The organism is Gordonibacter sp. An230, assembly GCF_002159915.1.
Taxonomy (GTDB): Bacteria; Actinomycetota; Coriobacteriia; order Coriobacteriales; family Eggerthellaceae; genus Rubneribacter.
Genome location: NZ_NFJP01000020.1, coordinates 1 through 57,671, shown reverse-complemented (window position 1 = coordinate 57,671; position 57,671 = coordinate 1). Strand labels below are relative to the sequence as shown.

Annotated in this window: 41 protein-coding genes (1 of these 41 running past the window's edge); 13 read left to right on the top strand and 28 right to left on the bottom strand. The window is 67.5% G+C overall.

Going from position 1 to position 57,671, the window contains the following annotated elements; translation table 11 throughout:
• Window positions 1-1,835, top strand: partial view of a DUF7601 domain-containing protein gene (locus B5F40_RS10835; protein ID WP_087194350.1) — the 3' portion only. Its footprint begins 5,155 nt before the window's first position; the window shows 1,835 of its 6,990 coding nt (coding positions 5,156-6,990); its start codon lies off the left edge, out of view; its stop codon occupies window positions 1,833-1,835.
• A 234-nt stretch (window positions 1,836-2,069) separates the two neighbouring features.
• Here B5F40_RS10835 and B5F40_RS10830 read toward each other — a convergent pair whose 3' ends face one another.
• From B5F40_RS10830 to B5F40_RS10810, 5 genes are read right to left on the bottom strand one after another with little or no spacing between them, the layout of a single operon-like run.
• Window positions 2,070-3,008 (bottom strand): 3-oxoacyl-[acyl-carrier-protein] synthase III C-terminal domain-containing protein, encoded by a 939-nt coding sequence (locus B5F40_RS10830; protein WP_087194349.1) that lies wholly within the window; start codon window positions 3,006-3,008, stop codon window positions 2,070-2,072.
• Entirely contained in the window at window positions 3,005-4,348 is a 1,344-nt protein-coding gene (locus tag B5F40_RS10825) for a F390 synthetase-related protein (protein ID WP_087194348.1), read from the bottom strand. The genes B5F40_RS10830 and B5F40_RS10825 overlap by 4 nt, the downstream gene beginning before the upstream one ends.
• Window positions 4,290-5,210 carry an MBL fold metallo-hydrolase gene (locus B5F40_RS10820; protein ID WP_087194365.1) on the bottom strand — a complete coding sequence of 307 codons (921 nt, stop codon included), beginning with the start codon at window positions 5,208-5,210 and terminating at the stop codon, window positions 4,290-4,292. Before B5F40_RS10820 ends, B5F40_RS10825 begins: the two co-directional genes overlap by 59 nt.
• Window positions 5,173-6,168: an NAD-dependent epimerase/dehydratase family protein gene (locus B5F40_RS10815; RefSeq protein WP_087194347.1), complete on the bottom strand. Its 996-nt coding sequence runs from the start codon at window positions 6,166-6,168 to the stop codon at window positions 5,173-5,175. The genes B5F40_RS10820 and B5F40_RS10815 overlap by 38 nt, the downstream gene beginning before the upstream one ends.
• Window positions 6,165-7,376, bottom strand: coding sequence for a hypothetical protein (locus B5F40_RS10810; RefSeq protein WP_087194346.1), 1,212 nt, complete (start codon window positions 7,374-7,376; stop codon window positions 6,165-6,167). Before B5F40_RS10810 ends, B5F40_RS10815 begins: the two co-directional genes overlap by 4 nt.
• A 233-nt stretch (window positions 7,377-7,609) precedes the next feature.
• On the opposite strand from B5F40_RS10810, the gene B5F40_RS10805 reads away from it, so the two are divergent.
• Window positions 7,610-8,167: a TetR/AcrR family transcriptional regulator gene (locus B5F40_RS10805; RefSeq protein WP_087194345.1), complete on the top strand. Its 558-nt coding sequence runs from the start codon at window positions 7,610-7,612 to the stop codon at window positions 8,165-8,167.
• 46 nt (window positions 8,168-8,213) lie between these two features.
• Here B5F40_RS10805 and B5F40_RS10800 read toward each other — a convergent pair whose 3' ends face one another.
• The 13 genes from B5F40_RS10800 to glmS all read right to left on the bottom strand — a co-directional run bounded on the left by B5F40_RS10800 (window position 8,214) and on the right by glmS (window position 26,786).
• Window positions 8,214-9,338, bottom strand: coding sequence for a sulfate/molybdate ABC transporter ATP-binding protein (locus B5F40_RS10800; RefSeq protein WP_087194344.1), 1,125 nt, complete (start codon window positions 9,336-9,338; stop codon window positions 8,214-8,216).
• An 82-nt stretch (window positions 9,339-9,420) separates the two neighbouring features.
• Window positions 9,421-10,815: a molybdate ABC transporter permease subunit gene (gene modB / locus B5F40_RS10795; RefSeq protein ID WP_087194343.1), complete on the bottom strand. Its 1,395-nt coding sequence runs from the start codon at window positions 10,813-10,815 to the stop codon at window positions 9,421-9,423.
• Between the two features lie 97 nt (window positions 10,816-10,912).
• Window positions 10,913-11,815, bottom strand: a complete 903-nt coding sequence (locus B5F40_RS10790; RefSeq protein ID WP_087194342.1) for a molybdate ABC transporter substrate-binding protein — start codon at window positions 11,813-11,815, stop codon at window positions 10,913-10,915.
• A gap of 570 nt (window positions 11,816-12,385) precedes the next feature.
• Window positions 12,386-12,991, bottom strand: coding sequence for an ABC transporter ATP-binding protein (locus tag B5F40_RS10780; protein WP_087194340.1), 606 nt, complete (start codon window positions 12,989-12,991; stop codon window positions 12,386-12,388).
• Complete coding sequence (locus B5F40_RS10775; RefSeq protein WP_239443022.1) at window positions 12,984-14,111, bottom strand: ATP-binding cassette domain-containing protein; 1,128 nt, start codon at window positions 14,109-14,111, stop codon at window positions 12,984-12,986. The genes B5F40_RS10780 and B5F40_RS10775 overlap by 8 nt, the downstream gene beginning before the upstream one ends.
• A gap of 10 nt (window positions 14,112-14,121) precedes the next feature.
• Entirely contained in the window at window positions 14,122-15,123 is a 1,002-nt protein-coding gene (locus B5F40_RS15985) for an ABC transporter permease (protein WP_204217379.1), read from the bottom strand.
• Between the two features lie 16 nt (window positions 15,124-15,139).
• Window positions 15,140-16,132 (bottom strand): ABC transporter permease, encoded by a 993-nt coding sequence (locus B5F40_RS10770; protein ID WP_087194339.1) that lies wholly within the window; start codon window positions 16,130-16,132, stop codon window positions 15,140-15,142.
• A 152-nt stretch (window positions 16,133-16,284) separates the two neighbouring features.
• A complete protein-coding gene (locus B5F40_RS10765; RefSeq protein WP_087194338.1) occupies window positions 16,285-17,925 on the bottom strand; it encodes an ABC transporter substrate-binding protein in 1,641 nt (546 codons plus the stop codon).
• Window positions 17,926-19,010: 1,085 nt separating this feature from the next.
• Complete coding sequence (ligA, locus tag B5F40_RS10760; RefSeq protein ID WP_087194337.1) at window positions 19,011-21,161, bottom strand: NAD-dependent DNA ligase LigA; 2,151 nt, start codon at window positions 21,159-21,161, stop codon at window positions 19,011-19,013.
• 236 nt (window positions 21,162-21,397) lie between these two features.
• A complete protein-coding gene (locus B5F40_RS10755; protein ID WP_087194364.1) occupies window positions 21,398-21,925 on the bottom strand; it encodes an HdeD family acid-resistance protein in 528 nt (175 codons plus the stop codon).
• Between the two features lie 745 nt (window positions 21,926-22,670).
• Window positions 22,671-23,585, bottom strand: a complete 915-nt coding sequence (locus B5F40_RS10750) for an NAD(P)H-hydrate dehydratase (RefSeq protein WP_239443021.1) — start codon at window positions 23,583-23,585, stop codon at window positions 22,671-22,673.
• 362 nt (window positions 23,586-23,947) lie between these two features.
• Window positions 23,948-24,490, bottom strand: coding sequence for a holo-ACP synthase (gene acpS / locus B5F40_RS10745; RefSeq protein ID WP_239443020.1), 543 nt, complete (start codon window positions 24,488-24,490; stop codon window positions 23,948-23,950).
• A gap of 463 nt (window positions 24,491-24,953) precedes the next feature.
• Complete coding sequence (gene glmS / locus B5F40_RS10740; protein WP_087194335.1) at window positions 24,954-26,786, bottom strand: glutamine--fructose-6-phosphate transaminase (isomerizing); 1,833 nt, start codon at window positions 26,784-26,786, stop codon at window positions 24,954-24,956.
• A 1,190-nt stretch (window positions 26,787-27,976) separates the two neighbouring features.
• Between glmS and B5F40_RS16290 the strand changes: the two genes are divergently transcribed.
• On the top strand, window positions 27,977-29,605 hold the full coding sequence (locus tag B5F40_RS16290) for an FAD-dependent oxidoreductase (RefSeq protein ID WP_162610961.1): 1,629 nt from the start codon (window positions 27,977-27,979) through the stop codon (window positions 29,603-29,605).
• Window positions 29,606-29,780: 175 nt separating this feature from the next.
• On the top strand, window positions 29,781-31,196 hold the full coding sequence (locus B5F40_RS10730) for a helix-turn-helix transcriptional regulator (protein WP_087194333.1): 1,416 nt from the start codon (window positions 29,781-29,783) through the stop codon (window positions 31,194-31,196).
• A 766-nt stretch (window positions 31,197-31,962) separates the two neighbouring features.
• Here B5F40_RS10730 and B5F40_RS10725 read toward each other — a convergent pair.
• From B5F40_RS10725 to B5F40_RS10715, 3 genes are all read right to left on the bottom strand, one after another.
• The gene (locus B5F40_RS10725; RefSeq protein ID WP_087194332.1) at window positions 31,963-32,655 is read right to left on the bottom strand and encodes a TetR/AcrR family transcriptional regulator; all 693 of its coding nucleotides are present in this window, start codon (window positions 32,653-32,655) and stop codon (window positions 31,963-31,965) included.
• 76 nt (window positions 32,656-32,731) lie between these two features.
• Window positions 32,732-35,320, bottom strand: a complete 2,589-nt coding sequence (locus B5F40_RS10720) for a YhgE/Pip domain-containing protein (protein ID WP_087194331.1) — start codon at window positions 35,318-35,320, stop codon at window positions 32,732-32,734.
• A gap of 2 nt (window positions 35,321-35,322) precedes the next feature.
• Window positions 35,323-36,195, bottom strand: coding sequence for an ATP-binding cassette domain-containing protein (locus tag B5F40_RS10715; RefSeq protein ID WP_239443019.1), 873 nt, complete (start codon window positions 36,193-36,195; stop codon window positions 35,323-35,325).
• A gap of 493 nt (window positions 36,196-36,688) precedes the next feature.
• Here B5F40_RS10715 and B5F40_RS10710 point away from each other — a divergent pair, with 493 nt between their 5' ends.
• From B5F40_RS10710 to B5F40_RS10675, 7 genes are all read left to right on the top strand, one after another.
• Window positions 36,689-37,066, top strand: a complete 378-nt coding sequence (locus B5F40_RS10710; protein WP_087194330.1) for a VOC family protein — start codon at window positions 36,689-36,691, stop codon at window positions 37,064-37,066.
• A gap of 13 nt (window positions 37,067-37,079) precedes the next feature.
• Entirely contained in the window at window positions 37,080-38,315 is a 1,236-nt protein-coding gene (locus B5F40_RS10705; protein ID WP_204217378.1) for a LytTR family transcriptional regulator DNA-binding domain-containing protein, read from the top strand.
• Entirely contained in the window at window positions 38,312-39,079 is a 768-nt protein-coding gene (locus B5F40_RS10700) for a hypothetical protein (protein ID WP_087194329.1), read from the top strand. The genes B5F40_RS10705 and B5F40_RS10700 overlap by 4 nt, the downstream gene beginning before the upstream one ends.
• A 259-nt stretch (window positions 39,080-39,338) precedes the next feature.
• Window positions 39,339-39,671 (top strand): hypothetical protein, encoded by a 333-nt coding sequence (locus B5F40_RS10695; protein ID WP_087194328.1) that lies wholly within the window; start codon window positions 39,339-39,341, stop codon window positions 39,669-39,671.
• A gap of 9 nt (window positions 39,672-39,680) precedes the next feature.
• A complete protein-coding gene (locus tag B5F40_RS10690; RefSeq protein ID WP_087194327.1) occupies window positions 39,681-40,523 on the top strand; it encodes an ABC transporter ATP-binding protein in 843 nt (280 codons plus the stop codon).
• Window position 40,524: 1 nt separating this feature from the next.
• The gene (locus B5F40_RS10685; RefSeq protein WP_087194326.1) at window positions 40,525-41,256 is read left to right on the top strand and encodes an ABC transporter permease; all 732 of its coding nucleotides are present in this window, start codon (window positions 40,525-40,527) and stop codon (window positions 41,254-41,256) included.
• An 841-nt stretch (window positions 41,257-42,097) separates the two neighbouring features.
• Window positions 42,098-45,013 (top strand): MSCRAMM family protein, encoded by a 2,916-nt coding sequence (locus B5F40_RS10675; RefSeq protein WP_087194324.1) that lies wholly within the window; start codon window positions 42,098-42,100, stop codon window positions 45,011-45,013.
• A 296-nt stretch (window positions 45,014-45,309) separates the two neighbouring features.
• On the opposite strand, the gene fusA is transcribed toward B5F40_RS10675, so the two are convergent.
• Window positions 45,310-47,385 (bottom strand): elongation factor G, encoded by a 2,076-nt coding sequence (gene fusA / locus B5F40_RS10670; RefSeq protein ID WP_204217381.1) that lies wholly within the window; start codon window positions 47,383-47,385, stop codon window positions 45,310-45,312.
• Between the two features lie 933 nt (window positions 47,386-48,318).
• Between fusA and B5F40_RS10665 the strand changes: the two genes are divergently transcribed.
• Window positions 48,319-48,660, top strand: a complete 342-nt coding sequence (locus B5F40_RS10665; RefSeq protein ID WP_087194361.1) for a hypothetical protein — start codon at window positions 48,319-48,321, stop codon at window positions 48,658-48,660.
• Between the two features lie 236 nt (window positions 48,661-48,896).
• Here B5F40_RS10665 and B5F40_RS10660 read toward each other — a convergent pair whose 3' ends face one another.
• From B5F40_RS10660 to B5F40_RS10635, 6 genes are all read right to left on the bottom strand, one after another.
• The gene (locus B5F40_RS10660) at window positions 48,897-50,558 is read right to left on the bottom strand and encodes a DUF4179 domain-containing protein (RefSeq protein ID WP_087194322.1); all 1,662 of its coding nucleotides are present in this window, start codon (window positions 50,556-50,558) and stop codon (window positions 48,897-48,899) included.
• The gene (locus B5F40_RS10655; protein WP_087194321.1) at window positions 50,555-51,148 is read right to left on the bottom strand and encodes an RNA polymerase sigma factor; all 594 of its coding nucleotides are present in this window, start codon (window positions 51,146-51,148) and stop codon (window positions 50,555-50,557) included. Before B5F40_RS10655 ends, B5F40_RS10660 begins: the two co-directional genes overlap by 4 nt.
• A gap of 578 nt (window positions 51,149-51,726) precedes the next feature.
• Window positions 51,727-52,569, bottom strand: coding sequence for a ModD protein (gene modD / locus B5F40_RS10650; RefSeq protein WP_087194320.1), 843 nt, complete (start codon window positions 52,567-52,569; stop codon window positions 51,727-51,729).
• A 244-nt stretch (window positions 52,570-52,813) separates the two neighbouring features.
• Entirely contained in the window at window positions 52,814-53,323 is a 510-nt protein-coding gene (locus tag B5F40_RS10645) for a CBS domain-containing protein (protein WP_087194319.1), read from the bottom strand.
• A 3-nt stretch (window positions 53,324-53,326) separates the two neighbouring features.
• Window positions 53,327-54,799, bottom strand: coding sequence for an MDR family MFS transporter (locus tag B5F40_RS10640; RefSeq protein WP_239443018.1), 1,473 nt, complete (start codon window positions 54,797-54,799; stop codon window positions 53,327-53,329).
• A 429-nt stretch (window positions 54,800-55,228) separates the two neighbouring features.
• On the bottom strand, window positions 55,229-56,530 hold the full coding sequence (locus B5F40_RS10635; protein WP_087194318.1) for an amidohydrolase family protein: 1,302 nt from the start codon (window positions 56,528-56,530) through the stop codon (window positions 55,229-55,231).
• Window positions 56,531-56,682: 152 nt separating this feature from the next.
• Here B5F40_RS10635 and B5F40_RS10630 point away from each other — a divergent pair, with 152 nt between their 5' ends.
• Window positions 56,683-57,525, top strand: coding sequence for an Mrp/NBP35 family ATP-binding protein (locus tag B5F40_RS10630; protein WP_087194317.1), 843 nt, complete (start codon window positions 56,683-56,685; stop codon window positions 57,523-57,525).
• The last annotated feature ends 146 nt before the right edge of the window (window positions 57,526-57,671 follow it).

The window sequence follows — 57,671 nt, the reverse complement described above, 5'->3', positions numbered from 1 at the left end:
GCTTCACGCTGCGCGGCCTGCAAGCGAGCGAGCCGGGCACTTACACCTACGTGGTGCGGGAGCACGCGCCCGACGGAACCGAGCCGCTGCCGGGCGTCGCCTACGACGAGCGCGCTTACGAGGCGACCGTCACCGTCGCGCAGGATGCGCGCGGGCAGCTGTCCGTCTCGTCAATCTCGTTCCGAGTGGACGGCCAGCCCGTGCCCGGCATTGCGTTCGTGAACCAATACCGCACGTCGTCGGGCGCCTTCTCGCTCGTCGCCCACAAGAGCATCACGGGAACAGAGCTCGAAGCCGGCGCGTTCGCGTTCACCGCGCAGGAGATCGACCCCGACACCGAGGCCCCCGTCGGTCGGGAGATCGTCGCCCGCAACGATGCGGACGGCACGGTCTCCTTCCCAAGCATCGACGCGAGCGTGCCGCTGGGAGACGAGGTGCGACGCTCGTTCCTCGTGAGCGAGAGCATTCCCGGAAACGCCACGGCCGACACCGGTTTTTCCGCAGGCGGCGTAACCTACGACACCGTCCGGCACCGCGTGGACGTGATGGGCGCCGACACGGACGGCACGGGCGCGCTCACGTTCGCGATTAGCGAGGAGCCGACGTTCCGAAACAGCTACGACGACGAAGCCGCTGTGGTGTCCGGACTCACCGTGCAAAAGGTGCTCGCCGGACGCGATTGGCAAGAGGGCGACTCGTTCACGTTCGCGCTACGCGCCGCAAACGCCGTGGACGCAGACGGAAAGCCCCTCGCGTCAGGTGCGCCGCTGCCGCCGTCCAGCACGATCTCCATCGGCGCCTTCGACGCGGCTGCGCAAAACGCCGTCACCGCGGGCAGCGCCGTGGAGAAAACGTTCGGCGACATCGCGTTCACCGAGCCGGGCACCTACGAGTACAGCCTGTTCGAGCAGGCCGCGGATGCGGGCGGCAACGCGGCGAGCGGCCTCGACTACTCGAGCGCGCTCTACACGCTCACCGTGGACGTGACCTCGGACGGACAGGGCCATCTCGTCGCCTCGCCCACGCTCGCCGCCGTCACCGACGACGCGGGCGAACCCGCCGAAGACGCCAGCGGATGCGGCCTGACCGCGCGCTTCGGCAACACCTACTCGAACTCCGCGTTCGCCTCCTTCGACGGCGCGGTCGAATACACCGACAAGAGCGGCACACGGCCTCTGGAAAACGACCTGTTCACGTTTAGCATCAAAGCCGTAGGCGACAACGCCGAGAGCGCGCCGCGGCCCAAGCTCTCCGAAGCGGGCAATGCGGGCGGGCTGTTCACGTTCGGGTCAGCCGAGATCGAGCATGACGACGATCTGGCGGGACAGACGTTTTACTACGAGGTGCGGCAAACGATCCCCGAGGGAGCGCGCTACAGCGAGGACGGCTCCACGGCCACGCTGGACGGGATGACATACGATGCGCGCGTGCAGACCATCACGGTGCACGTCGTGCAAGAAGAGGGCGCCGACGGCGGGCACCGGATGGCCGTCGTCGTGGAGTACCCCGCCGGGGAGGACGCCCTCCAAAACCGCGTGGTGTTCCACAACAGCTACATGCAGCCCGATCCCGGCCCGGAACCCGGACCCGAACCGAGCCCCGACCCGGATCATCCCGCCGAGGACGGGGAAGGAGGAGGAAACGCGCCCGACGGCGCGGACGGCGGAACGGCCGCAAGCGAGCCTCTCGCACCCCTCGGCGACCCGTGCGACCGGAGATCCGCCGCGCTGGCCGCGATCGCACTGGGCTCCCTCGTCGTCACCGCTCTGGCAGCGCTCGTCGCCAACACCCGGGGCATCGCGCCCGCAAAGCCGGCGCGCAGACCGCGCCTGTGAGGGATGTCCCTTCCCGCGCGCGAACAGCGCCAGAAGAAGGCCGAGCGGCGAGGAAGCCGACTTGAGTCGGCAGCGGCATCGAGCCTGCTTGCAAACCGGCCGACCGGCATCGGCGCGAACCCCCTCGCGGAGGACGCCTCGCATGACGACGCGCCCTCCGCGCAGCTCGGGTTCGTTCCGCGCCGGTCAAGGGCCCCTCCGCTCGGCAGGCTCAAACGGGCAAAGCACGCGAGATCAGAGTCGGAGCAACATGAAGTTCGCGGTGAGCCCCGCTGCGGTCCCCAACAGCATCACGCGCTGGCCCGGAAGAACGCGACCGCTCTCCATGGCCAAGCACAAGGCGAAGGGAATGGACCCGGACACCATGTTGCCGTACTCCCGGACCACGTCTATGTAGCCGCCGGACGCCACGCCGAGCCTCTTCATGATGGCGCCGAGCATGCGGCTCGCCTGATGGGGAACGATGAACGGCACGTCGTCTCTGGACACGCCGCAATCGGAAAGGCATTCGCCCACGAACGGGATGAGCTTTTTCGTCGCAAGGCGCGCCGTTCGCAGTCCGTCCATGGTGAAATAGTATTCGCTGCGGTTCTCGTCGGTGATCGCATGCGCGCTCGACAACGACCCTCCGCGCGGTATCTCGGTGCAGCTGATCCCCTCCGACCACGTGGCCTGCCTGGAGTACTCGACGCCCGCGCCGTCGGAGGAGGGCTCCACGACAAACGCCGTGCACACGTCGGAGAACAGCTCGTAGCTCTCGCGTTCCTCCGGATTCAGCGCCGCGGAGGCGATGTCGCCCGACACGATGAGGATGCGGCTGTACCGGCCGCACGCGATGAGGCACGATGCCATGTCGAGCGCCGTGACGAAGCTCGTGCAGCTGGAATTGACGTCGAAGGCCGGGGTTCCCTCGACCGCGCCGACCCGTTCGTGGACCAGCGCGGCATTGCACGGGATCGCCTTCAACGGCGTGGCCATGCCCGCCACGATGCAGTCGACGTCCCCGATCGTCGCTCCGGCGGATTCCAATGCGCACTCGACCGCCTCCTCGACAAGGGCGAGATAGCCTCCGGGATGCGCCAGACGATAGCGCACCTGGTCTCCGAACGTCACCTTGCGGACGGGCAGGGCGTATCCGCTCCCCGCGATCCTCATGCCTTTCGACTCGTTCATATCGTCCTCCTATCGCTCCCGTTTACCACCGAGGTCGGCGAGCCTTCTCCCGACAGCGAGTCGTCGGCCCTCCTCCGCTCGACCCGCCTCATCTTTCCTCCCCCATGCGGCTTGTAGTCCGCGAACTCGAGGGAGGGCATCTCGAACCCCTGGGCGTCCGCCAACCTCTCGAACTCGCTTCGTATGGATCGTCGCACGTCCTCTCCAACCGATGCGTGCACCGTGAGCCCGCCGTCGGGAACCTGGACCACCCGGTACTCGGACACCTCCCCCGCCATCAGCACGCATCGGCGAACGATGTCCGGAAACACCTGGATCTCGCCTCCGCCGACCGCAGGGAAGCGCAGCGCGTCGTCCAGCCTTCCCTCAATGCGCTCCAGGCGCAAAAAGCAGGAACCGCATGGGCAGGGCTCGGCGTTCTCCACAAGCACGTCGTCGAGGCGATAGCGGATGATGGGCTGCGTCCTCCGCGTGAAGTCGGTTATGATCGGAGAGAACCTGCGGTCGTCGAGATACGACCGCTCGACGCTCACCACGTCCTCGTTCATATGCAAAGATCCATGGTCGCACGTCACGGCGAGGCACCCTTCGGTGCACTGGTAGACTTGGTGCACGAACGGCACGTCGAACGCTTCGAGTATCCGCTTTTCGTCTTGCGGCTCGAGCACTTCGGCTATCGACACCAATCGGCCGGGGTCGATGCCCACCTGCCCGCTCGCGCGCATGCGGGCCAGCTCCAGCAGCACGGACGGCTGCCCGACCAGTATGGTCGGATCGAGCTCGTTCAACCGCTCGACGTGCGCGTCGAGCGGCTTCAGTATGTCGAAGAACTCGAACCGCAAGCGCTTCGACGCGACGGCCTGGTACAGATTGCTGTTTGCTCGCATGAAGAACGCGACGCGATGCCCTTTGAGCAGCTCGCCCGGCACGAGACGGGCCAGCACGAACCCCGCCCACATGAAACGCTCCCGATCGCTCACGAGAAACGCGCCGCGCCGACCCGACGTGCCGGAGCTCAGGCCGACGCTCACCCGCCCCAGCTTGTCCGAGAACGACCGCGCGCGCTCGCCCTCCAGGGCGAACCCGATCGCTTCCTTTTCAGCAACGCCGACGCGGTTCAGCGAAGAGAACGAGTCCATGAAGCGGCTCTTGTCCATCGTGGGGAGCTCGTCGACAGGAAGCTTCCCCATGCCGCGATAGTAAGGAATGCTCCTCGCCGCTCTCCGGACGCATCGTCGAACCTGTCTGCGCTGCCACCGGTCGAACGCGGCGCGGTTCCCCTTATCGCGTCGTCGCCGATATTTCAGATAGTACAGCATCACGCTGGCCGTCTTCAGCATACGGTCCCTCCTTGAACAGGTCGTGGGAAAACACGATGTCTATCTCCGGGTGGTCGGCCTTCATCCGGGCGAGGCTTCGGGCCGTGGCGCAATATGCGTCGAAATCGCGTTGAACGAGCCGGGGCAGAAGCTTCATCTCCCCTGCAAGGTCGAGGAACTCGGCACCCCACGCCGCATCCGCCGCGAGCAGCACGCGCTGGCAGGGCAGATAGAGGCCGATCTGGCCAACCGCATGCCCCTCCAAGGAGACCGCGAACGCCGCGCCGTCGCCGAACACGTCGAACACCGCGCCGAAGTAGCGGGACAGCAGCTCGTGCCCAACGGGCGGGCCGAGCGCCCTTCTGGACCGGGGAAGCGCGCGAGCCATGTTGGCGAACACCAGATCGCGAACGGACGGGCGCTCGATGGCGGCGGCCGCCTCGGAAGAGAGGATGATCGAGGCGTCCGGAAAGAAGCTCGCCCCGCCCATGTGGTCGGGATGGGCGTGGGACAGCACGATCCCCTTCACCTGCGCGGGGTCGATCCCGAACCGCAAAAGCCTCAGAGGGATCGAATCCTTTGGGCGCATCGTCACGGGATTCAAAAGCCCGTACACCGCCGAGACGACGCCGTTCTCGCGCACCGCTTGCGAGTACCCCGCGTCGAACAAAAACCCTCCGAGCTTGCTGTGCTCGAAATACGCGGCCAGAGCGGGGAACTCCCGCACGCCCTCGTCCCTCGAGCGCCCTTTGAACATCCGGGATGTCCGATTGGAGCAGCTGCCGCATCGCAGAAGCACGAGCCGCTCGACGCGCGCGCGGCCATCCGACGCGCAGCAGCCCCCGTCAGCGCCGCGCATCGCACAGGGCCCGGTGCTCGGCATAGCGCCTCACCCCCTCCGCGAGCGTCACGTAAGGCTCGTACCCCAAGATGCGGCGAGACGCCTCTATGTCGAGCGTCTGGCTGTAGCCGAGCGTGCAAATCACGTAACGCGTCAGCAGCGGCTCGGCCTGCGACCCGACCGCCCGGCAGACAAGTTCCAGTGCGCCCGCCAGCACGTACATCGGAACGCGCGGCAAACGACGGAACCGGTGCTCGAGGCCCAGCTCGTCGAGCAGCATCGAGGCCGCTTCGCGGAATTCCATGGGCTCCCCGTTCGTGATGTTGAACGCCCGCCCCGGGGCTTCCGGGGCCTCCATGCACAACCTGCACGCACGCGCCACGTTTTCAACGCAAGTCAGATCGACGATCGCCCTTCCTCCGTCGAACAGGGGTATGCCGCCCTCCCTCCAAGCTCGCAACAGGCGCGGCGCGATGCTGGTGTCGCCGGCCCCGATGAGCCCCCTCGGCCGCATGACGACCACTTCGAGCCCGCGCTCGGCAAAGCCCTCCAAAAGCTTTTCGGCCATGATCTTGGACCGTATGTACCCGTTGAGGCGGTTCTCGGGATCGAACTCGTCTTCCCGCACGCCAAGCCGGTCTCGGCGCTGCGCGTAGATGCTCGGCGACGACACGAACACGAGCCTTCGCACCCCGTGCTCCACGCAGAGCTCCGCAACGGCGCGCGTGCCCTCCACGTTGACCGAGCGGAAGTCCTCCCATCGGCCCCATGCCGAGGAGAGCGCCCCCGCATGGACGACGGCGTCGACGCCCTCGAAGAACGGGCGGCACGACCCTTTGTCGCGCAGGTCGCCACGGCAGAACCTCGCCCCCTCGGCCTTAAGGCTTGCGCCGCGCGCCTCGTCGCGGCCAAGCGCGCGCACGCGATACGAAGGGAGCAGCTCCCTTACCACGTATCCCCCCAAAAACCCGGTGGCGCCGGTGACGAGAGCGGTCCTCATGCGATCCTCCTGCCCTGCTGGGCTGCGACCGCCGCGCCCATGCAAGCGTCCAACCGGGACATCAGCCGCTCGAGACGCACCTCGCCCACCTGGGCGGCCATGCCCTCGTTCCACGTCGACCTGAGGACGCGTGCTTGCTCGACCTGCAAAGCGAGGGGCCGATCAGGCCGTGCGACGATGCCGAAGCCCAGTTTCTCGGCGCGACGGCATGAGAGCATCTGCTCTCCCTGACGGGGGAACATCAGACACGGGACGCCGGCCCTTATGCTCTCGGACAGGCTGTTGATCCCTCCGGCAGTCAGGAACACGTCGACGTTGCGAAGCGCTTCAAGCTGATCGAAAGAGCGTCGAACAGCGAAACGGCAACCCGCCATGAGCACGTCCCCTTCGCAACCGAGCGCCCCCGCCCCATCGCTCACGTAGGCGCCAGTATAGCCCGCATCGGCCACCCCTTCCATCATGAGACGCAGAAGCTCGGGGTCGCCGTTGAAGACCGTGCCGAGCGACACGTAGGCCCTCGGCCCTTCGGGCAGCGGCGGAACGCAACCCTTTCCTCCTGATGGGCGCAAAGCACTTGAGGGTCCCAGGAAAAAGCAAGGGCTTCGAAATCCCATGCCCCCAGGCTGCATGACGCGCGAGAACGAGAACACGCGCAGCGAATGGGGGTTGAGCAGCACATCGACGAGGCTAAACCCTTCGAATCCATATCGGCGCGCAAGCTCTTTGCTCGCGCGCCGCGCCGAGGACAGGCACGGCGCGCCCTCGAGAGAGCTCCTCCAAAACCTCCGCGCGTACGCCACTCCCGACACGCTCGCAATCCTGCTCACCGACACGAACGAGCAGAACGACACGGCGGGGACTCCGAGGAGCTCCGCCACGCGAGAACCCCAATGCGCGGCGCTGTCGTGCACGATCAAGCGGGGGGCGTCGGCACGCGCCGCGCAGATCAGATCGTCCAGCATGACGAGCGTGCAGTTCAGCACCCGCTCGTAGAATCGAAGCACGTTGGAACCGTCTTTCAGGTCGACCTCGCCCTCTGAAAAAGGATAGGCCCTGAACTCAGCCCCCACGGACTCCAAAACCCCCTTGTAACGCTCCCCCGAATAGGCTATCACCCTGTCCCCGCGCACCGTAAGCCTCTCGACCACAGCCAGCATCGCATTGACATGCCCCGTAGCCGGAATGGTGAACACCGTGATCGTACGCATGACCCCGCCTTTCTCTTCGGAAGGTCGCCGCCGTTTCCTCTCCGCCCTTCCTGATTCGCCTTCCTACTTTATAGTCTTATGTATCTATAGTAACATATGTCTATAAAATAGCAAGAATTTTCGGAGACAAATGTAGATAAAAGGAGAATCGGGCCGCTCTTGTGAGAAGATAGGCGCGCACGGGAAAGCCAGTACGGGCGATTCGGCCCGTACGAAGAGAGGAAGACGGCACTATGTACCGAGAACCGAAGGATTCGCGACAGCGCTACACCAAGCAATGCCTATTCCAGTCTTTCATCGACGAGCTGGAATCGAAGCCCGTCTCCGACATCACCGTGAAAGACATCTGCGAAGCCGCAGGCGTTTCGCGCAAGACGTTCTACAAATATTATTCCGACCCGTTCGCTCTGCTCAGGGCCATGGAAGATGACCTAATGTACGGTCTTGAAATGCGCTTGCGCGAACTTCCGGCCAACGTGTTCGACATCTCGCCGATGATCATCGGCTTCATCGACGAGCATCGCACCCTCGTCCGCACGACCTTCGAGAACCGAGGCGAGGGAAACTTCATCGACCGCATGATCGCGTATCTGTTTGACGCCTACCATGAGGAGTGGGAGCGCGCCAACCCCTCCCTATCGCACGAGGACGTCGAATTCCTCTTCCACTACGTGACGTCGGGATGGATCGGCATCGTTCGCCATTGGCTGAACGACCGGCCAGACATGACCCCCTCCGAAGTCGCGGCGAAAGCGGACACCCTCATGAGGCTCTCCACGCCGCAACCTTGAGGCGCGGAGACGTTCTGCCAAGGTCCCCCTTTTTCGGACGGGAACCTCAACGCGACACGAGATAGAGCTTGTCCGAAGGGATGCGTATCCACAGCTCCTCGCCTTCGCGCGGCAGATCCTCGGGCGGCACGGCCAGCTTATCAACACGCCAGAACAGGTGCTGATGCAGGTACTTCATCTCGTCGTCGGTACGCTCGACCGCCGGAACGGCGTCGGCGGCACGATCGAGAAAGCCCAGGAGCGCCGTGCGCTCGAAACGCGAGTCGCTCACGCGGTCCACGCGCACGCGGTAGCGGTTCTCTCCGGGGCCGCCGGCGCGCTCGATGTTGAACGCCCGCACCCCGAGCGTCTTCACGTCTGGGGGAACCTCTTCTCGCGTCCGCACCTCGATGCCCCATTTCGGCAAGCGCACGCGCCGCTCTCCCACGCGCTCGGCCGGCGTGGCGTTCTTGCAACCCGACAGCTTTATGCCAGCCGTCGACTGCGGGCGGTTCACGAGGTCGTCGCCGGTGCCCGCCTCCACGATGCGCCCGGCCTCCACCACGGCTATGCGATCGCAGAACCGCAGCGCCTCGTCGATATCGTGACTCACGTAGAGCACCGTGCCTCGATGGGCATCGAACAAGCTGACGAGGTTCTGCTCGAGCACGCTTTTCAGATGCGCGTCGAGCGCGGAGAGCGGCTCGTCGAGCATGAGGATGCCCGGCCGAGCCGCCAGCATGCGCGCGAGCGCGACGCGCTGCTGCTGTCCGCCGGAAAGCTGCGCCGGATAGCGCGCGCCGAACCCCTCCAGGCCAAAGCGCTTGAGCTCGGCCGACACGCGCTCATCGCGCTCGCCCTTCGGCACGTCGCGGCCGATTCCCGCCCCTACGTTGTCGGCCACGGTGAGGTTCGGGAACAGCATGTAGTTCTGGAACAGAAGCGCCGTCTTGCGCTCCTGGGGCTTGAGATTCACCTTCGGCCTCGAGCCTGCCGCGCGGTCGAAGAACACCTTTCCGTTCACGACGATGCGGCCCGCGTCGGGCGTCTCGATGCCGGCGATGCAGCGCAAGGTGAGGCTCTTGCCGCAGCCCGACGCGCCCAGAAACCCGAGCGTTTCGTCTTCGGCCGCAAACGACACGTCCAGCGCGAAATCCGCGAACCGCTTCTCGATGTCCACTTCCAAGCTCATGAGTCACCGTCCTCGTCGTTGTCAGGAAAGAGCGCTCCTCTAAGGCGCCGGCATCCTTGAGGACGCCCGATCCAGCGCGACCCTAGCCTCCAACCTTCTTGCGATACTTCGTCGTGCGACTGCTCCACAGGTTGATGAGCAGGATCACCACGAAGCTGAACATCAGGATGACGGCCGTCCAGAACCACGCCACCTCGTCGTTGCCGCCCATCCACTCGAAGTAGATGGCGATGGGGATGGTGCGCGTGACGCCCAGGTAGTTGCCGGCCAGAAACAGCGTCGCACCGAACTCGCCGAGCGCACGGGCGAACGCGAGCACCGTGCCTGCGGCGATGGAGCTCCACGACAGCGGCAACATAAGACGCAGAAAGATCTTCGCGTCGCTCCAGCCCAGCGTGCGCGCCGCATCCAGCATGTTGGGGTCGAGGCTCTCGAACGCACCGAGCGCGCTGCGGTACATGAGGGGAAACGCCACCACCACGGCGGCGACCACCGTGGCCGGCCAGCTGAAGATGAGCGGAAACCCGATGTCGATGAAGAACTGCCCGAACGCAGTGTTGCGCCCGCACAGCCACAGGAGCACGAAGCCGCACACCGTAGGCGGCAGAACCATAGGGATGGTGAAGAGCGAGTCCGCTATGTTCCTCGCCCGCTGCGAGACGTTCAGGCAGAAGTACGCCGCCAGGAGCCCCAGCACGAAGATGAACACGATGGCCGTGCCCGTGGTCTTGAGCGTCACCCACAAAGGACTCCAATCCAGCGTGCGAAAGAACTCGCCCGCCGCCTCGAGGCCGGTGGGTTCGGCGACGATGCGCACGTCGTCGGAGGCCTCCAGCCGGCCGAAGTCGGCGAACGAAGGCTTGAAGGGGGCGTCAGCCTGCGTGAGGTCCGAGCCGTCCACGCCGATCACGAACAGGTAGACGTTTCCGTCGATCTCTTGATCGAACTCGTAGCGCACACCGTCAACCTCGTAGGAGGTCTCGCTCGTGAAGCGCCAATCGACGATGTCGGAGAGCGGCTGGGAGCCCGCCGCCTGGCGCGCGTCGAGGGCCGTGAGCACCGCCTTGAGGACGTCCTGGTCGGAGACGTCGGCAGGGTCGAGGCCCAGGCGCTGGGCGGCCTCGGCCGGAACGTAGGCAACCGCGTAGTCGTCGGCGGCCACCACCTGCACGAACGCGCCCGTCTCCTGTCCCACCAGGTATGAGTAGCCACGGTATGATCCGCCCACCTCGCGGTTCGTGCCTTTCTGGGCACGCGAGAACTCGTCGATCGCGAACGGAGAGCCTTCGACAATCGCCACGTCGCCGTCCTTGGAGACCTCGACGTCGACCGCAGACGACGCCTCGGCAGCCTGCGCGCGCGGCGCATCGACGTCGCCCGGAGCCTCGTCGGCGAGCGCGACCGCCGGCAGCGCCAACGCAAGCGCGCATGCCACGGCGGCGCAGCAGCCTGCGATGAACTTTCTCGTGCGCGTCATCTATCCTCCGTCCCCTGCCGAGAAAGGAGGACGAGCGCCCGCCCGTCCTCCAGATCATCGCCGCCTTCCGTTTCCCGCACGGTAACCGCATACCGCCTTAAGCCAGCTCGAAACCCCAGTTCTGCCAGATCTTCTGAGCCTTCTCGCTCGTCAGGCACCAATCGAGGAACTTTTGCGCTTCCTCGGGGTTTTCGCAGCTCGTCGTGAGCGCGCCGGGGTAGACGATGTTCTTGTGCGTGTCGGCCGGCACGGTGCCCACCACCTCGACGCCGCCGAAACGGTACACGTCGGAAGTGTACACGAACGCCACGTCCACGTCACCGGACTGAGCGTGCTTGCAGACATTGCCCACCGAGCTGTCGAGCACCGGCACGTACCCCTCGGCGAACTCGCCGCCTTTGCCGGAAACCTCCTTGCCCGACTTGCCGGCCTCGTCAGCAGCGGGCACGTACACGCCCACGGTGGAGAGCGCCTGGCATGCGTAGTTGCCAGCTGGGACAGACTCGTCTCCCACGCAGAAAGTATACTTCCCGTCGGCGACATCCTGCAGCGTCACGTCCTTGAGGCCAGAATCCTCTTTCGACACAATGACCAAGTCATTCACGAACATATCGACGCGCGTGGCGGGATCGACGTAGCCCTCCTCCTCAGCTGCGTCCATCGAGTCCTTCGACGCGCTGATCAGGAGATCGGCTTGGGAGCCCGCACCGAGCATCTCGTTCAGCTCGCCAGAGGACTTGTACTGCGTGTCGGCGAACGTCACGTTGTCGTGCCCGTCGGCGATGTAGGCGGCCTGCACCTCCTCCATGGCCTTGGACAGCGAGTTCGCGGCGAACACCTGCAGCTCAACGGCGTCATGTGCCTCGACGGCTGGTTGCTGCTCGGGCTGCTGCTGCGGCTCTTCGGCCTGCGGGCTCGACGAGCAGCCGGCCAACGCGAGCACGCCCGCCACGGCAAGCGCGCATGCGGCAGCGAGCGCGATGCGAATGCTCTTTTTCATGGGATCCCCTTCCCGACGGCTTTCGACGGCACCCGGCGGGCTTGCTCGGCGAACGCTTCGCATCCCGCGGGCATGCAAATCATATTATTCCATTTTGAGAATATAGTCAATTGCAGATATCGGAGGCAGAGGACGGCGCCTGTCGCCATGCCGCTCGCCATCGACCACAGAGGATAAGCCGCCGACGGAGTCGTCGACAGCCGAAGATTCAAACGTTCCTGGCGCTGGTCGCATTCCCTCACCGCAAGCCCGAAGAGGTTGGCGTTGGATTCGTGCGCCCTGTTGGGGAAGGGGCAAGTGCGCGAGCATCCCATCGCTTCGAACCGAAGGATGCCCTCCCGCCGGTTCGCATCGAGCGCCCCGCAATGGCAGCCCCCCCTCCCCGACCAGGAGGGCATCGCATGAAGCGGGCAATCATGCAGCCCGGATGCGCTCATGCGCCGCTCGCCTTCAGCTTGACTTTCTACCATGGCGAGAGCCGAGTCGAATCACGATGCCCGCCGCGTCCCCGGCCCCGGAGAAAAAGCGGCGGGCGACAGTCGAACGCGCCCGTTTCGCCCTTGAAGACCCTCAAGACACGCCAGCCAAATCCACCACGCGCGTGGCGATGCGCTCGGTGAGCGCAGGGGAATGCGACACGAACACGAGGCCGATGCCGCACCGCTCGGTCTCGGCCACGAGGAAACGCCAGATCTGCGCCTGGGTGACGGCGTCGAGCATCGTGGACATCTCGTCTGCCACGAGGTAGCGCGGATTGGCCGCGAGCGCCCGGGCGATGCAGAAGCGCTGCAGCTCGCCACCCGAGAGCTCGTGCGGGAACCGGCGCAGCCATGCACGGCGGATCCCCAGTTCGTCAAGAAGCCGCTCGGACACCTCGCCCGCCTCGGCCAGCGTCTTCTCCATGCGCATGCGCGGGTCGACCGCCGCCTCGGGATGCTGCAGTATCAACTGCACCGGGCACGCCCCGCGCTTCGGCAGCGGCGCGCCGTCCACCAGCACCTCCCCTGCCAGCGGCCGCTCGTAACCGGCGAGGATGCGACACAGCGTCGTCTTCCCGAACCCCGACGGCGCGCCGAGCGCCACCCGCTCCTCCGCCCCGATCAAGAGGTCGAACCCCTCGTACAGCAGCCTCTTCGTCCCCGGATACCCGAACGAAACGTCACGCGCCTCAAGCACGAGAACCTCCCTTGCCGGCCCCTTCATCCGCGTTGCGGTCGCGAACCTCTCGTCGTCCTACCCCCTGAGAAGGTTCGCTCGCATTCGGGCAGGTCGCGCCTGCGCCGTTCCCGCCCTGAAGCTCGACACGAGAGACATCGTCCACTAAGCGAGCTCCGCAGTGAAGCGAGGAGCGTCCGGGCAACTGGACGGCGCCATCCGCATCGAGCGGACTTCCCGGTAGAAACCCATGCTCCGGCAGCGCGTGCCACAAAGCACGCGAGAACGGATGCTCCAGCAGATCCGGCGACGCGAAGCTCGCGACCGCCGTCTCCTCCACCACCGTCCCGTCCTTGAACACCGCCACGCGGTCGGCAACGCGCAGGGCGAGCTCGATGTCGTGCGTGATGAGCAGCACGCCGTTGCCCTCGTCCGCGAATGAGCGGAAATCATCGAGCGCGCGTACGGCCAGATCCAAATCGAGTCCCGGCGTGGGCTCGTCGGCCACGATCACGCGCGGGTCGTCCATGAGCGCGCAGCACAGGAGCACACGGCGCGCCATCCCGCCCGACAGCTCATGGGGATACCGCCGCGCCACGTGCTCGGCGAGACCGTAGCGCGCAAAGAGCCGCTCGCGACGGCGGCGGCGCGCCCTGCGAGGCTCGTCCGGGTGCGCAAAGCCCTCCACCTGCCGTCCCACCTTCATGAGCGGGTCGAGATGGTTCACGCTCTGGGGCACAAGCGAGATGCCGTGCCCCCGAACACGTTGGAGGGCGGCCGCATCCATGGGCTCGCCGTCGAACCACACGCGTCCGCGCACCGTTGCGTTCGGCTCGAAGAGTCCGAGGATCGTGTCGGCCAGAAGCGTCTTGCCCGAACCCGACGCGCCCACCACGGCCACGATCTCTCCCGCATGCACCGAGATGCTCAAAGCCTCGATCATCTCGACCTCTCGCTGACGAGCCTTGAAGAAAGGCGCGCCCTCCTCGTACATGCGAAACGACACGCTCAAGTCCTCCACCTGCAAAAGGTGGTGTCCGTGCTCGTGACGCGAAACGGGTGCATGTCGGTGATGATGGTGGACTTGTGCGTTTTGGTGGCGCGTCGCCTCGTGGGCACGTCCATGCTCTTGCTCTGCCATGCGCAGCCCCCTACTCTTGCGCGCTGTGCGGATCGATGAGCCTGCGCAGGCTCGATCCCGCCGCATCGAACAACAGCACCGTGGCCATCAGCGCAAGCCCTGGGAACACCGCGAGCCACCACATGCCGGCCGAGAGGTACCCCATCGATTCGCTGAGGATCACGCCGATGGCCGGCTGCTCGGGCGGCAGGCCGAAGCCGAGGAACGTCACGGCCGCCTCATGCAGAATGGCGTGCGGGAACAGCAGGATGAGCCCCACGACGAACTGCGGCAGCACATAGGGCAGCATGTGGCGCGCAGCGATGCTCGCAGGCCCTTGGCCAAGCTTGCGGGCAACGGCCACGAACGTCGACTCCTTGAGCTGCAGCACTTCGGCTCGCACGACGCGCGCGAGGCTTGGCCAGTGCGTCACCGCAACACCGACGACCACGCCCCAGAAACCCTTGCCCAACGCGAACGAGATGAGGATGAGCAGCACGATGTGCGGCACCCCCATCACGAGATCGATGAGCCAGGTGACCGCCGCATCCACCCTCTTCCCCCCGAGCGCGGCCACAACGCCCAAGACAAGCGCGAGCACCGCCGACACTCCGGCCGCCAGCAACCCCACCAGCACGCTCGTGGACAGCCCCGCCAACGTGCGCAGCAGCATGTCGCGCCCCATCCAATCGGTGCCGAAAGGATGCTCCCAGCTTGGAGCGAGGTTCTTCTGCGAGAAATCCGTAGCACCGGCCGCGTCGACCGAAAGCGCCCCCACCGCCACGATGACCGAGAGCGCCGCGACGGCAAACACCAGAGCCGCCAGCGCGACCCTGCGGTTGCCCACCCGCGACGTGCGCGAAAGGTGCAGCACGTCCGCGCGCGAATTGAGCGGCGAAGCCGCGAGTCCAACCGCACCGGCGACCCCGGCCTCGGCGCGCCCGGCCGATGCGACGCGCGGCGCACCACCGCCTGCGCGGGCAAAGGACGACCCGCCACCGCAGGCTTCGTCGGGCAGATCCGCGCGACGCATTCGCGCGCACAGCCTCTCACGCACGCGCCTCGCCCCCCTCGCTTCGGCGGATACGCGGATCCACCACACCGTACAGCACGTTCGCCACGAGGTTTCCTCCGAACACCAACGCCGCCGACAGCACGGCGATGCCCGCGAGCAACGCCACGTCGCCTCCAAGACCCGCCGTTACGGCCGCCTGTCCGAGGCCGGGATACGAGAACACCTGCTCCACGAGCACCGACCCCCCGAATATCTCGGAGATGGAAGCGAACTGCAACGTGATGGCCGGCATCACAAGGTTGCGCAGCCCATGGTGACGCAGGACACCCCACATGGACAAGCCGCGCGCGCGGGCGAAGCGCACGTAATCGCTTTCCAGCACATCGACGGTCTTCTCGCGCGTATGCAGCGCGATGTTGGCCACCCCCGTCACCGACAAAGTGAGCGCCGGCAGCACGAGATGGCGCAGCGCGTCGGCCAACGTCACGTCGGACGCTGCCACGCCGATGGGCACCGAGAACCCAAGCGGGAACCACCCCAACTGCACCGAGAACACGACCAGGAACACAAGCCCCAGCCAGAACGTGGGCACCGAGGCCAGAAGAAAGCAGTAGCCTTTCACAAGGCGATCAGCCAATCGCCCCCTGTTCGCACCAGCAAGGATTCCGAGCGCAAAGCCCAAAACCCCGCTCACCACCCAAGCTGTCGCCATGAGCGTAAGCGAGTTGAGCGCGCGCGACGCGATAACGTCGGCCACCGGCGCGTTGTAACGCAGCGAGGTGCCGAGGTCGCCCTGCACGGCCGCCGCGAGCCAGTTGGCGTAACGCTCGAGCAGAGGCGCGTCCGCGCCCCAGTAGTCGGCCAGCTGGGCACGCTTCGCCTCGCTCATGTTGACATAGGCCGCCTGACCCACGTTCGCCTGCACCGGATCGATAGGCGACACGCTCACCAGCACGAACGTCACCAGGCTCACCGCCAGCATGAGCAGGACGAACTTGACCATGTTGCGAAAGACGAGACGGGCCATAAAAGATCACCGCGCCCCCGCGCGACCGCAGACGCCGACGGGAAGAGCGCATAGGCAAGTCGGCGCACGTCGTTTCGCAGCTGCCGGACGAGCCTGCGGCCCGACCCCTCGCACCGCCAAACGGCTCCAGACGCCACCGGCAAGGAGGAGCATCACGCCCAGCTCCATTGGTCGACGTTGTTGACGAGGGACCAACCGTGACCATGGGGATGCGGCTTCTGCTCGGCGACCTTGAGGTTCTCCTTTGCGAAGTACAGGTGGTCGACGTTGGCGAACCACACCCAGGGCGCCTCCCCCTGCGGAGCCGCGCCTGTCGTTCCGTCCCATTGGGCCTTTTTCCACAGGTCGAAGGAGTCCTCCACATTCGGCTTGCCCAGCGCCTCGTCAAGGTAACCGTCCACCGTCGCGTTCGCATAGCAGGCGTAGTTGGCCGAGCCTTCCGAGTAAAGCAAGTTGTACGTCTCAACCGGGGCGTTGGTCCCCCATCCCCACACCACCGGATCGGTGAATTGGTGCGGATAGAGGTCGTCCCAGCTCGCTCCCTTGATGCTCACCTCGATGCCGAGCCCCTCCATCTGATCGGCGAATTCGGCAGCGATGGCCTGGCGCACGGAGTCGCCCGCCGGATAGTACAGCGAAAGAGAGGCGCGCACGCCCTCCCTCTCGCGGACGCCGTCCGCACCGACCGTCCAGCCAGCATCGTCGAGCAGCCGCTTTGCCTTCTCGACGTCCGTCTCGCACCGCATGTCGGGCGAGGACCACGGCATGCCGTCCCCCACGCTATAGGCGACGGTGCCGTAGCCGTTCAGCACGTTCTCGATCATCCTCTCGCGGTCCACGCCGTAGTTGATAGCTCGACGAACAGCAAGATCGCAGGTGACATCGTTGCCGACGGCGTACTCGCCGCCCTGGTCGCTTTTGGAGCCGCCCGCGGGAACGCACGGAAGGGAGATGCCGCGCGAGTCCACCGACGAGCAGACGAGCAAGTCGTAGCCCATCGGCTGGTTTGCAGCGTACGTCGCCGCCGTGTAGGCGACGTCAACCTGGCCGGACTGCGCTGCGGCCAGCGAGGCGTCCTCCTCCATGAACACCACCACGACGCGCTCCATCTTCGGTATCTCGCCGTAGTAGTCGGGGTTAGCCACGAGAATGGCCTGCTGTCCTTTGTCCCATTGCTCGAGCAGATAGCGGCCCGATCCGATGGGATTGGCCCCATAAGATTCGTCGTAGGCGTGCTCGGGCACGATTCCCACGACGGCCAGCGTGTACAAAAGAGCGTTGAACGGCTTGTTCATGCGGATCTTGACCGTCGTATCGTCAATGGCGACAGCCTCCTTCACCATAGACAGATCGCATTCGGACGCCTCCGCGTCAACGATGCCGTTTATGGTGAAAGCCACGTCGCGTGCCGTGAGCCGCTGCCCGTCGGTGAACCTCGCATCGTCTCGGATCTTGAACGTCCAAACCATGCCGTCTTCCGAGCACTCGTAAGACGTAGCGAGGTCGTTTTTGAAGTTGAGATCGGCATCGGTGACGATGAGCGTCGATTGTATGAGAGGTTCGTGCACGTGCTCGCCGCAGCCCCACGACACGAGCGGATCGAAGCCTGCCGGTGGCTCAGAACCGGGAGTCATGGACACGACGACCTGGGAAGGCCACGACTCGTCAGCGCCTATCGCCCCCACGCCGTCGGAATCGCCGTTCTCACAGCCGCACATCAGGCCTCCAAGCGAGAGCGTCGCCGCCCCCGCGCCAGCCAGCTTCGCGAACTGTCGTCTCGTAAGTGTCTCCACGCGAATCCTCCTGCCCGCCGCGCCGACCGTCGTCTCCGGCTCCTTCGCCGATCCGCGCGCGGCCGCCCCGTTCCGATGCGAACGAACCCATCGTCCGTCCCGGCTCGGCGTTCCCGAAGTGTTACGAATCATCATTACGTAACACACTATAGCAGAACAAGGGATGCTTCGATGTTACGAATTTGAATCTCGCAGCATTCTCGGGCAAGCGCGCCTCGCATCGTACGTGAGCGGTCGCAAAGGACGCCTGCCGCCGAAGGGCGCACGGACGCGAGCGATCGCACGGAAGCCGTCGAACAGCATAAGGCCGTCGCTCGCAACAGCCGAACATCCAAGCTGCCGCCCTCGCAGCGATGCCTTTCGGGGAGAGCGAAGTCGCCGGAAGGGCGCCGCGGCCAGGAGTTGATCGATCCCGAGGCCTTGCCCAAACGCTTCCGGCAACGAAGGATGTCCGCCGATCGCGCAAGCTCGGCGGCGCAGGAGAGGCGACGAGGCGCGCTCGGCGGACGCGCGAGGCCTTCCCGCACGCCATCCCGATCAGGAACGGGAGCCGACAAGCCGATTCGGACCGGTATGTCGACCAAGAGCCGATGACGGGAGCCCGCGGCCGCACGAGACGCTCCGCCCGCCGCTTCCGCCCCTTCCCGACACCGGAAAGCGACTGAGATGGCAGAAATTGCGCTTTGTGCATAGGCGCCAAAGGGCCTCGTCGCCACCTCGGCAACGTTTCCCCAGATCGGATTTCCTCGCATGCGCCCTTAAACCTCGCAACCAGGCTCTGCAGAGCGAAAACCCATGCACAAGATGCGATTCGTACCACATTGGGCGGACGCACGCGCCGGATTGGCGCCAAAGCACGCGCAGGCAGGCGCCGCCATCCTGAAACGGAGACCCTGGTCGAAACGTCGTGCGGAGCTGAGCGCGAAGCCCCTCCGCGGCCGGTCGCAGAACCCTTCGCGCTCAGCACTCGAGCCCCCAGCACGAAGCCTCCGCGCACGGACGGTCCTCAGGCCAAGGCAGACGGACGGCCCCTGCCGTCGTTTCCGACCCGAGACGCTGCGTCCTCAGAATCCGAACGGCGGGCGCTACTCCCCCGTTGAAGCATCGGAAGCCACAGCCACCTCGCCGGTTTCCAGGATGTGCAGCAGCGCGGCCTCGTCGAGCACCGGCACGCCGAGCGACACGGCCTTGTCGTACTTGGAGCCGGCGGCCTCGCCGGCTACGACGTAGCTCGTCTTCTTCGACACGCTGCCGCTCACCTTCGCGCCGCGCGCCTTGAGCGCCGCGCCCGCCTCGTCGCGGGTCATGCCGCTTTCCACAAGTGAGCCGGTCAACACGAACGTCAGCCCCGCGAGCGTCTGAGGAAGCTGCTCGCCGGGGTCGGCCACCTCGTCGGCCATCGCCACGCCGCGCTTTTGCAAGCGGTCGATGACGGCCGCGTTGTCGGGGGTGCGCAGGAACAGGTACACGCTGCGCGCGATCTTCGGGCCCACCCCGTCGATGGCGGCAAGGTCCTCTTCCGACGCCTCCATGAGCGCCTCGATGGACGGGTATGCCGCCGCCAGCAGCTCGGCGATGGTCTTGCCCACGTGACGCATCCCCAAGCCGAAGAGCGCGCGGGCGAACGGGCGCGCGCGGCTCGCATCGATGGCGGCCACGAGCTTCTTCGCCATGGTCTGCCCCAGACGGATGGGCTCGCCGTCCTTGTTCACGCGGCCCATGTCCAGAAGCGCGAGCTCCACCTCGTCGAGCGTGTAGTAGTCGGCCACGTCGGAGAGGCGCCCGCTCTCCACGAGGCGTGACACGATCTCCTCGCCCATGCCGTCGATGTCCATGGCGCCGCGGCTGGCCCAGTGCAGAAGACGCTCAAGCGCCTGCGCCGGGCAGTCGATGGAGATGCAGCGGAAGTCCACCTCGCCCTCCTCACGTATGACGGGCGAGCCGCACGACGGGCACGTGCGCGGCATCTCCCAGCGAACGGCGTCGGCCGGACGCAGCGCCAGCACCGGCCCCAGCACCTCGGGGATGACGTCGCCGGCCTTGCGCACGATGACGGTGTCGCCCACGCGCACGTCCTTGCGCTGCACCTCGTCCTCGTTGTGCAGCGTCGCGCGCGCCACGGTGGAACCGGCCACCACGACCGGCTCCATCTCGGCCACGGGCGTGAGCTTGCCCGTGCGCCCCACCTGCACGGTGATGTCGCGCAAGAGCGTGGTCTTCTCCTCGGGCGGGAACTTGAAGGCGACGGCCCAGCGCGGCGCGCGGGCCGTGTAGCCCATCGACTCCTGCTGCGCGAACGAGTTCACCTTCACCACCACGCCGTCGATCTCGTAGGGCAGATCCTCGCGGCGCTCGATGGCGCGCTCGCAGAACGCGTGCACCGCCTCCCGCGTCTCGCACAGCTCCACGTCGGGGTTCACGTGGAAGCCCGCCTCGCGCAGCCACGCCAGCAGCTCCCACTGGCCCTCGACGGCCAGCGCGCGCTCGTCGGCCACCGCGTATATAAAGGTGGAGAGGTCGCGGTTCGCCGTGATGGCGGGGTCCTTCTGGCGGAGGCTCCCCGCCGCGGCGTTGCGCGGGTTCGCGAACGCAGCCTTCCCGTTCGCCTCGGCGGCCGCGTTGAGCGCATCGAAGCTGCTCTTCGGCATGTACACCTCGCCGCGCAGCTCCACGGGCGCGGCCGCATCGCGCAGGCTGCCCAGCGCCGCATCGCGCAGGCGCAGCGGCACGTCCTTCACCGTGCGCATGTTGGCGGTGACGTCCTCGCCGGTGGTGCCGTCGCCGCGCGTCGCCGCGCGCACGAGGCGCCCGTCCTCGTAGGTCAAGGCGATGGACGAGCCGTCGATCTTGAGCTCGCACACCACGGGCACCATGCGGCCGAACGCCTCCGCCACGCGCTCGATCCACGCGTCCAGCTCGTCCAGGTCCATGGCGTTGTCGAGCGAGTACATGCGCCGCGCATGCCGCACGGGGGCGAACTGCTCGCCCACGTAGCCGCCGACGCGCTGCGTGGGACTCGACGGGTCCACGAGCTCAGGGTGGGCAGCCTCCAGCTCGCGCAGCTCGCGCATGAGCGAGTCGAACGCGCCGTCGGATATCTCGGGCGCGTCCTGGGCATAGTACAGGTAGGTGTGGTGCTCGATCTCGCGGCGCAGCGCCTCGATGCGCGCCGCCGGATCGCTCGTCGCCTCGGCGAGCGCCCGCTCTCCCAAAAGCGTCTGCTGTTCGTCGGCCATGTTCCTCACCGTCGTCTTCCTCGGAACCGTCTTGAAGAGGGTCCCGAAACGCTTCGGAGCCCTCGCCTGTTTTGATCGCGATTCTACCATGCACCGCGTTGCGTCAAGCGGTCAGCCCATGGTTTCACCACACGCCCCATGTCGCCGAGGCCGCAGTCGGGCAGCCTCGATGGCCACGAAAGCGAAACGCATACGGAAGACGGCATCGCCTTTGGTGATCGCACCGCATATGGGCGCTACAGCATCATGACCTTGCCAGCGTTCCAACCATACATGATCAGGGACGCGCCGCGCATGAGGACGAATACCGCGAGAAAAATGCTGAGCGTGGTCGGCACGACGAAGAACGCGAGGCCGCACAGCACGCTCACGATACCCGAGAACAGCATCCAGCCCCACATCGGCACGCCCGCTTTGCGGATGCGCAACGAGCCTGCGATCTCCACCACGCCGAACAGCGCGAAGAAAAAGCCCACCATCCACGGAATGACCGCCGCGAACGCGAACGGATGGATGAGGAGCATGAGGCCGACGACGATGTCGAGCACCGCGTAGGCCACGGCCCAACCCGACAGCCTCATCGCCGTGCGGAAGCGCACATAGGAGACGATGTCGAAGATGCCGGACACGAGGAACGCCGCGCCAGCGATGGCCGTGAGCGTGACGAGCGCTATTCCCGGTGCCAGAAGGAACAGGAGCGCGCAGAGAACGAGCAGCACGCCCGCAACGATGAGGCCCGCGTCGTGTTTTTTCACCATATCCATGTCGATCGCTCCTTCAGATGACCGCCCGTGCTTCGCGTGGATCGTTTCGATCATGGTAGCTCCGCACGGCTCGCCTCTGAAGGCGGAACGCACAACGTTTCCGCACTGTAACGCTTGGCCTCGCCGCACGTCGGTCAGGCGGGTGCGGCTTGCGCGCACGTGGCGCGGCCCGGCCGGAACGCCCCTCGCGTAAACGGCGAGGAAGACGAGCGAAAAGCAGGTCGCCGCATGGTCGCAGCCCATGCGAGCGGCATGCAGCCGCACCGCGCAAGCGTCCGCCCGTCGATCTTCGCAGCGGCAGCACTTGCCCTCGCCTCGAGAGCCGCACCCCGCGCGAACGCGCCCATCGAGGGGCCTCGAGGCGGTCAGGCGAACGGAGGACGCAGCAGAACCGCGCGAACGCGCCCATCGAGGAAACCTCGAGGCGTTCTCGTGCCTAGGGCATGATACGGAGGGGCGCTGCGGCGAGGAATCCGAAAATCGTCCCGGCACAGGGCCGTTGCGTTTCGCATGAAACCCCAAGCCGGCACGCCGACTCCACCTTCGTTGCGGATGCGCCCAACAACAGGACCCCGGCGTTGCAAGCACCTTCCGCAAGGTTCGCTTTTGAAGACGTCGATGACATGCCGAACGCGTTTGCGCGATCCCTCACCGCATACGAGAGGCGACGAGCCCGCAAGCGCGAGATCGGCCACGAACGCAGAGCCCCGAGCGCATCCGGCTACGCGAACATGCAAGGGGGCAGTCAGCGCCTCGAGCGCTCCGCGCCATCCTCATGCGCCTCGCGCAGCAGCTCGGCTATCGCTAAGGGAACGGCTTCGACCACGTCCTCGGCGATGACGGCCACGTCGGTCAGGCGAGCAGCGGCAACGCGACCCGCACGCGCGTGCAGCTCGGCACCCAGCACGGCGGCATCGAGCGCACCTGCGCCTTGCGCCAAAAGCGCACCCACCATGCCCGCGAGCACATCTCCCGTGCCCGCTTTCGCAAGGGCGGATGTGCCATGGGCCATGCGGACGATCTTGTCGCCGTCTGACGCGTACGTGACCGGCCCCTTCACCAAGGCGACGACGCCCAAGGCGAGCGCGAGGGAACGAGCGAGGGAGCAAGGGTCATCTGCGGGCAGACCGAGCGGACGCGCCAAGCGCGCAGCTTCGCCGGAATGGGGCGTGACAACGGTGGGATCCCCCTCCTCGAAACGCCGCCTCAGCAGACCACGACCCCCATCGGAGACGAGCGCGTCGAGCCCGCTGCCGTCCACGACCACTGGACCTCGGAATCGTTCGAGCACCGCATGCACAAGCGGCTCCGACTCCTCGTCGCTCGCATCGAACCCGCAGCCCACGAGAAAGGCGAACGGCTTGCCCCTGCCCGCCGACTCCAAGACCTCGGGCAACGCGCTGCGCGGGCGAACCACAAGGGACGGCCGCCACATGCGCACAAGCTCGACGGCCGCCGGATGGGTGACGACCTCGGTATAGCCTGCGCCCGCCCGCTGACTCGCTGCTGCCGAAAGGCACGCCGCGCCCGGGTAGCGCTCGCTGCCGACGACGGCGACGAGCGTGCCCCGCGTGTACTTGTTCGCGTCGGCCGCCGGCAGCGGAACGAGAGCGGCAAGATCGACCGCACGGCACTCACTGACGTTCATCCTCGCGCTCATGGACACCCCTCGTCTATCATCGGATCGGGCAGATCGAACGAGAACCTTGCCCGCATTCTAGCGCGTATCGCACGCGCATGCGAGCCGCGTCGAGAGTATCGTCGGCGAATCGGAGCAAAGCCCCTATCGCACATTGCGCGCGCATGCGAGCGACATCGAGAGCTTGAAGGAGTCGAGGGCGCGAACCTATCGCGCATCGCGCGCAAACCGTGTCAGCGAAACGCACGCAAGCGGGCCCTTTCGTCCCATCGCGCATCGCACGCACAAGCGGCATCGGCAAGAGCGCGGAACATTGCGGCACCGACCGAGGTCGCGCATCGCGCGAGCTTGCGGACGACAGCCGCATCCGCGAGCTCGGCCGCTTACGCGCCCACGCCCACTTCAGGCCGCCCGGCGCCTCCCTGGTCGTTCGCATCCATCTCGTCGAGCAGGGCGCGCGCCTCCTTGAACCGTTTCGACAGCTCCTCCATAGGGTCGACGCGCTTCTCGGCGGCGCGCACGCTGTCCTCGGTGATGGCCATCGCGCAGGCCACCGCCTCGGCGTGCGTGAACGACAGCGAGATGGGCAGCTCGCGCACGCCCAGCTCGCGCGCCACCTCCTTCGCGCGCCCGTGCAGCACCGCAACCGGACGGCCCTTCGCGTTGCGGCGCACCTCGATGTCGCGCACGCCGATGCCGCGCGAGAACCCCGTGCCGAGCGCCTTCACCACGGCCTCCTTCGCGGCGAATCGCGTGGCGTAGTGCGTCTCGGGATTGGCGGTCGCGTCGCAATAGGCGCGCTCATCGGCCGAGAACACGCGCTCGCGAAAGCGCGGCGTGCGCTCCAGGATGCGCCGCATCCGCGCGATCTCCACGATGTCCACGCCCAATCCCACCTGGCCGTCCACGGCGTCGTTTCCGTTCATGCCTTCTCTCCACATCATCGAAATCGTTGGTCGAACAACTCGCACGTCGCCAATCCGCCTTCGCGCACGAGACGAGCGTGCCGGTCTCGCCCCGCGCCCCCGCCCATCTGCAACGCGGCTCGGCTCCGGAAGCCAAAGGCCCGCCATAGCGACCGGCTCGCAGACAGAGCGTCCGCAGGCTCGGACCCCGGCCAGCAGAAGGCCGCCGCGCCCCAAAAGGCGCGCATGCCACGATGCGCAGAACTCGCCAAAGCTCCCTGAGGAGCGCGCGATGCGCGCCGAACCGGCGGCGACCCAACCCCGAACAGCACGTCAAAGCGGGTGCGCACCATTCGACGAAGCCGGAGAAGGGCGTCTGCCCCCCTCCCCCGCGAAGGATGGACATACCGGTCGACCGCAAAGTCCATCCGCACCGCGCCGGTCGAAAGCCCCGAGCCGGCCCGCCGCCGCCCCGTCTGCGCGGCTACTCCACCGTCACGCTCTTCGCCAGGTTGCGCGGCTGGTCCACATCGCAGCCGCGCTTAAGGGCGATGGCGCGCGCGAACAGCTGCAACGGCACGCTGGCCGTGATGGCGGAGAACGCATCGCGCACCTTCGGGATGAAGACGACGTGGTCTGCGTGCCGGCCGATCTCCCCGTCGCCCTCGGTGGCCACGGCCACCACCATCGCGCCGCGGGCCTTCGCCTCCTGGATGTTCGACACCACCTTGTCGTAGACGGGGCTTTTCGTGGCCACCGCGATGACGGGGAAGCCCTCGTCGACAAGCGCGATGGGACCGTGCTTCATCTCGCCGGCAGGGTAGGCCTCGGCGTGCAGATAGCTGATCTCCTTGAGCTTGAGAGCGCCCTCGCACGCGATGGCAGCCCCCATGCCGCGTCCGACGAAGAGCGCGCTTTTCGCTTTCGCGCACGCCCGCGCGGCTTCCTCCACCGCCGGCTCGCACTCGGTCAGGATGCGCTCCACCTGCTCGGCCGTGTCAGCCAGCTCATGGAACAAGAAGCGCACCTGATTCGTCTTGAGCTTGCCCTTCACCTGGGCGAGCAGCATGGCCAGCAACGTGAGCGACACCACCTGGCCCAAGAACGACTTGGTGGACGCCACGGCGATCTCCTTGTTGGCCTTCGTGTAGATGACGCCGTCGCTCTCGCGCGCCACGGGGCTGCCCACCACGTTCGTGATGCCGAACACGCGCGCGCCCTTCACGCGCGCGTCGCGGATGGCGGCCAGCGTGTCGGCCGTCTCGCCCGACTGCGACACCGCCACCACGAGCGTCGTGGGCGTGATGATGGGGTTGCGGTAGCGGAACTCGCTGGCCACCTCCACCTCGCAGGGGATGCGCGCCCAGCCCTCGACGAGGTTCTTCGCGATGAGGCCCGCATGGTAGCTCGTGCCGCACGCGATGACGTACACGCGGTCGATGAGGTTGAGCTCCTCGAGCGTGAGGTCCAGCTCGTCGATGGACAGCGCCCCGTTCACGAGGCGTCCGGCCAGTGTGTCGCGGATGACGCGCGGCTGCTCGTGGATCTCCTTGAGCATGAAGTCGGGATAACCGCCCTTCTCGGCCACGTCGAGATCCCAATCCACGTGCGTCACCTCGGGCTCGAACGCCTCCCCGCGCGCATTGTAGAACGTCGCGGCGTCCGGCGTGAGCTTCGCCATCTCGCCGTCGGCCAGCACCGCCACGTCGCGCGTGCCATCGATCACGGCTATGATGTCGCTGGCCACGTAGGCGCCGTCCTTGGCGAGGCCCACCACGAGCGGCGAGTCCTTGCGCGCCGCCACGATGGTTCCAGGCTCCCGGTCGCTCACGACTGCGACGGCGTAGGCGCCGATCAAGCGCTCGGTGGCCTCGCGCACCGCCTCGAGAAGGTCGCGGCTCTCGACAAGGCCCTCCTCCACAAGATGCGCGATGACCTCGGTGTCGGTCTGGCTCGTGAACGTGTGCCCGCGCCCTTCCAGCTCCTCGCGCAGCTCGGCGAAGTTCTCGATGATGCCGTTGTGCACGACGGCCACATGCCCGTCGCAGGAGGTGTGGGGGTGCGCGTTCGCCTCGCTCGGACGGCCATGCGTGGCCCAGCGCGTGTGGCCGATGCCGCACGTGCCCGAAAGACCGAGCGGCTCGACGAGGCGCGCAAGCCCGCTCACCTTGCCCTTGCAATGCACCACCTCAAGCGCGCCGTCCTGCTCGACGGCGATGCCCGCCGAGTCGTAGCCGCGGTACTCGAGGCGCGCCAGCCCCTCGATGAGGATGCCCTTCGCAGGCCTGTTCCCGGTGTATCCGACGATTCCGCACATGGAAAGCTCCTTTGCCGTTCAGGTTCGCCTATTGTAGCGCACCGCTCACGCTCAAGCCGGCGCATGCGGGCCGCATGCGCCCATCCCCTCGATAAACGCATTTTCGTCCGAATGCGCAGACGCGCCAGGTCCAAGGTGGTAGAGCTTCCGGCCCGCTTTCCGAGCAAGGCCTGCGAGCGCGAAGGGGCGCTCGGGGACCGTGCGGCGCGGGAATGTCCCGCAGCCGACGCAACTGCGAGGAAAGCCGCTTTCAACCGGCCCTCCCAAGGAGGCGCTCCGCGGCAAATGCCGCGCGCATCAAACGAGAGGGATCCGCGGGAAACCCGGGACGCCGCCGGACCCGACGGAAACCAGCCGTCGACAGGAGGGCTCCGAAACGGCCCGACCGCACCTCCGAGGAAGCGCCAAGCAACCCGAATCGCACCGAACCCCCTCGCGCAAAGCGGATCGCGTCTTGCGCACGCCGAACCCGAATCGCCCTGCGCAAAGCGCACGACCCCCCCCCCGCGGCAAAGCCTGCCGGTGATGCCGGAGGCGGAAAGGGCGCCTGCGAGCGATTCGGCCGAGGGGCCGAGGTTTCCTGCAGGATGCGGACCCGGCAAACGGAATCCACCGCTTCCGAGACCTGCAGCATGCCGCACCGCAGAGCGTCGCTTGGAATCCTTCCGACCCGCCATCCAAGGCCGAGACCGCGCGTCGGGCGCGATCGCCCAGCGGAAACGAGCGCGCTTTTCCGCGAACCGCCTTCGATGCAATACCGGCCGCCTCCACGCAAAGCGCGATCGGCGCTGCGAATCGGCCCCTCTGCACCGCACCGTCGCCATGCGGCACCCCCGCCTCCCTCGTCACGCTTTCGCCATCTGCAGGCTCGACGAGCTCGAGGGTCGAGGGCCATGCGGGCAGAAGGCCTCGGCGCCCGCTCCGGGCAATCGGGATCGGTCCGCTCACGACGCGAAGCCCCGCCCCCTCCCCCGCAAGCGCATCCTCTCCGACGGCGACAACCGCGCATGGACCCAGCGGAAGGGCAGGTCGGAAGCATGGTTTATAAGAAGGTTTACAGGTTTAAACCCTTTCTCGGCGCACGGTCGATGCGCATTGCGGCGTGCACAGGCATAGTGGCGTCCATCGAAAGGGCGGCCGCGCAGCGCAGGTTCGCCCAGGGAAACGCCATCCGATCGGAAGGGGAAACCATGGAGAACCTCGCGAACATCACGCGGCGCGACGCGCTCAAGCTTGGAGGCATGGCCGCACTCGGAGCGTTCGGAGCAGGCGCGCTCGGCGGATGCTCGCCGCAGCAATCCTCGCCTGCGAAAGCCAAAACCGCGCAATCCCAAGCCGGCCCGAGCTTCCTGCAAGCGCCCGAGCCCGTCACCGAGTTCGCCGCCACGCACGAGTTCGACGTCGTCGTGGTGGGCGCGGGCGAGTCGGGCCTGTCAGCCGTCCACACGGCGCTCGAAGCCGGCGCGCACGTCGCATGCGTCCAGAACATCAATACGGCGCAGACCACCGGCAACATGGCGGCGTCCATCGACCTCACCAAAACCGACGAAGCCGCCGTGCAGGCCTGCGTGAGCTTCATCAACTGGAAGAGCGACTACCGCTCGAACCGCGACCTCGTGAACGTGTGGGCGCACAACTCCCAAGAAGCCCTCGCGTGGTGGGCCGACGAGGCCGCCCAGGGCGGCGTGGAGTCCAAGCCGCACGAAGCGACGCTGTCGTACAACGGCTACGACATCCACCTCCGCGCGAACACGTACTTCCACGTGGAGGGCAACCACAACGCAGCCGCGCTCGTCATCGCCGAGCGCCTCGCCGCTGCCGGCGCCGAGTTCTTCTACAACACGCCCTGCGTGCAGCTGCAGGTGGAAGACGGTCGCGTCACAGGAGCCATCTGCGCAAACGACCAGGACGAGCACGTTTTGTTCAAAGCGTCGAAAGGCGTCATCCTCGCTTGCGGCGACTACTCCAGCAACCAGGACATGCTCGACTACTACGCGCCGGACACGAAGGGCTTCTCGCTGTTCACCACGTTCCGCGACGGAAGCGCGCTGTGCGCCGGCATGTGGGCGGGAGCGATCATGACCCCTCCGACGCATACGAAGATGATCCACGGCGAGCCCGCCGCCGTGCGCCTCGAGATGCCGTTTCTGTTCCTCGACGTCCACGGCGACCGCTTCATGGACGAAAGCTGCTGCCGCATGGGCTACATGAACAACTTCGCACGCCCCTATCTGGCCGAAACCGGGTTCCAGGACTCCACCGCCGCCAAGTTCTTCAGCATCGTGCCCAGCACATGGGAGGACCACTTCGAAAAGTGGAAGGCGGAAGCGCCCTACGACATCTCGCAGTACAACGGCGACAACAAGGTCGACCCCGAGAAATGGATCCAGGCGGACACCCTCGAGGAGCTGGCCGACGCCATGATCGCCTATGCGCAGGACAACGGCTGGACCGCGGTGCAGCCGGACAAGCAGCGCATCGTCGAATCCGTCACCCGGTACAACGAGCTGTGCGCCGCAGGCCGCGACGAGGACTTCGGCAAGGCGGCGAAGTACCTCGTCCCCATCGAAGGCGGTCCCTACTACGCCGTCCCCCGCGGCTCGAACAAGCTGCCCGCCATCCTTGGCGGCCTCGTGGTGAACGCCGACCATCAGTGCCTGAACGAGCAGTTCCAGCCCATCGACGGTCTGTTCGCCGTGGGCAACGCATCCGGCCAGTTCTTCGGCGGCGTCGACTACCCCATGGACATCGAGGGCCTCTCCATCGGACGGGCCATCACGTCGGGCTACGTCGCGGGAGCGCACGTCGCAAAACGGTAAACCGAAGCCCGCGCCCACCCGCGCCGCCGCCTTGACCCCCTCCCTCCAAGGCGGCGGCCCTCCCCTGCCCGCACGCCGTCCCGAACCCGCCACCGCGTCCAGCTTGAGAAAGAGAACGGCCCGGGCAGGCGCACGCGTGCCCGCACCCGGAGGATCCGCTTGTTATAATGGCGGCATGGAAACCCTCAAGCGATCCGACGGGCCTTCGAAGCTGGCCTATCTCGACACCATCGCCCCCTACCTCTTCGCGCTCGGATGCGCGCGGGCGTGGATGACGCTGACGTTCGCCGCGCCCATCCAGGCCGTCGCGGCGCCCTTCGACCCGCACGTGGTGTTCGACTACGCGTACTGCCTGCTCGCACTCGCGATCGCGCTCGCGGCCCGCCGCGTGGTGCCGTTCTGCGGCAGAAGCTGGACGAAGCCCGCGGCGCTGCTGGGCATGCTGGGCGCGTCGATCTGCCTCGTGGTCGCGCAGGTCGCCCCCGTAGGCGCGAACGCGCTGCTCGTCGCAGGCGGGGTGGCTGGCGGCGTCGGGTTCAGCGTGTTTTTGCTCCTCTGGGCCGAGACCATCGGCGCGCTCAGCCTCATCCGCATCGTGCTGTACACCGCAGCCTCCACGTTCATGGCCGTTGTCATCGTGTTCTTCTGCGAGGGGCTCGACGAGCTGCGCGGCGGCATCGCGCTAATCGTGCTGCCCGTCGCGGCCGTCGCCAGCGTGGCGTACGCGAACCGCGCGCTGCCCGCATCCGAGCGGCAGAAGCCCACGTACCCGCGCTTCTCGTATCCATGGAAGCTGTTCGCCCTGTTCGCGGTCTACTCGTTCGCGTACGGCCTGCGCCAGCAGCAGCTGGCCGCGGGCGCGGGCATGCACTCCTCGGTGTCCACCGCCCTCACCATGGCGGCCCTGTTCGCGTTCGTGCTGCTGCTGTCCCAACGCGTGGGCATCGGCGCGCTGTACCGCTCGCCGCTTTTGCTCATGGTGTGCGGGTTTCTGCTGATCCCCGCCGAATCGCTGTTCGGCGCGAGCGTGTCCAGCTACTTCATCTCCATGAGCTACTCGCTCATGACCGTGCTCGTGTCGCTTCTGCTCTACGACATCTCGAAGCGGCTCGGCATCGCCATCGTCGCGCTCGCGAGCGTCAAGAGCGTTGAGCAGCTGTTCATCATCTGGGGAAACGATGCGGCGAACGCGCTTGCGCAGCTGCTTCCGAACGGCGTCCACGAAACCGCCGTCACCGGCCTCGTGGCGGCTCTCGTGCTGGTTGCCACCTTCATCCTGTACTCGGAACGCGAGCTCACCTCGAAATGGGGCGTGTCGCTGCTGGAATCGGGCGGCCTCATCGAGCGCAGCGCCGAGGAGGAGCGGCTGGAAGCGCGTTGCGACGAGATCGCGAAGCGCTATCGGCTCAGCCCGCGCGAGGATGAGATCCTGCGGCTCATCGCCCGTGGCAAGACCGGGCCCGCCATCGAGCGCGAGCTGTTCATCGCCGAAGGGACGTTCAAGGCGCACACGCGGCACATCTACGAGAAGATGGGCATCAACAGTCGCAAGCAGCTGCGCGACATCATCGGCGTGGCCGATAGGCGCTAGCGAGGCCGCATTCGCATCTTCCCCTTCCTGCGCCGCAACAGCGCATCGCCTCCGTCTAGCGCCCCTTCCGCACTGCGAGGCGAAAGACCCTCCGCCCATCTGAAAAGGAGCGCCGCAGGCAAGACCGACGCTCGGGTTCGCCCTAAGCGGCGCAGATCGCATCTCATGCATAGATCGAGAGCGTTTTGACTCACGTCTGGAAGACTCGACCAGGCGATTTCTCGACAAACGCTCAAAACCCCACGCCCGAACGGGCGAAAACCTATGCACGAAACGCGATCCGTGCCAAAAGATCCCCACTCCACCGCCTCATCGGAATCGGCACGGACGGAGTTCCGGACCGAGGCGGGCTGCGCCGTTCGGCGAACCCAGGTCGCCATCCGCGCAAACCTTCAGCCAGGGCACGCCATCCCAGTTCGGCAGCGAAGACGCCGAAAACGCGCATGTCGCGCAGGATGCCTCCGTGCAAAGCTGCGGCCGGGCGATCTCCCTGCGCGCACCGTCGCGCGCCTCTGCGCGGGCGAGCCGCGCACCGTTTTACGACGCTTCCAACAGCGCGAAGCCAGCTGAGGAGCGCGAAACGGCGCGGGTGCCCTCGCGCGCCTTCCGCAGCGCGCGAAGCGTCACCCGCTCTTCCCAAACGCCATCAGCCGGCGCGTCAAAACGCCTTCCCCACCCGACCGCAGACGGACGGCGGCCCCTCCTCTTCTTTTTCAAGAGCAGCGCCCGCATCCACCTTCTCCCGAGGACAACGAGCGCAGGGGCCTTACCCGAGCGTGCCCGGACGCGCGTTGGCGTGGCGCACGAAATCGACGATGCGCTCGATGAACTCCTCCTTGCCACCCGGCGCCCGCCCTCGCTGCATGCCGCCCGGCCCGGCCTCGCCAGACGCCCCCTCGCGCTGCCCGAGCGGCTCGCGCGTCAACGGCCCTTCGTCGCCAAGATGGTACAGGGCCCCTGTCAGCACCATGCCAACCAGCGCAACAGCCTCGAAGGCCGGATCGATCTCGGGACGCGCGAAACCCTCGCGCTGCCCGCGCGCTATCTGCCCCTCGAGCACGTCGAGCAACCGACGCTCGTAGCCGCGCATCGCCTCCGACCACACGCGCCCCTCGCGCCACAGCTCCGACACGAAGAACCTCCCGAACGCCTTGTTCTCGAAGATGGTCGACGCGAACAGCTCGATCATGCCCGTGAGCGCGTCTGCGGCGGTGGGCGCCTCGGCCGCGATGCGCTCGAAGCCGGACACGATGCGCCCGATGCCGTCCTCCAAGATGCTCTCGGCCATGGCGGCCTTGCTCTTGAAGTGGTAGTACGCCACGCCCTTCGACACGCCGGCCGCCTCCACGATCTCGTCCACCGTGGCCGCCGAATAGCCCTTCTCGCCGATCACCGCCAAGGCGGCGTCGAGCAGCTGCCTGCGCGTCGCGCACGCTTTCTCGGTGCGCTTCGTTCCCATCGCCGCATCACCCCCGCAGCCCGGCGTCCGCCGCCGGGCCGTTCGTCCATCGATACTCAGTGTAGCAGGTCGGAGACTACCCCAATTGCAGAACCGGATGCAAGTCCTCCATGCGCACCGTGCGCTTGCGCCACGCCACGAAGCACGTGAGCGCGAAGCACGCCACGCCGATGGCGGCCAGCACCGCGCAGTCGAGGCCCACCTGCACGTAGTCGAGCCCCGTCATGATCTGTCGCATGCCGGACACCACATAGGTCATGGGCATGTACGGGTTGACGGCCTGGAAGAACTCCGGCGTCGTCTGGATGGGGAACGTCCCGGCGCACGCCGTGAGCTGGAGCATGAGCAGGATGATCGCGAGGAACCTGCCGGGGAACCCGAACGCCGCCATGAGGAACTGCATGATGGCGGCGAACACGAGCGCCACGAGGTAGCCCATCGCGTAGAACGCAGGCACGTTGTCGATCTGCAGCTGCAAGCCGAACTGCAGCACGAGCATGAGCAGCGTCGCCTGGATGAGGGCGAACGCCGCCATCGGCAGGTAGTTCGCGAACGCCGCCGTCGCAGGGTTCGCACCGGCGAGGACAAGGCGGCTGTTGAGCGGCTTGAACACGAACCCTGCAACGAGGCCGCCCACCCAAAGCCCCAGCGCCATGAAATACGGGGCGAAGCCGGTGCCGTAGTTCTTCACCGTCGTGTAGTACTCGTTCACCAGCTGGACGGGGTCGCTCATCATGGCGGACTTGCCGTCGATGTTCGTCGTCTGATCGGCGGCGGTCTTCGCGCCGTCCTCGAGCGCCCCGGCCAGCTGGCCGGCGCCCTCCACTGCGCTATCGAGGCCTTCGCCGAGATCGGCGCTGCCATCTTGAAGACGGCTCGCGCCATCGGCAATCTGCGCGGATCCGTCCTTGGCGCTCTGAGCGCCGGCGCTCAGCTGGCTCGCGCCGTCTTCGGCCGACCGCGCGCCATCGACGAGCTGGCCTGCCCCATCATCGAGCTGAGCCGCTCCCGACACCGCCGAAGACGCGCCATCGGCCACCTGGGTTGCGCCGGACGCCACCTGGGAGGCGCCGGCAGCGAGCGTGGACATGCGCGCATCCACCTCGCTGGCGCCTGCGTCGAGCTGCTGCACGGCGACACGCAGCGCAGGCGATTGCCGAACGAGCGGAAGCAGCTGTGAAGACAGGCTTTCGTAACCGGCTGAAAGGCTGTTGAGGCCGCCGTAGAGCGTGTCTGCCGACGCGTCGCTCGAAGCGCCGATGCCGTTGGCGAGAAGATTCGCGCCGCCGTAAAGCGTGTCGGCCGACGCATCATCCGCAGCGCCGATGCCCGCCCGCAGCTGCTGCGCGCCGGACATCAGGTTCCCGCCGCCCGCCTCGAGCTGCGCAGCCCCGGCCGATAAGCTCCCCGCAGCTTCCTGGGCAGCGCTGACGAGCCCCATGGCCGTCTTTGCGTCGCCGCTCGCAAGAGCCGCCTGCGCATCGTTCAATAAACCGTACAACGTCTGGTCGGCCGCCGTCTGCCCCGATGCGCCGATTCCCGCCTTCAGGGAGGCCGCCCCCGCCTGAACGTCGCGCGCGCCCGCTTCGAGGGCGCCCGCGCCGCCGGAAGCCGCATCCAATCCGCCCTTGAGCCGCTCCACGCCGTCGGCGAGCTCGCCAGCCGCGCCCTGCAGCCGCTCAATACCTCCGGAGATCTGGGCCGATCCCGCTTCAACTGCTTTCACCTGCGCTTCGTCGGGCAGCGCGCTGGCCGCCTCCGCCAGCTGGCCGGCACCGGCAGCCACCTTGCTGGTGCCGTCGAAGCGAAGCGCCGACGCCCCGCTCGACACGCTGCCGGCGCCGTCCGCGACCTCGCTCGCTCCATCGCTGAGCTGGCCCGCGCCCGTCACCAGCGACTGCGTGCCGCCTTTCAGCGAGAAGGCGCCGCCGACGAGCGTGCCCAGGCCGTTGTCGAGGGACGACGCGCCAGAGGCGAGGCTGCCCAGGCCGGCGTCGAGCGAAAGCGCGCCGTCCTTGAGCGTGCCGAGGTTCGACGTGATGGCGGCGCTGCCGTCCTTCGCCGTCATAAGGCCGTCCTCCAAATCGCCCGCGCCGTCGGCGGCCGTCTGGATGTCCTTGCCCGAATCGGCCACGCGGGAGAGCACCGTCTGCCAGTACTCCTCGGCCACCGTGTCGCTCACGCGCTGGCGCACCTCCTTCCACACCGTCTCGCCGATCTGGGAGGCCAGCATGTTCTCGCTTTGGTTGTACTCGATCTTGAGCTGCGCCCTGCGAGGCGCGTCGCTATCCGCCGATGCCACGCTCGCGGAGAAGTCCGACGGGATGGTGCAGGTCATGAAGTACGTGCCGTCCTCAAGGCCCCGCTGCGCCTCGTCAGCCGACACGAAGTGCCACTGCAAGCCGTCGTCGGTGCCGCGCAGCTCGTCCACCACGTCGTCGCCGAGGTTGCGGTTCTCGGCGGCCACCGTCGCGCCCGCGTCCTCGTTCACCACGGCCACGGGCACCTCGTCAAGCCGTGCGTACGGGTCTTGGAACGCCGCCAGATACAGCGCGCCGTACAGAAGCGGCATGATGGCGATGGCCGCGATGACCACCCACATCACCTTCGACGCCGTGATGTTCTTCCATTCGAGGCCCGCGAACCGAAGTCCCTTGAACGCCATGCTCACTCGCCCTCCTTCGCCAGATACACGCACGCGTCGGCCATGGCGGCCAGATCGCGCTCCACAACGCCCACGACCACGGCGGCCCTGCGCGAGCGCGCCGCCTCGCGCAGAAGCTTGACGAGGGAGGCCGACTGGGCCATGGTCAGCTGATCCTCCACGTCGTCCACCACCACCGCGTCCGGCTCGCCCGCAAACGCGAGCGCGATGCCCAGCGTGGCCAGCTTCTGCGACGTGAGGTCCTTCACGCGCACGTTCGCCGCATCGTCCAAACCCCATTCGCGCAGGTAGGCGAGCACCGCGTCGCGGCGGGGACGGCGGCCGTGCAGCTCGAACTCGGCGCTGGCCGCATAGGCGACCGTCAGGCTGTCCTGCAGGTCGTTCAAGCCCCTGAACAGGCCCAGGCCCACATGCCGCGCGACCTTCGCGCGCTGGCGCGGAAGCTCGAGGCCGCCCGCGGACAGCGTGCCCTCCGTGGGCCTCATGCGCCCGGCCAGCGTGAGCAGAAGCGCCGTCTTGCCGCTGCCGTTGCGGCCGCGTACGGCGAAAAGCTCGCCCGCGCGCGCATCGACGTCCACATCGCGGTACACGTACCCCGCGTACGTTTTGAGCCCCAGCCCGCGCGCACGGAAGTACGGCTCGCCCGTTGCGGAGGCGGCGTCGCCGGATCGCGCCACAAGCGAAGACCCGCTCGCGAAGGCGACGGGGGCGGAAGCGGCAAAGGCCCCGCCCGCCGCGGAGGCTGCGGGTGCGGCAGGACGCGCGCACGGCCTCCCCGCCATCGCGACGGCAGCCGCTTCGGCGCTGGCAGACGCAATGGCTTCGCCGCGCGCAAGGGCGGCGACAGACGGGAGCGCCTCTTGCATGTTCATCATGATCCCCTTCCGTTTGCCAGTCCATTTTTTTTGACTGACTAGTCAGTTTTAATGTTCGGAAGTATAGCACCTGCCGGAAAACGCGCAAGCGCCGTCCGGCAAATACGCACAACCCGCGCGGCTCGGCACCGCCCGCGCGCCGCTCGACCTCCGGGCACCCGCCGCCCGCGCGCCGCCAACCCAGCGCCTGCGACTGCCGCTCTACCTCCAGCCGCGTACCGCAGCCGCCCTGCCCGTGCATCGCGCCAAGCGGCATCCTCCCCATCATGCCCCCTTCCCTTTCCGCCCGAAGGTTTCCGTAGAAGAACCGTCATGCGGCGGTGATCTCGGGTATACTTCCAGCGGATGAACCGCGCCGGGGAGCGCGGCGGACTCGGCGCGCAAGGCCACATGAGATACGCAGTCCGCAGCCGCGATCCTTAGACGCGCTTCGCGCCCCGCGCCCGAATCCGACACGGCGGCGCAACCGCACAACGCAAAGAAAGGAACCGCCATGAAAGCGAAGATGGTCCACCGCTGCATCCATGTCCTCGACCTCGATGCGTCGCTCGCGTTCTACGAGCGCGCGCTCGGCCTGACCGTGCAGCGCCGCATGGGGCCGGAGGACGGCTCGTGGGAAAACGTGTTCATCGGCAACGGCGAAACCGATTTCCAAATCGAACTCACTTGGAACCGCGGCCGCACAGAGCCCTACGTCAACGGCGGGCGCGACACGCACCTGGCCTTCGAGGTGGATGACATGGATGCCGCGCGCGCCCTGCACGAGGAGATGGGCTGCGTGTGCTTCGTGAACGAGCGCATGGGCATCTACTTCATCGAGGATCCCGACGGCTGCTGGCTCGAGATCGTCCCGGCCAACCGCGCGGAGTGAGCGGGGAGGCTCCGTGACCGAGTACGCTTCCGCAGACAAGCTGCTCGCCGACCTTGGCGAGAGCGCGCACATCGAATGCGGCCGCGAGACGTCGATCGAGTTGGCGCGTGCCGTGCGCCGACGCTTCGCCACGCGCCGCTGCGCGTTCGCGCTGGAGGCCGACGCGGGCTGCCCGCGCGACACGGTGACCTCCCACCTGCGCTTCTTCAGCCAGCTGGCCGGTGGCGCCGTGCACCACGAGGACGCCGTCGCCCACTTCGGCCTGCGCGGCATCGCCCGCGCCAAGCTGCGCGACCTTCCCGCCTCCCAAGCCGCGCTCGTGCGGCTGGCGCGCGCGAGTCTGTTCCAGCCGGAGGTCTGCCTGATCGAGCGCCCGCTGTCCGACCTCGACGCCGAAGGGCGCGCGAGCGCGCTCGCATGGATGTCCGAGGCCGAGGAGCGCGGCTGCCGCTTCATCACCACGCTGCAGCCCCTGCGCGAGGCGCTGCTCATGCCGGGCATCGCCCTGTGGTGCGAGGATGGGCGCTTCATCGAGGTGGCGCACGACGAGGACGATTCCACCGCACCTCCCGACGGGGCGTTCGACGAGGTGCGCGTGTGCAAGATCCCCGCGAAGGCCGACGCGGCCACGCTGCTGTTCGACCCGCGCGAGATCGACTTCATCGAAAGCGCCAACAAGCAGAACCACGTGTCGGTGCGCGGCTCGCTCTACCCCACCCCGCTCACGATGGACGAGCTGGACGACGAGCTTTCGCGCTTCGGCTTCTTCCGCTGCCACCGCTCCTACATCGTGAACGCGCAGCGGGTGGCGAAGGTGGAGCGCTACACGCGCAACAGCTTCAACCTCACGCTGAACGACGCGAACCGCACCTCCATCCCGCTGTCCAAGGGACGCGCGCAGGAGCTGCACGAACGGCTGGGCCTCACGCGCGAAGCCCGCGCGGCGCACGCGACCAGTGAGGCCCGCGAGGCTCACACGGCCCGCACGGCGCAGGACGGGCAGGCCGATTCCGCGGCGTGCGGCGGCGCCGAGGGGACGGCGGCGGCGCAAGCGGCCCCCGAAGGCGCGTCCGCTCCGACAAGCCGCCCGGATCGGACGCGCGCCGCATCCCCGACCGGCGAGGAGGACCCCAAGGCCCGAACGGCCCGAGACGACCGGAGTCGGGAGGCTCGGGGAGGCCGAGGGGGCCGAGCCGGCGAAGCCCGTCCGACAAGGCGGGCGGCCCGGACGGAAGGAGGCCCGCGATGACGGCCCCGAGCGCGCGGCGGTCCCTGCGCGCCGTGGCCATCCTCACCCGCAAGTACCTCGCCGACCTTGCGCGCAACCCCGCGATGACGCTGAGCGCCGCCATCCCCGTGCTGTGCTCGCTGTTCTTCCGCCTCGTCTGGGCCGAGCAGTCCGGGCTCTCCCCCGACGCCTTGGCGCTCGTCGCGACCGCGATGCTCTACGCCGTCATGTTCGAGGCCCTGATGGCGTCTTCGATGTTCGTCATGTACGCGATGGCCGAGGAGCAGGAGAAAGGAGCGCTCGGCACGCTGCTGCGCTGCGGCGTGACGCGGGGGCAGACCGTCGCCGCGCGCCTCGCGTCAAGCTTCGCCGCGTTCGCCGTGTCGTGCGCGGCCTGCTGCCTTCTGCTGCTTCCCGATCCGGCCGTCGCGCTTCCCATCGCGCTCGCCTGCATCGCAAGCCAGCTGCCGCTCATCCTCGCCGGCGCCGCCCTGGGGCTGCGCGCCCGCACGCAGATGTCCACGATGTCGCTGTCCGTCCCCCTCTTCATCGTCGGCATGCTGCCGTTTTTCCTCTCCGGCACCGAGGCCACCGCGCCCCTCGCGCCGTACCTTCCCAACGGCGGCGCGTTTCCCTTCGTGCGCGCGCTCATCATCGGCGGCGACCCCTTGCCCGCGCTGCTGACCGCCCTTCTCACGACCGCCCTGTGGACCGCTGCCGCCACCTTCTTTCTGACGTGGATGCTGCGGAAGGAGAGCCGGGAAGGGGACGGGTTCGGGGAGTAGCGGGGGCGCGGCGGCCGCCTCGAGGATGGCATCCGCGCATCCTCGGGACGGCCGCCACAGGAGCAGGCGCGCATCCGCAGGAACCGCACGCTCGCCCCTCCCGCACGCGCCCCTTGCTCCTCTCGTCGCCTCCCCTGCTCCTCTCGTCGCGAAGCAGCTCCTGATGTCGGGTTTCCCTTGCGCGGTGCCGAGACGGGCGCGATGATGCGCTGCGTCAGGTCCGCGGCGGATGCGCCGCGCGAAGAGAAAGGGAACCGTCATGATAACCGCAAGCCAACTATCCATGCTGGTGCTGGGGCTCGGCCTCATCTGCGTGGTGAGCATGGCGCTGCACATGCGCCACGAGCGCGCGCTCAAGCGCGTGGAGGCGCTGGAGCGGCGCTCGGAGGAACTCGAGGCATCGCTTGTCGCCCTCGCCACCCGCAACGCCTCCGCTGCGCCCGCGTCCGGGCACGCCGCCGCATCCGAGCGCGAAGACGTAGCGGCCGGGCACACCGCGCCGGCGAAGGCCGCGACGCCGTCCGCGTGCGCGTCCGCGGCCCCGCGCGGCTCCGTCCGCACCGCCAACCCCGCCCCCGCGGCCGCCCGCTAGGAGGCCCTCATGAACACCCTGCTCTCCACCGAGGACGTGTGCCTCAGCTTCAAAGGCAAGCGCGTCCTCGACCACCTCTCCTTCTCCGTGACGCGCGGGGAGTGCTTCGGTTTCCTCGGCCCGTCGGGCGCGGGCAAGACCACCACCATCAAGCTGCTCACGCGCCAGCTTGCGAAGGACTCCGGCCGCATCCATCTGTTCGGCCGCCCCATCGAGCACGCCACGAACGCCGACTACGAGCGCATCGGCATCCTGTCGGACACAAGCGCCCTCTACGAGCGCATGAGCATCGAGGACAACCTGCGCTTCTACGCGAAGATCCGCGGCGTGACCGGCAACAACATCCCCACGCTGCTCGAGCGCATGGGGCTTGCCGAAAGCCGCAAGACGCTTGTGAAGAACTGCTCGAAGGGCATGCGCCAGCGCGCCGCGCTCCTCGCCGCCCTCGTGCACGGCCCCGAGCTGCTATTCCTCGACGAGCCCACGAGCGGCCTCGACCCCGCCGCCCGCGCCGAGGTGCACAAGATGCTGCGCGAGCTGAAGGACGCGGGCGCCACGGTGTTCCTCACCACGCACGACATGGCCGAGGCCGAGGACCTCTGCGACCGCATCGGCATCCTGAACGAGGGCCGGCTCATAGCCGACGACGCCCCGCAAGCGCTCAAGCTGCGCCATGCCCGCAACGAGGTGGTGATGCGCCTCGCCAGCGGCCGCGTCGTGCGCACCACCAAGGACGCCGTCGGCGCGCCGCTCGTGGCCGAGGCGCTGGCCTCGGGAGAGTGCCTGTCCGTTCATTCCGTGGAGCCGAACCTCGAGGAAGTGTTCCTCGAGATGGCCGGAAGGGAGTTCTAGCATGGAAGCTGCGCTGAGAAAGACCGGCGCCCTGCTGGGCAAGGATCTGAAGGACCTCGTGAAGAACCCCACCGTGCTTTTGGGCTGCCTGTTGCCCGTCGGGTTCATCGCGCTGTACAGCCAGACGATGGGCGACGCATCCGGCGAGGCAGCCGACGCCGCGTATCTCCAGTTCCTGGCGATGGGGCTCTTCATGACCGTGGGCGTGGCCGGCTGCACGGCGGCGCTCTACACCATCGCCGAAGAGAAGGAGAAGCACACGCTGCGCACGCTCATGCTGGCGAACGTGAGCGCCGCGCAGGTGATCGCCTCGCGCGCCGTCGTGTCGCTGGCGGCCATCGTCATAGCGCAGGCGGCGTGCTTCGCCGTGCTGCGCGCGCCGATAGACCTGCTGGCGCCGTACCTGCTGCTCGGCATCCTGTCCGGGCTGCCCATCGTGATGCTGTCGCTCGTCTTGGGCCTGGCCGCGCGCGACCAGATGACGGCCGGCGTGTACAGCATCCCCCTCGTGCTCGTGGCGTTCCTGCCGCTGTTCGCCCCTCTGAACGAGACGTTGGCGAAGGTGACCCCCTACTGCCCCACCGGCGGCGTGCTGGAGCTTTTGGTCCTCGCCGCCGACGGCGCGCTCTTCACCACCGACGCCCTCCAGCCCCTCGCCGTGACGCTCGCCTGGATCGCCGTCGGCGCCGCAGTCCTCGCCCTGCTCTACAAGCGCCTCGCGCGCGACAACTAGGGGCGAAGGCGAGGCCGGGGGAGGCGAAGGCGAGGCCGGGGGAGGCGAAGGCGAGGGGCGCGCACCGCATGCATTCCGCCTCGCACCCCTCGCGCCCTCGTCTCCTACGCAGCGCGCCACGCGCACCCTCGTCCTCTGCGCGGCGCGCCCCGTACGCCCTCGTTCCCTGCTGGATACCCCGCGCCCTCGCCCCTCGCGCCTCGCGCCCCTTCACCCCCTGCGCAGCGCGCCCCGCGTGCCCTCATCCTTTGCGTAGCGCGTCCGCCCCCGAACCGAACCCCTCGCACCCCGCGCTCCTCGCCCCCATGCGATGCCCCCTCACGCCCTCGTCCCTTGCGCGGTGCGCCCCTTCGCTCCCTGCGGAGCGCGCCCCGTTCCCTTTCGTCCCTTCGGGATGCGCCCCGCGCGCCCTCCGAGCAACAACCCGTGTGTCCCTCGTCCCTTGCGCCTCGCGCGCCTCCGATCCGCGCCCAGCGGCACCCCTCATCCCTTGCGCGGCATGCCCCCGATCCGCGCCCAACGCGTCCCTCTCGTTTCCTACGCGACGCGCCCCGCCCCCTCCGAGCCGCGCCCCTCGCGCCCCCCGTCTTTCGCAGGGTACGCCCCCACTCCCCCGAGCCGTACCCCTTCACGTCCCTCGCATTGGACATGCGTCGGATCCGCGAGGGATGCGCAACGGATGCGCGGAAGCCGCACGGCGGCGATGCGCGCGCCCAGCGCCAAAACCGCGTCGGATCGAAGCGCCTTTCCGCTGGACGCACGCCATGCCCGCGTTAGATGGGCGCGCTATGCTGGGACTGCGAAGCCGCAAAGGCCGCAGGCACAGGGAGAGGGGACAGCCATGGAACGACGCCACACCTTGAAGACAGCGCCGCGAAAGCAGATGCAAGCGAGCGCGAGGGCGAAACCGCCGCTCGGGCGGCGCGCAACGCCGCTCGCGTTCTTATGTGCCGCGGCGATGGCGTGCGCGGCCCTCCTGCCCTTCTGCGCCCCGCCGCCCGCGCTCGCGATTCCAGACACCATCAGCGGAACCTGCTACGTCGAGTGCACGAACCCCGAGGTCGACGGCGCGCAAGGCGGCAACGTGTTCGCCGTGAGCTTCCCCCAGTACGGCATCGAGACGACAGGCTACTGCATCTCGGGCCCCCTGTACGGCACGCCCGTACCGGGGCACTACCCCTTCACAGGCACGCGCACGAGCGACGGAGGCTACCAGATCGTCATCGACTGCTCGGGCGCCGCGATGTACCCCAACCACTCCTCCCCCTTCGGCCCGCAGGATGTCGGAGACTTCGTCATCTACCTGCACGGCAGCTTGGAGGTGGTCAAGCAGGGCGCCGACGGATACGCCGAGGCCGTCCCCGAAGCCACGCTCGCGGGCGCGCGCTACGAGCTCGTGGACGGCGACGGCGCGGTTCAGGCCGTGCTCGCAACCGACTCCGACGGGCATGCCGAAGCCGCGGACGTCCCCATCGGAACGTACACGCTGCGCGAGACGGACCCCTCCCACGGCTACGGCCTAGACGAAGGACCGCAGACCGTCACCGTCAGGGGCGGCCAGACAACGCGGGCCTTCAGCCAGGAGGCCCCGCTTCTCGGCGGTATCGAGGTGGCCAAGTCGTCCTCGATGCCCCACGTCACAAGCGGCAACCCCTGCTACTCGCTGTCCGGGGCCGTGTACGGCGTGTACGCCGACGCCGCATGTGAGCGCGAGGTGCAGCGCATCGTCACCGGAGAGGACGGACGCGGAACCGGCGAGGCGGCGCTTTGGCCAGGCGAGTACTGGGTCAAGGAGATCGAGCCGCCCGCCGGCTACGCCCTCGACGAGCAGGTTTACCCCGTGCGCCTCACCGTGGAGGACTGCCGTCAAAACGTGGCCGTGCGGGTAGACACAACCGACGAGCCCCAGCTGAGGCCCGTGGACGTCATCGCAGCCAAGAAAGACGCCGAAACCGGGCAGGCGACCGCGCAGGGAGATGCGACGCTGGCCGGAGCCGTGTTCTCCGTCGAACATTACGCGGGCTCGTTCAGCACGCCCGAAGAGGCCGCCGCGTCGGGGCTCTCCCCCACACTCTCGGCCACCGTCGTCACGGACGAGGACGGAAGGGCGCACCTCGACTCCGCGTCGCTGCCGGCGAACTCGGCGGGCGCGGGGCTTCCGCTCGGCACCGTCGTGGTACGCGAGACGAAGGCACCCGAAGGCTACCTTCTGGCCGACCCCGCCGCCATCGCCCTGCCCGTGACGGCCGAGGGAACGGGCCCGCTCGCCCCGCTGCTCCACGAGGCCTCCGTGCCCGAGCGCGTCGTCCGCGGTGACATCGCCGTGCTCAAAGTGGGCGACGGCGAGGGCACCATGGGCGACCAGAGCGTCAAGCGCCCGCTCGCCGGCGTGGCCTTCGACATCCTCGACCCCGAATCCGGACAGAGCGTCGCCCGCATCGTCACAAACGAGGACGGCTTCGCCACGACAGCGGACCTGCGCGAAGACGGCCAAGCCGGAGCCCTGCCCTTCGGCACCTACCTCGTGCGGGAGGACCCCTCCACGACGCCCGCAGGCTACGAGCCGGTCGCGGAGTTCCGCGCCACCGTGGCCGAAGACGGGCGCACGTACGCCTTCACGGTGGAGGACGAGACGGGCACCGTCGTGCGCATCGTCAAGAAGGACGCCGAGACAGGGCGGCGCGTGAACGGGCGCATGACCTTCCGCATCCTCGACGAGCGCAAGCAGCCCCTCGCCTTCCAGGTGGGCGCGGGAGGCCCCATCGTCAGCGAGTTCGCCACCGACGAAGAGGGCGTCTGCACGCTGCCCGACAAGCTCAACGGCGGCGGCACGTACTACGTGCAGGAAACCTGTCCGCCTCCCGGCTACGTGCTGAACGACGAGCCCGCAGCGTTCTCTCTGGCCGACCGAGACGAGGAAGGCATCGTCGAAGTGGTCGTGGAAGACCTCCCTCAAACGGGGCGCATCGAGGTGCGCAAGGTCGATGCCGACACGGGCACGCCCATCGCCCAGCCGGGCATCGTTTGGGAGGTACGCGCCGCCCAGGACATCGTAACAGCTGACGGAACCGTGCGCGCCCAGGCGGGCGAGACGGTGGCGCTGCTGGAATCGGACGACGACGGAACGGCGGTGGCCGAGGGCCTTCATCTGGGCGCCTACGAGATCGTCGAGACGCGCGCGCCCGACGGCTACGTGCGCGCCAGCGAGCCCGCATCCGTTCGCCTCGCCTACGGCGACCCCGAGACCCGAAGCGTCTCCGTCGCCCTCGACGCTCCCAACCGCAAGGCGGCGGGCGTCATCGAGATCGGCAAAACCGACGCCGTTGGCAAAGGGCCCGTCCCCAACGCCGCCTATGAGGTGCGCGCCGCGCAAGACATCGTCGCGCCCGACGGCACGACGGCGCTTGTCGCCGGAGAGGTGGCCGCCACGCTCGTCACCGATGAAGAGGGCTTCGCATGCAGCGCGCCTTTGCCCCTTGGCTCCTACGAGGTCGTGGAGACGAAGGCTCCCGAAGGATACCTCGTCGATGCCGAGGCGCACCCGGTCGATCTCGCCTACGAGGGCCAGGACGTCCCCGTCGTGCGCGCGTCCCTCGCCCTCGTCGACGAGCCTGTCCCCGTCCCCGAACCCATCGCCGAAACCGGCGACTCCACCCGCGCGCCCCTCGCGGCCGCCCTGCTCGCCGCCCTGTCCCTCGCGACAACGGCATGCGCCGCACGCCTCGCACGAGCAAAGCGCTGCCCAAAGCGCGCATAGGAGGTGAGGGGGTGAAAAGACGGGAAAGCGAAAAGGCGCCGCCCTTTCGGACGGCGCCCGCATTCCGACGACCGGATGCCGCAGGTTCGTCGGCCATCTGCCGCAAGCACGTCAACCAGCTGCCGCAAGCCTGTCGGCCAGCTGCCGCGGATCCATCGGCCAGCTGCCGCGGGCCCGCCAACCGGTCGCCATGAACCCGCCATCCAACCGCGCAAGCCCGCGAATCGTCTGCAAGCCTCAGCCGGCCAACCGCCCGCGAGCGTCAATCGCCCGCAGACAGGCCGTCCAAAGGCCCGTCAGTTGCCCGCGGCGCGTGCGGCCTGGTACGCCTCGACGAGCTTCTTGGTCACGTCGGCCGGTGCCGGCTCGTAGCCCTCCAGCTCGATCGTGTAGGAGCCCGACCCGCGCGTGATGGCGCGCAGATCCTTCGTATACGACACCACCTCGGCATAGGGCACGCGCACCATGATGACCGTCTCGCCCGCGTCGTTGGAGTCGGTGCCCACGATACGGCCGCGACGCGTCGAGATGTCGCCCATCACCGCGCCGGCGTACTCCTCGCCCACCGTCACATCGAGGTTCGCCATCGGCTCGAGCAGGATGGGGTTGGCCTTCTCGCACGCGGCGCGGAAGCCGATGCGCGCGGCCGTCTTGAACGCCATCTCGTTGGAGTCGACGGCGTGGTACGACCCGTCGTACACGGCCACCTTGATATCCACCATGGGATAGCCCGCCAAAAAGCCCTCGGCCATGGCGTCCTGCACGCCCTTGTCGATGGCCGGCAGAAAGCCGCGTGGGATCTTTCCGCCCACGATCTCGTCGATGAACTCGTAGCCCTCCCCCCGGTTGGGCTCGAGGCGCAGCCAGCAATCGCCGAACTGGCCCGCGCCGCCCGTCTGCTTCTTGTGACGACCCTGGGCCTCGGCCACCTTGCAGATCGTCTCGCGGTACGGAACGCGCACAGGCACAAGGCGCGCCTCCACGCCCGTCTGCTCCTTGAGGCGCGCAAGAAGCGTCTCCACCTGAGCCTCGCCCATGGCGGTGACCACCGTCTGATGCGTCTCCTCGCTGCGGCTCACGCGCAGGGTCGGGTCGTTCTCGATCGCGCGCGCCAAGAACGTCCCCAGCTTGTCCTCGTCCTTCTTGTTGACGGCCTCGATGGCCACCGGGTATTGGGGAACAGGCAGCGGCAAGGGGTCGATGGCCACGTCGCCGGACTTCGACAGCGTGTCGCCGGCACGGGTGTCGGAGAGCTTGGGCACCACGATGATGTCGCCGGCCTTCGCGCTCTTCACGTCGGTCGTCTCCTTGCCCATCATCACGTAGAGGTGCCCGAGGCGGTCCTTCTTGCGCGTGCGCGCGTTGATCAGCTCCATGCCCGGCTCGAGCACGCCCGAGATGACTTTGAGGAAGCTCAGGCGTCCCACAAACGGGTCGGACACCGTCTTGAACACGAATGCGGCGGGCTCGCCCTCTTCGTCCACGAACGTCTCCTCCCCGTTGGCCAGACGGAAGCGCCCGTGATGGCGCGGATGCGGGAAGTAGGTGCAGATGTCCTCCATAAGGCCCTTGACGCCCTGCTCGATGATCGTGGAACCCACGAACACGGGAATGAACAGCTCCTGCGCGATGGCCTGGTCGAGCAGCCGCTCCAACTCCTCCTGCGTCAGCTGCTCCTCGCCGTCGAGGTACTTCATCATCAGCTCGTCATCGGCTTCGGCCACGAGATCGCACAGCTTGTCGCGCGCCGCGCTCGCCGCGTCGGCGTACTCGGACGGAATGTCCTCCACGCGCTCGTCGGTGGTTCCGTCCTGGTCGAAGTAGCGCGCCTTCATCCGGATGACGTCGATGACGCCTTTGAAGTCCGCGTCCACGCCGATGGGGATGGTCACGGGGCCCAGGCGCGAGCCGAAGCGCGCGTGCAGAAGCGCCATGGCCGTGTCGAAGTCGGCGTTCTCGCGGTCGATGTGGTTGATGAACACGGCGCGCGACAGGCGCATATCCTCGGCCTCACGCCAGAGCTTCGTGGTCATGACCTGCGGGCCCGCCACAGCGTCAACCACAAACAGCGCCATCTCGGCCGCCTGCATGCACGCCAGCGTGTCGCCGACGAAGTCGGGATGGCCCGACGTGTCGAGCAGGTTGATCTTGTAGTCTTTGTAAGGGACGGGAGCGATGGACGTGCCGATCGTGAACTTGCGCCGGATCTCCTCCTCGTCGTAGTCAAGGTAGGATTTCCCGTCGTGGGTCGTGCCCATGCGGGGCGTGCGGCCCGAGACGTGCAGCATCGCCTCGGCGAGCGATGTCTTGCCGGCGCCGTCTTGGCCCACCAGCACGATGTTCCGTACGTGTTCGGTAGCAGGAGCTGCCATGTTGACCACCAACTTTCCTGTTGAGTGGCCCACGCCGTTGCCGTTTTCGTCAAGGCGCGAACCACAGTCGAGCCTTACATCAACACACTCTCACGCGAACAGAAACCTTGCGACTCACAGTGTATCGCATCCGGCACGCCGCGCGCTCGAGAACGGGGAATTGGCCGGGAAGGACGGGCTGAATCGCGACACTCCTCCGACGCCCCGCGCCCTCCGCTCTCGCGTTCGTCGCGCCCCCGCCCCCGCGCGCCCCCGCCGCGGAGACCGGCGGCGGGTGCAACCCCTCGCGGTAAGAGATCTCGACTTTTTCACCGATATTTTACCGAAACACCCCTGCCAAGGCCGGTCTGAGGCTCGAAAGGGTCCGAAACGATAATATTTGGCCGAAAAACCCGTCAGGTTTTACCGTAGTGCCCTGGCAAGGGCCGCCGAAGCCTCTCTCTCGGCCACATTCGGTACAATATCGCCATTTTTCTGTCATTTCCTTACCGTTTCACTCCCAGCGCGCCACTCCGGTAGCAACCGTCCCGCGCAGCGGCCGCGCCCGCGCCGACCAAGCCCGCCATCCTGACAGCGACCACCCCGCGCGACAGCCGGCAGCGACCGAATCGCCGCCCCGACAACCGCCGACTCGCCGCCCCGACGACCGCCGGCGCGCCGCCCCCGGCGGCGACCGTCCCGCGCGACAGCCGCTGCGCCCGCCGAACCCCGCAGCACCTCGCCCCACCTCCGACACCCCACGCGCCCAGACGAGGCCGCGCGACGGCGCATCTTTGGAGAAGACGCGGACAGCGCGTTACCGAACGGTGACGAATGGGCCGACCGCACCGTCGGCGGCTCGCTCGCATCGCCGGCGACCCTATAATCGGCACCGAGGCGAAGGAGCGAAGACGCAAAGAGACGGCGAAAGCCGGAAGGGACTGGGGAGAGCCTATGAGCACGCACGAGCCCATCATCGACATCGACCCCGTGTCCAGCGCGCGCGACGGCGCGGCTGGCGCGGCGAAAGGCGGATTCCAGCCGCCCTCGTACGGAAGGCGGGACGAACGCAGCGCGGCCGCCCCGGAAAGCGCCGCCTACGCCACCGTCATCGGCAAAGGCCCCGCCTCTGCGAAGAGGCCCAGCCGCATCGGCGGCGCAGCGCAGACGGTCATCGGCGGCGCGATCATGCTCGTAGGCGTGCCGATGCTCATCCTGCCCGGCCCCGGCTTGCTCGCCATCGGCGGCGGCGCCGTCATCGCCGCAAACGGCGTGAAGAAAATGCTCGGCAAGTAGGAGCGAACCAGCGCCGAACGCGCGCGAACGAGGCGGATCTTCCGTAGCAGGGACCTTCGTGCCCCGCCACGGCCCTTCCATGACAGAGGTGGGGGGTAATGTCACATTCTTGGAAAATCAGCGACGCCCAAAGACTTAAGAGAATGCGACATTATCCCCGTCCCCCTGCCACGCCCCTGCCCCGGCCCAAACGAGGCGGGCCCCTTCGCCAAAGGCCCGCCTCTCGCGCATCGCCGCTAGAACGACAGGGTCTGCGCCGCGCCCGTCTCTTCGCGGTACTCGCCGAACGACGCGCGGTACTCGTACTCTGTCAACCCGCGCAGCTCCTCGTCGCCGGCGGCGTAGTAGGACCGGATCACCAACAGCTCGCCGGTTCGGTAATCGCATTTCCGATACTCGGCGGACGTATGGTAGCCCCAGTACGTCTCTCCGGTTTCCTCGTCGTACCATTCCTCGTACAGCGGCGTCGGCTGCTGCACGGGCCGCATGCCTCCCGCGAGGCCGGACGGCGTCTGCCACCCGTAGGGCTTGAGCGATATGCTCACCGTGCCGTCGGCCACCTCCCAGCCTGTCAGCTCGTAGCCGCCGTACTCGCTCGTCTCCAGCTTCGCGCCGATCTGCGAGACGTCCACCGTGCGCTCGTTTAACTCGCTCGCCGCCGCACGCTCCTCGTTCGTCGCCAGTTCCCCGTCGGCCGCGCGCAGCATCGGCGTGAACGTAACGCTGGTCGCATCGGGCGACAGGCCCGCCAACTCCACCACGTACGCGCCGGCCGGATCGACCCCCGTTCCGTCGCCCGCGCCCACCGGAGTCAGCACGTTGCCCCGATCATCGGTGATCTTGAGCATGGGCGGCGTGATGGAACCCTCGGCCACGTGGTAGACGGGACGGCCGCTCTCCTCGACGGCCTCCTCTTCGTCGTTGCGCACCACCATGACGCACCCCAGCTCGGAGGCCGTGAAGCGCTGGATCCCCATGGTCTTCTCCCCCTCGCTCGTGGCAAACGCGAGATCCTGCGCGCCCAGCTCGCGCGGCTGCGCCACCGTGCTCAGGTCGAGGCCCACGTCGAACGCGAAGGGCTCGGCGTCCCCTTCGGAAGGTTCGGAGGACCCCCAGTTCGCCGGCCCCTCCAACGCGATATGCACCTGGTCGGGCAGCGTCGCCTCCGGCACGATGCGCTGCATGACCCTCACCTTGCCGTCCTCCTGGTACGCGTCCAACAGGAAGACGGAGCCGCTTCCAAGGGATTCGCCGTCGCTTGTCAGCTCGAAGGAGAAGCGCGGGGCAAGGCGCTCCAAGCGCGCCCACTCGCTCTCCTGCGAGCCTTCGTAGACCGCCAGCTCGGCCAAGTCGAAGCCGCCCTCCTTCTCCAGCGTGAAGAACAGGTTGACGATGCTGCGGTCGCACGACACGGAATCGAGCGTCACCCGCACCCCTTCAACCTCGACGGCCTCTCCCACTTCGGCGTTCAGGCTGGACACGCCCTCTTGCAGGCTGTCGTACACCGACAGGTTCTTGCCGCCGGCGAAAAACGGCGCGTCTCCCGGCTGCATCTGCAGAAGCGCAGTCGCCGCGAACGCGGCCCCGCCCAGCAGCGCGACGGTCGCAGCCACCGCAGCCACCAAAACGCCGCGGCGCACGGCGCGGCCGCCCGCCGACGCGCCGCGGGCCGCACGGGCGTTCGAGCGGCATTCCCCCGGCCCCTGCCGCCTCGAGGCCTCCAAAGCCCCCGAGGCCTCCGAGCGCGCCGATGCCGGACGATCCTGGGGGATGGACCCCAGCGACGCGTACACGTCGTCGAGCTTGGCCTGCGCCTCGCGCGGCAGCGGACCCGCATCCAGCGCGGCGGCCACCGCCCGCCGCAGCTCGTCCTCGTCGTCGAAGTTCTTCCAAGTCATCGCGCCACCTCGGCTTCCTTGCTCGATCCGTCCCTGTAAGCAGCCTTGAACCGATCGCGCGCCCGCGACAGGCGGGTGCGCACCGCGCCCTCCGACACGTTCATGATCTGGGATATCTGGCGCACGGGGAAATCGTTCACGTAGAACAGCACGAGCGCGAGCCGGTCGTCGGCCGAAAGGCGCCCGAAGGCGTCGCGCACATCGATCACTTCGTCCCGGTCGGAATAGCGCGCTTGGGCGCCGCCCGTCAGCGCCTGATCGACCGACGGCTCCCACGACACGTCCGCGCCCTCCGCGTCGATGTCGAAGGCGCCCATCGCGCACGGCGTCTCGCGCTTGCGCGTCCGCCGGAAGTCGTAGCACGTCCGCAGCAGGATGCGCATGAGCCACGTGCCCACGGCGCTGCGGCCGCCGAAGCGCGGCATGGCGCGCCACGCCTTGACCGCCGTCTCCTGCAGCGCGTCGGACGCGTCGTCCACGTTGCCGAGCACCGCCATCGCAGCACGCCACAGCGGCTGCTTGCTGCGCTCGAACAACGCGGCGAACGCCTCTCCGTCGCCCTTTCGAGCTCGCTGTATCAGATCGTCCACGCACGCGCCCCTTTCAAGATCGGTTGCCCATTAGACGCGCCCGACGACGAAAAGGTTACACCCGATCCGGAAAAGCCGCGCGGGAAGCCTGCGGGCCGTGCGACGGGCCCGTGACAGGGGGCGTGACAGGGGTGACAGGGGGACGGGGATAATGTCGCATTCTTGGAGAAGCAACGATGCTCAAAGACTTAAGGGAATGTGACATTATCCCCGTCCCCCCGTCACGCCCCCTCACGAGCACGCGTCTGCCGAAGCGTCGCGTCTGCAGATGCCGAACGCCGCAGCCGCCCCGACATCACAGCCTCGTTGTTTTGGCGGGTTTTGACGGAAAACCGCCTTAGAAGACGGCGAATCGCGGCTCTTTCAGCATCGGCGCTTCCCGAGCCTCCACATTTCCCCTGTTCAGAGATGCGGTATGATCCCCATCCGGCAAAGCGGCCGCGAGACGACCATGGTTTTCCGTCAAAACCCGCCACGAACCGGCCTTCTCCGCGCGCAGCGAGCGGCAAGCATCTGCGCACAGGACGTCGCCCAATCGGCAGCGCCCCGAACGCCGTGCCCAAAGCGGCCCCGCATCCTCACGCGCGGCGCATGCGCACGCTCATGTCGAGCGGCTTGGCGGCGAAGGGCGCCGTCGTCGCCAGCCCGTCCACACCGCAGGCGGCGTACGCGCCCGCGTTCTGCGGGTTGATGCCGCCCGCCGCGATGAGCGTCAAACGCGGATCGATCTCCCGCAGCTCCTTCACCAGCGCGGCAAGCTCGTCCACCGGCACCTTGTCGAACTGGATGCCGTCCACGCCCGCGCGCGCCAGCACGCGCGCCCGCTCGGCGTCGGCCTCCACGAACAGCTTCTTCTCGATGCAGCGTCCCTTGATGGCGGACAGCTGCTCCACGAACGCCTCGAACCCGCCGAAGAACGTCAGGTGATGGTCGAACACGAGCACCGTCTCGGACAGCCCCAGCCGGTGCGGGAACGCGCCACCCGCCATCACCGCGCTTGTGAGCAGATCTTTCGCACCCGGCATGCTCTTGCGCGTGGTCAGCACCTCGCAGCGCGGGTTCGCCTCGTGCGCCGCGTCCACCATCGCGCGCGTCTTGGTGGCCACCGCCGAAAGGTGGTCGAACAGGTTCAGGCACACCTTCCATGCCGCGTGCAGATCGAGCGCGCGGCCCCTCACGACCATGAACGTCTCGCCGGCCGCGACGCGCTCGCCGTCGCGCGCGCACGACGCCACCTCGCACCCCAGCCTTTCCGCGACTCGGCGCGCCACCTGCGCGCCGGCCAGCACGCAGTCCTCGCGCGTGTAGTACTCCATCTCCCCCGGCTCTTCGCCGATGCCGAGCACCGCGCACGTCAGATCGACATAGGGCACATCCTCGGCCACGAAGCCGTCCACGCGCGCATCCGAGATCCGCAGCATGCCGCTCCCTTCCCTTTCTCCCTTTCGACCGCCGCGCAACTCGCCCGACGGCGCACGGCCCGACGACCCGCGCCGTCGGACGCCGCGCATTCTATCTCCGATCAAGGATAAGCGTTCGCGCCGCTCGTTTCCAGCTGCACTTTCGGTGCAGGTCCCCATCGCCGGCGTTCAAAGACCGGGAAGAGGGAGAGGGCGGCGGGCGCATCCACGCGGCACCCGCCGAAGCCCGCCTCTTCCGACTAGCTCATTCTCCGAACAGCAGCGCGAACACATGGCGCATGATGCTCGTCCGGCGCACCACGCCTATCAGTCGACCGTCCCCGTCGATGACCGGCAGCTTCTTGAACTTCTTCTTGGAAAGCAATCCCGCAACCCTGCCGATCGGTTGCTCGGGCGTCGCGCACACCACTTTGCGGGTCGCGAGCTCCATCACGTTTCGATGCTTGAGCTCGCGCGCCTTGCGGTCGAGCGGCTCGTCGTCGAAGTACAGCATGGTGGCCTCCCCGCCGTTGAAGACGGAGCGCGTTTTGTGAGCGGCGATGGCGCGCATGATGTCGCCATCGCTGATGAAGCCCACCACGCGCCGCTCGCCATCGACAACCGGAAGGCTGCTCACGCCGCGCTCGACGAGCAGACGCGTCACCTCGCCGAGGTTTGCGTCGAAGCGACACGAGTACGCCTCCTCCATGATCTCGCCCACCGTCGCATCGCCTGTCGCGAAAGTCCCCTTCGAACGCTCCTCGTTCCCCGCCATGGCTCACGCCTCCTTCTCGATCGTGCCGCATTCCATCTCGCAACCGCAGGGACGCCCCTCTGGCGCATGCCGTTTCGCCGCGCGCACCTTCGCCACGCACAGCACAAGCGCCACAGCGGATATCGCCGCGCACACGCCGTAGGCAACCCCTACGCCCTGCGCCGTGGACGCCTGCACCCCTGCCGCAGCATTCGACGCGGTCACGCCCGTCATCACCGTCACGATAAGCGCCGTCGAGATGGCTCCGGCCACCTGCCGTCCTGTGTTGGCCACGGCGTTGCCGTGCGCGATCATATCGTTCGGAAGCGCGTTCACACCCCATGTGTTGAGAGGCATGTTCGCCAGCGCCTGGCCAGACGCCTGCAACGCGCACAAAACCGTCACGACGAGAACGGATGTGCCGACGTTCACCTGAGAGAGTGCGGCCAAAGCGCCCGTGAACAGCGCGAGGCCCGCGATGCCGATGCCGCGCGGGCCGAACCGATCGAACACGATGCCCGAAACGGGACTGATGAAGATGCCCACCGCGGCAGCCGGCAGCATGACCATGCCGGTCTCGAACGCGCTCGCTCCCAGCGAGGTCTGCAGGTAGATGGGAAGCGTCACGTTCGTCACGGCGGCGGCCGCGTTGATGAGCGTGACCAGGATGGCCGCCGAGCGGAACACGGGCGTCTTCAGGGTGCCGATGCGCAGCAAAGGCTCCGAAAGCCTGCGCTGGCGCCGAACGAACGCCACGAGGGCAACCGCGCCCACCGCGATGGGGGCCACGACGAGCGGGCTGCCCCACCCCAAACTCGACGCACTCGAAAAACCGTACAGCATGCCTCCGAACGCGACCGTGGACAGAAGAACAGAAGGCAGGTCGAGGCGAGGATCCTTGAGCTCGCCCACGTTGTCGAGCAAAAACCAGCTGGCCACAGCGATGATCAGCGCCAAGGGGACGATAGCCCAGAACATAAGTCGCCAACCGAACGCATCGATGATGGCCCCGCCCGCCACAGGCCCCACAGCCGGACCGGCCGACATCACGATGCCCGCCATGCCCATGGCAGTCCCGCGCTTCTCCGGTGGAAACACGAGCATGGGCACCACGGCCACGAGCGGCAGCTGCACGCCCGCACCGGCGGCCTGCAGCACGCGCCCCGCCAAAAGGACGCCGAAACTCGGCGCCACAGCGCACAGCACCGTGCCCGCCACGAACACCGACAACGACGCGAAGAACAGCTTGCGCGTCGAGAACTTGTCGATAAGATAACCCGATATCGGAACCATGATGCCGTTGACCAGCATGTATATACTGGTCACCCACTGGGCGTCGCCCGCTCCCACGCCGAAGGTCTGCATAAGACCCGGCAGAGCCGGCGACATGACCGTCTGGTTGAGCAAGGCCAAAAAGGCGCCGGCCACCACCACGCCCACGATAATGATCTCATGGCGAGTCGCTTTCGAAGCGCTCACCTGCGCATTCACACCCACAATACTGTCATCGCCTTTCGTCGAACCCTCCGGCGCACCCAACGACGCACGAGACGTGCGAAGTCGCCGGGCGCCCCGCGAGACTCCTTGCATGCCGTTATGATAGAAAGGAAGATCGCCCAAGATCGGGCGGCGCATCTTATACGCGCATCGACGAAAGAGCGAGCGACGCGTTGTCCACGGCGCGTTCGCGTTCGCTTTCGACGAAGGCGAACGCGTCCAAAACGCGAGTGCGACGATATGCCCGAACAACTTCGCTCATAAGGGTGAGCACCTTAAAATCGAAAGGCCGTCCTGTCAACCTGCTTCATACAGTCAACAAGACGGCCCCGCGCCTTGAAGACGCGGCAAGAGCGCGGCAAAAGGACGCCCCCTGCCGCCCCTCGCCACCCGCGCGCCGCGGCCGCGCGGCTCCGCGCCCTCGCATCGTCACAGCTCGCCAACGATGCGCCGCGTGCGGGCGGCCACCTCGGCTTTCGCGCGCTCCGCGTCCACAAGCGGCCACTGCCCGTCGCGATACACCACGCGCCCGTCACACATGGTGAGGCACACGTCCGCCCCATGGCCGGCGTACACCACGTTCACGAGCGGGTTCGTCATCGGCGTCCACGACGGCCCCGCCACGTCGAGCACGCAGAGATCCGCACACGCGCCCACGCCCACGTACCCGCAGTCCTCGCGGCCCTGCGACAGCGCGCCCGTGCGCGTGGCGGCGGCGAGCGCCTGCTTCGGCGAGATCGCGGTCGGATCGCATGCGGCCCCCTTCGCCGAAAGCGCCAGCAGGTAGAGGTCCTGCATCATGTCGTGGTTGTTGTTCGAGGCCATGCCGTCGGTGCCCAGACACACGCGCACCCCGCGCTCGAGCATCTTCGAGACGGGCGCAAATCCGCTGCCCAGCTTCATGTTGGACGCGGGGTTCGCCGCCACGAACACGCCGCGACGGGCCAGCACCTCGATGTCCTCATCGTCCACCCACACGCAGTGCGCCGCCGTCGTCGGGCAGTCGAACAGCCCCAGGCTCTCGAAGTAGCGCACGGGCGTGAGGCCGCCGTGGCGCTCCTTGCACTCCTCGTGCTCGAGCCGCGTCTCGGACACGTGCACCTGCACGCGCAGACCCCGCTCCTTCGCGTACGCCGCCAGATCGGCCACGGCCCGCGGGTTCGACGTGTACTCGGCATGGACGTTGCAGTCCACCACGATCCTTCCGTCGGCCGCGCCCTGCAGATCGCGCGTCAGCCGATCGAGGCTGCCTTTCACCGGCAGCTCGTCCAACCCCTCGCCGCCAAACGCCAGAAGCGAATCGGAGAGGTTCATCTTGACGCCCGCGTCGATGGCCGCCCGCGCGCCCTCCTCCATATGGTAGTACATGTCCGAGAAGCCCACGCATCCGTAGCGCGCCATCTCGATGCACGCGAGCAGCGTGCCCCAGTAGCAGTCCTCGGGCGTGATCTTGGCCTCGAAAGGAAACACCAGGTCGTTGAGCCATGCCTGCAAGGGAAGATCCTCCGCATAGCCGCGCAGCAGCGTCATGGGCGCATGCGCGTGCGCATTGTAGAAGGCGGGCATGAGCAGTTTGCCGCGCCCGTCGTACACCTCGTCGTACGCCGCGGCCTCCCCCCCTTCCGGCGCGGCGCCGCCCACGTAGGCGATGCGCCCGTCGCGCACGCCCACCCATTGGTGCGCCCGGAAATCCAGGTTCTCGTCGAGAAGATCGATGTCAGCAAACAGCATGCCCCGCTCCTTCGCCTCCGCGCCGCGCCGCGCGAGCCCGATTCGGTCCAACGTTTCAGTCCAACGTAGTATAAACCTTGTGCTATGATCGCGGTACAACGAGAGGCGCGCCCGCCCCGCGGGCGGGCGTTGACGACGTGAAAGAAGGAGCCATGACAGAAGAATGCACGCATGAGTGCGGCAGCTGCGGCGTGTCCGGCTGCGGCGAGCGCACAGCGCAGGGCCCGGCGACCATCGCCGCGAACGCCCGCTCGAACATCCGCCACGTCATCGGCGTGGTGTCGGGCAAGGGCGGCGTGGGCAAATCCCTCGTGACCAGCCTGCTGGCCAGCGAGATGCGCAAGCGCGGCAAGCGGGTGGGCATCCTCGACGCCGACGTCACCGGCCCGTCCATACCCAAGACGTTCGGCATCACGAATCCGCTCACGGCCGATGCCGACGGCATCCTGCCCGCCCAGGCGCAAAGCGGCATCAAGGTGGTGTCCACGAACCTGATGCTTCCGAAGGACGACGTGCCCGTCGCTTGGCGCGGCCCGGTGGTGTCCAACGCCATCAAGCAGTTCTACAGCGAGGTCAGCTGGGGCGAGATCGACTACCTGTTCGTCGACATGCCTCCGGGAACCTCCGACGTGCTGCTCACCGTGTTCCAGTCGCTGCCGGTGGACGGCATCGTCACCGTGTCGGCGCCGCAAGAGCTCGTGGCCATGATCGTGGGCAAGGCCGTGAACCTCGCGCACGACATGGATGTCGCGCTTTTGGGCCTCGTGGAGAACATGGCCTACTTCAAGTGCGACGATTGCGGCAAGGAGCACCACATCTTCGGCGAGCCGCAGGGCGCGGCCGTGGCCGAGCGCTACAACATCCCCGCCTACGCCACGCTGCCCATCGACCCCGCCTTCGCACGGCTGTGCGACGCGGGCAAGGTGGAGGACTACGACGTGGCCGGCGCGCTCGATCCCGTCATCGCCCAGATCGAGAAGGTCGGCGCCGAGTAGCCCGACGAAAACGATGCCGGCCAACCTGTCGCGGCGTCTCAGATCGAACGCGCGAAGGGCCCCGCTCAGGGGCCCTTCGCATGCGCGGTTGCGCACTCCCCTTGACCTGCCCGTCCTCCGGCTGCCCTCCCCCTCCTTCCGCGCGT

What these genes read in the sequence shown, in the direction of transcription:
- B5F40_RS10685 (WP_087194326.1), top strand. Translation starts at nt 40,525, where the DNA reads ATGGAAGCTGCGCTGAGAAAGACCGGCGCCCTGCTGGGCAAGGATCTG.
- B5F40_RS10665 (WP_087194361.1), top strand. Translation starts at nt 48,319, where the DNA reads ATGAGCACGCACGAGCCCATCATCGACATCGACCCCGTGTCCAGCGCG.
- B5F40_RS10710 (WP_087194330.1), top strand. Translation starts at nt 36,689, where the DNA reads ATGAAAGCGAAGATGGTCCACCGCTGCATCCATGTCCTCGACCTCGAT.
- B5F40_RS10630 (WP_087194317.1), top strand. Translation starts at nt 56,683, where the DNA reads ATGACAGAAGAATGCACGCATGAGTGCGGCAGCTGCGGCGTGTCCGGC.
- B5F40_RS10755 (WP_087194364.1), bottom strand. Translation starts at nt 21,925, where the DNA reads ATGGATATGGTGAAAAAACACGACGCGGGCCTCATCGTTGCGGGCGTG.
- B5F40_RS10645 (WP_087194319.1), bottom strand. Translation starts at nt 53,323, where the DNA reads ATGGCGGGGAACGAGGAGCGTTCGAAGGGGACTTTCGCGACAGGCGAT.
- B5F40_RS10775 (WP_239443022.1), bottom strand. Translation starts at nt 14,111, where the DNA reads ATGGCAGAGCAAGAGCATGGACGTGCCCACGAGGCGACGCGCCACCAA.
- B5F40_RS10695 (WP_087194328.1), top strand. Translation starts at nt 39,339, where the DNA reads ATGATAACCGCAAGCCAACTATCCATGCTGGTGCTGGGGCTCGGCCTC.
- acpS (WP_239443020.1), bottom strand. Translation starts at nt 24,490, where the DNA reads ATGAACGGAAACGACGCCGTGGACGGCCAGGTGGGATTGGGCGTGGAC.
- glmS (WP_087194335.1), bottom strand. Translation starts at nt 26,786, where the DNA reads ATGTGCGGAATCGTCGGATACACCGGGAACAGGCCTGCGAAGGGCATC.
- ligA (WP_087194337.1), bottom strand. Translation starts at nt 21,161, where the DNA reads ATGGCCGACGAACAGCAGACGCTTTTGGGAGAGCGGGCGCTCGCCGAG.
- B5F40_RS10800 (WP_087194344.1), bottom strand. Translation starts at nt 9,338, where the DNA reads ATGAGCTTGGAAGTGGACATCGAGAAGCGGTTCGCGGATTTCGCGCTG.
- B5F40_RS10690 (WP_087194327.1), top strand. Translation starts at nt 39,681, where the DNA reads ATGAACACCCTGCTCTCCACCGAGGACGTGTGCCTCAGCTTCAAAGGC.
- B5F40_RS10770 (WP_087194339.1), bottom strand. Translation starts at nt 16,132, where the DNA reads ATGGCCCGTCTCGTCTTTCGCAACATGGTCAAGTTCGTCCTGCTCATG.
- B5F40_RS10790 (WP_087194342.1), bottom strand. Translation starts at nt 11,815, where the DNA reads ATGAAAAAGAGCATTCGCATCGCGCTCGCTGCCGCATGCGCGCTTGCC.
- B5F40_RS10750 (WP_239443021.1), bottom strand. Translation starts at nt 23,585, where the DNA reads ATGAGCGCGAGGATGAACGTCAGTGAGTGCCGTGCGGTCGATCTTGCC.
- B5F40_RS10810 (WP_087194346.1), bottom strand. Translation starts at nt 7,376, where the DNA reads ATGCGTACGATCACGGTGTTCACCATTCCGGCTACGGGGCATGTCAAT.
- B5F40_RS10715 (WP_239443019.1), bottom strand. Translation starts at nt 36,195, where the DNA reads ATGATGAACATGCAAGAGGCGCTCCCGTCTGTCGCCGCCCTTGCGCGC.
- modD (WP_087194320.1), bottom strand. Translation starts at nt 52,569, where the DNA reads ATGCTGCGGATCTCGGATGCGCGCGTGGACGGCTTCGTGGCCGAGGAT.
- B5F40_RS10815 (WP_087194347.1), bottom strand. Translation starts at nt 6,168, where the DNA reads ATGAGGACCGCTCTCGTCACCGGCGCCACCGGGTTTTTGGGGGGATAC.
- B5F40_RS10730 (WP_087194333.1), top strand. Translation starts at nt 29,781, where the DNA reads ATGGAAACCCTCAAGCGATCCGACGGGCCTTCGAAGCTGGCCTATCTC.
- B5F40_RS15985 (WP_204217379.1), bottom strand. Translation starts at nt 15,123, where the DNA reads ATGCGTCGCGCGGATCTGCCCGACGAAGCCTGCGGTGGCGGGTCGTCC.
- B5F40_RS16290 (WP_162610961.1), top strand. Translation starts at nt 27,977, where the DNA reads ATGGAGAACCTCGCGAACATCACGCGGCGCGACGCGCTCAAGCTTGGA.
- B5F40_RS10635 (WP_087194318.1), bottom strand. Translation starts at nt 56,530, where the DNA reads ATGCTGTTTGCTGACATCGATCTTCTCGACGAGAACCTGGATTTCCGG.
- B5F40_RS10825 (WP_087194348.1), bottom strand. Translation starts at nt 4,348, where the DNA reads ATGCTGAAGACGGCCAGCGTGATGCTGTACTATCTGAAATATCGGCGA.
- B5F40_RS10820 (WP_087194365.1), bottom strand. Translation starts at nt 5,210, where the DNA reads ATGCCGAGCACCGGGCCCTGTGCGATGCGCGGCGCTGACGGGGGCTGC.
- B5F40_RS10725 (WP_087194332.1), bottom strand. Translation starts at nt 32,655, where the DNA reads ATGGGAACGAAGCGCACCGAGAAAGCGTGCGCGACGCGCAGGCAGCTG.
- B5F40_RS10805 (WP_087194345.1), top strand. Translation starts at nt 7,610, where the DNA reads ATGTACCGAGAACCGAAGGATTCGCGACAGCGCTACACCAAGCAATGC.
- B5F40_RS10675 (WP_087194324.1), top strand. Translation starts at nt 42,098, where the DNA reads ATGGAACGACGCCACACCTTGAAGACAGCGCCGCGAAAGCAGATGCAA.
- B5F40_RS10700 (WP_087194329.1), top strand. Translation starts at nt 38,312, where the DNA reads ATGACGGCCCCGAGCGCGCGGCGGTCCCTGCGCGCCGTGGCCATCCTC.
- B5F40_RS10720 (WP_087194331.1), bottom strand. Translation starts at nt 35,320, where the DNA reads ATGGCGTTCAAGGGACTTCGGTTCGCGGGCCTCGAATGGAAGAACATC.
- modB (WP_087194343.1), bottom strand. Translation starts at nt 10,815, where the DNA reads ATGACGCGCACGAGAAAGTTCATCGCAGGCTGCTGCGCCGCCGTGGCA.
- B5F40_RS10660 (WP_087194322.1), bottom strand. Translation starts at nt 50,558, where the DNA reads ATGACTTGGAAGAACTTCGACGACGAGGACGAGCTGCGGCGGGCGGTG.
- B5F40_RS10830 (WP_087194349.1), bottom strand. Translation starts at nt 3,008, where the DNA reads ATGAACGAGTCGAAAGGCATGAGGATCGCGGGGAGCGGATACGCCCTG.
- fusA (WP_204217381.1), bottom strand. Translation starts at nt 47,385, where the DNA reads ATGGCAGCTCCTGCTACCGAACACGTACGGAACATCGTGCTGGTGGGC.